57 protein-coding genes, 3 tRNA genes, 1 other RNA gene and 1 riboswitch are annotated in these 57,058 nt (G+C 34.4%); of the genes, 5 read left to right on the forward strand and 56 right to left on the reverse strand.

The window, feature by feature from the left end; genetic code table 11:
* Positions 1-1,070 precede the first annotated feature (1,070 nt).
* From ABG79_RS09560 to ABG79_RS09650, 20 genes are all read right to left on the reverse strand, one after another.
* Positions 1,071-1,415 carry a hypothetical protein gene (locus ABG79_RS09560; protein ID WP_057979256.1) on the reverse strand — a complete coding sequence of 115 codons (345 nt, stop codon included), beginning with the start codon at positions 1,413-1,415 and terminating at the stop codon, positions 1,071-1,073.
* A gap of 47 nt (positions 1,416-1,462) precedes the next feature.
* On the reverse strand, positions 1,463-3,394 hold the full coding sequence (locus tag ABG79_RS09565; protein ID WP_057979257.1) for an OPT family oligopeptide transporter: 1,932 nt from the start codon (positions 3,392-3,394) through the stop codon (positions 1,463-1,465).
* A gap of 246 nt (positions 3,395-3,640) precedes the next feature.
* Positions 3,641-4,585 (reverse strand): thiamine pyrophosphate-dependent enzyme, encoded by a 945-nt coding sequence (locus ABG79_RS09570; RefSeq protein ID WP_057979258.1) that lies wholly within the window; start codon positions 4,583-4,585, stop codon positions 3,641-3,643.
* Between the two features lie 11 nt (positions 4,586-4,596).
* Positions 4,597-5,775: a pyruvate ferredoxin oxidoreductase gene (gene porA, locus ABG79_RS09575; RefSeq protein ID WP_057979259.1), complete on the reverse strand. Its 1,179-nt coding sequence runs from the start codon at positions 5,773-5,775 to the stop codon at positions 4,597-4,599.
* 18 nt (positions 5,776-5,793) lie between these two features.
* Entirely contained in the window at positions 5,794-6,096 is a 303-nt protein-coding gene (locus ABG79_RS09580) for a 4Fe-4S binding protein (RefSeq protein WP_057979260.1), read from the reverse strand.
* Entirely contained in the window at positions 6,089-6,667 is a 579-nt protein-coding gene (locus tag ABG79_RS09585) for a 2-oxoacid:acceptor oxidoreductase family protein (protein ID WP_057979261.1), read from the reverse strand. Before ABG79_RS09585 ends, ABG79_RS09580 begins: the two co-directional genes overlap by 8 nt.
* 218 nt (positions 6,668-6,885) lie before the next feature.
* Positions 6,886-7,155, reverse strand: a complete 270-nt coding sequence (locus ABG79_RS09590; RefSeq protein ID WP_057979262.1) for a pro-sigmaK processing inhibitor BofA family protein — start codon at positions 7,153-7,155, stop codon at positions 6,886-6,888.
* Positions 7,156-7,198: 43 nt separating this feature from the next.
* Complete coding sequence (locus ABG79_RS09595; protein WP_057979263.1) at positions 7,199-7,420, reverse strand: hypothetical protein; 222 nt, start codon at positions 7,418-7,420, stop codon at positions 7,199-7,201.
* A gap of 95 nt (positions 7,421-7,515) precedes the next feature.
* Complete coding sequence (locus ABG79_RS09600) at positions 7,516-7,893, reverse strand: CBS domain-containing protein (RefSeq protein WP_057979264.1); 378 nt, start codon at positions 7,891-7,893, stop codon at positions 7,516-7,518.
* 122 nt (positions 7,894-8,015) lie between these two features.
* Positions 8,016-8,954 carry a tetratricopeptide repeat protein gene (locus ABG79_RS09605; RefSeq protein ID WP_057979265.1) on the reverse strand — a complete coding sequence of 313 codons (939 nt, stop codon included), beginning with the start codon at positions 8,952-8,954 and terminating at the stop codon, positions 8,016-8,018.
* A gap of 373 nt (positions 8,955-9,327) precedes the next feature.
* Positions 9,328-9,714, reverse strand: coding sequence for a helix-turn-helix transcriptional regulator (locus ABG79_RS09610; RefSeq protein ID WP_057979266.1), 387 nt, complete (start codon positions 9,712-9,714; stop codon positions 9,328-9,330).
* A 36-nt stretch (positions 9,715-9,750) separates the two neighbouring features.
* A complete protein-coding gene (locus ABG79_RS09615) occupies positions 9,751-11,136 on the reverse strand; it encodes a carbon-nitrogen hydrolase family protein (protein ID WP_057979267.1) in 1,386 nt (461 codons plus the stop codon).
* Positions 11,133-12,251 carry a hypothetical protein gene (locus ABG79_RS09620; protein WP_057979268.1) on the reverse strand — a complete coding sequence of 373 codons (1,119 nt, stop codon included), beginning with the start codon at positions 12,249-12,251 and terminating at the stop codon, positions 11,133-11,135. Before ABG79_RS09620 ends, ABG79_RS09615 begins: the two co-directional genes overlap by 4 nt.
* A 16-nt stretch (positions 12,252-12,267) precedes the next feature.
* On the reverse strand, positions 12,268-12,510 hold the full coding sequence (locus tag ABG79_RS09625; RefSeq protein ID WP_057979269.1) for a hypothetical protein: 243 nt from the start codon (positions 12,508-12,510) through the stop codon (positions 12,268-12,270).
* 1,110 nt (positions 12,511-13,620) lie between these two features.
* Positions 13,621-14,217: a recombination mediator RecR gene (gene recR, locus ABG79_RS09630; RefSeq protein WP_057979270.1), complete on the reverse strand. Its 597-nt coding sequence runs from the start codon at positions 14,215-14,217 to the stop codon at positions 13,621-13,623.
* Between the two features lie 15 nt (positions 14,218-14,232).
* A complete protein-coding gene (locus ABG79_RS09635) occupies positions 14,233-14,571 on the reverse strand; it encodes a YbaB/EbfC family nucleoid-associated protein (RefSeq protein WP_057979271.1) in 339 nt (112 codons plus the stop codon).
* A 97-nt stretch (positions 14,572-14,668) separates the two neighbouring features.
* Positions 14,669-16,285 carry a DNA polymerase III subunit gamma/tau gene (gene dnaX / locus ABG79_RS09640; protein ID WP_057979272.1) on the reverse strand — a complete coding sequence of 539 codons (1,617 nt, stop codon included), beginning with the start codon at positions 16,283-16,285 and terminating at the stop codon, positions 14,669-14,671.
* A 91-nt stretch (positions 16,286-16,376) separates the two neighbouring features.
* Positions 16,377-16,641: signal recognition particle sRNA large type (gene ffs / locus ABG79_RS12290), an RNA gene on the reverse strand.
* Between the two features lie 3 nt (positions 16,642-16,644).
* Positions 16,645-16,733 (reverse strand) — tRNA-Ser (locus tag ABG79_RS09645).
* Positions 16,734-16,804: 71 nt separating this feature from the next.
* Positions 16,805-17,638 carry a response regulator gene (locus ABG79_RS09650; protein WP_057979273.1) on the reverse strand — a complete coding sequence of 278 codons (834 nt, stop codon included), beginning with the start codon at positions 17,636-17,638 and terminating at the stop codon, positions 16,805-16,807.
* A 106-nt stretch (positions 17,639-17,744) separates the two neighbouring features.
* Between ABG79_RS09650 and ABG79_RS09655 the strand changes: the two genes are divergently transcribed.
* Positions 17,745-18,395: an Mpv17/PMP22 family protein gene (locus ABG79_RS09655; protein ID WP_057979274.1), complete on the forward strand. Its 651-nt coding sequence runs from the start codon at positions 17,745-17,747 to the stop codon at positions 18,393-18,395.
* Between the two features lie 118 nt (positions 18,396-18,513).
* Here the strand turns inward: ABG79_RS09655 and ABG79_RS09660 are convergent.
* From ABG79_RS09660 to ABG79_RS09675, 5 genes are all read right to left on the reverse strand, one after another.
* Positions 18,514-18,604 (reverse strand) — tRNA-Ser (locus ABG79_RS09660).
* A 61-nt stretch (positions 18,605-18,665) separates the two neighbouring features.
* Positions 18,666-19,115 (reverse strand): tRNA adenosine(34) deaminase TadA, encoded by a 450-nt coding sequence (gene tadA / locus ABG79_RS09665; protein ID WP_057979275.1) that lies wholly within the window; start codon positions 19,113-19,115, stop codon positions 18,666-18,668.
* Between the two features lie 103 nt (positions 19,116-19,218).
* Positions 19,219-19,295, reverse strand: a tRNA-Arg gene (locus tag ABG79_RS09670).
* 98 nt (positions 19,296-19,393) lie between these two features.
* The gene (locus ABG79_RS12295; protein WP_083490408.1) at positions 19,394-19,555 is read right to left on the reverse strand and encodes an aspartyl-phosphate phosphatase Spo0E family protein; all 162 of its coding nucleotides are present in this window, start codon (positions 19,553-19,555) and stop codon (positions 19,394-19,396) included.
* 116 nt (positions 19,556-19,671) lie between these two features.
* Entirely contained in the window at positions 19,672-21,360 is a 1,689-nt protein-coding gene (locus ABG79_RS09675; RefSeq protein WP_057979276.1) for a methyl-accepting chemotaxis protein, read from the reverse strand.
* Between the two features lie 229 nt (positions 21,361-21,589).
* Between ABG79_RS09675 and ABG79_RS09680 the strand changes: the two genes are divergently transcribed.
* Positions 21,590-22,687 carry a 6-phosphofructokinase gene (locus ABG79_RS09680; RefSeq protein WP_152978236.1) on the forward strand — a complete coding sequence of 366 codons (1,098 nt, stop codon included), beginning with the start codon at positions 21,590-21,592 and terminating at the stop codon, positions 22,685-22,687.
* Between the two features lie 47 nt (positions 22,688-22,734).
* On the opposite strand, the gene ABG79_RS09685 is transcribed toward ABG79_RS09680, so the two are convergent.
* On the reverse strand, positions 22,735-23,484 hold the full coding sequence (locus ABG79_RS09685; protein WP_057979278.1) for a sulfite exporter TauE/SafE family protein: 750 nt from the start codon (positions 23,482-23,484) through the stop codon (positions 22,735-22,737).
* Positions 23,485-23,708: 224 nt separating this feature from the next.
* Here ABG79_RS09685 and ABG79_RS09690 point away from each other — a divergent pair, with 224 nt between their 5' ends.
* Complete coding sequence (locus ABG79_RS09690; protein WP_057979279.1) at positions 23,709-24,836, forward strand: aldo/keto reductase; 1,128 nt, start codon at positions 23,709-23,711, stop codon at positions 24,834-24,836.
* 160 nt (positions 24,837-24,996) lie between these two features.
* Here ABG79_RS09690 and ABG79_RS09695 read toward each other — a convergent pair whose 3' ends face one another.
* From ABG79_RS09695 to ABG79_RS12825, 22 genes are all read right to left on the reverse strand, one after another.
* A complete protein-coding gene (locus ABG79_RS09695) occupies positions 24,997-26,142 on the reverse strand; it encodes an amidohydrolase (RefSeq protein WP_057979280.1) in 1,146 nt (381 codons plus the stop codon).
* Between the two features lie 14 nt (positions 26,143-26,156).
* Entirely contained in the window at positions 26,157-26,345 is a 189-nt protein-coding gene (locus ABG79_RS09700) for a PspC domain-containing protein (protein ID WP_057979281.1), read from the reverse strand.
* Positions 26,346-26,412: 67 nt separating this feature from the next.
* Positions 26,413-28,125: an ABC transporter ATP-binding protein gene (locus ABG79_RS09705; RefSeq protein WP_057979282.1), complete on the reverse strand. Its 1,713-nt coding sequence runs from the start codon at positions 28,123-28,125 to the stop codon at positions 26,413-26,415.
* Positions 28,126-28,253: 128 nt separating this feature from the next.
* Positions 28,254-28,814 (reverse strand): orotate phosphoribosyltransferase, encoded by a 561-nt coding sequence (gene pyrE / locus ABG79_RS09710; RefSeq protein WP_057979283.1) that lies wholly within the window; start codon positions 28,812-28,814, stop codon positions 28,254-28,256.
* 14 nt (positions 28,815-28,828) lie between these two features.
* Positions 28,829-29,725: a dihydroorotate dehydrogenase gene (locus tag ABG79_RS09715; RefSeq protein ID WP_057979284.1), complete on the reverse strand. Its 897-nt coding sequence runs from the start codon at positions 29,723-29,725 to the stop codon at positions 28,829-28,831.
* On the reverse strand, positions 29,718-30,449 hold the full coding sequence (locus ABG79_RS09720) for a dihydroorotate dehydrogenase electron transfer subunit (protein ID WP_057979285.1): 732 nt from the start codon (positions 30,447-30,449) through the stop codon (positions 29,718-29,720). Before ABG79_RS09720 ends, ABG79_RS09715 begins: the two co-directional genes overlap by 8 nt.
* Positions 30,439-31,287 carry an orotidine-5'-phosphate decarboxylase gene (gene pyrF / locus ABG79_RS09725; protein WP_057979286.1) on the reverse strand — a complete coding sequence of 283 codons (849 nt, stop codon included), beginning with the start codon at positions 31,285-31,287 and terminating at the stop codon, positions 30,439-30,441. The genes ABG79_RS09720 and pyrF overlap by 11 nt, the downstream gene beginning before the upstream one ends.
* 5 nt (positions 31,288-31,292) lie before the next feature.
* Positions 31,293-32,474, reverse strand: a complete 1,182-nt coding sequence (locus ABG79_RS09730; protein WP_057979287.1) for a dihydroorotase — start codon at positions 32,472-32,474, stop codon at positions 31,293-31,295.
* Positions 32,475-32,476: 2 nt separating this feature from the next.
* Positions 32,477-32,908 (reverse strand): aspartate carbamoyltransferase regulatory subunit, encoded by a 432-nt coding sequence (locus ABG79_RS09735; RefSeq protein WP_057979288.1) that lies wholly within the window; start codon positions 32,906-32,908, stop codon positions 32,477-32,479.
* On the reverse strand, positions 32,902-33,831 hold the full coding sequence (pyrB, locus tag ABG79_RS09740; RefSeq protein WP_057979289.1) for an aspartate carbamoyltransferase: 930 nt from the start codon (positions 33,829-33,831) through the stop codon (positions 32,902-32,904). Before pyrB ends, ABG79_RS09735 begins: the two co-directional genes overlap by 7 nt.
* Before the next feature lie 288 nt (positions 33,832-34,119).
* A complete protein-coding gene (purD, locus tag ABG79_RS09745; RefSeq protein ID WP_057979290.1) occupies positions 34,120-35,355 on the reverse strand; it encodes a phosphoribosylamine--glycine ligase in 1,236 nt (411 codons plus the stop codon).
* A 255-nt stretch (positions 35,356-35,610) separates the two neighbouring features.
* A complete protein-coding gene (purH, locus tag ABG79_RS09750) occupies positions 35,611-37,104 on the reverse strand; it encodes a bifunctional phosphoribosylaminoimidazolecarboxamide formyltransferase/IMP cyclohydrolase (protein ID WP_057979291.1) in 1,494 nt (497 codons plus the stop codon).
* A 1-nt stretch (position 37,105) separates the two neighbouring features.
* Positions 37,106-37,675 (reverse strand): phosphoribosylglycinamide formyltransferase, encoded by a 570-nt coding sequence (gene purN, locus ABG79_RS09755; protein WP_057979292.1) that lies wholly within the window; start codon positions 37,673-37,675, stop codon positions 37,106-37,108.
* Entirely contained in the window at positions 37,663-38,655 is a 993-nt protein-coding gene (gene purM, locus ABG79_RS09760) for a phosphoribosylformylglycinamidine cyclo-ligase (protein WP_057979293.1), read from the reverse strand. The genes purN and purM overlap by 13 nt, the downstream gene beginning before the upstream one ends.
* A 1-nt stretch (position 38,656) precedes the next feature.
* Positions 38,657-40,060 (reverse strand): amidophosphoribosyltransferase, encoded by a 1,404-nt coding sequence (gene purF / locus ABG79_RS09765; protein ID WP_083490409.1) that lies wholly within the window; start codon positions 40,058-40,060, stop codon positions 38,657-38,659.
* The gene (purL, locus tag ABG79_RS09770) at positions 40,045-42,234 is read right to left on the reverse strand and encodes a phosphoribosylformylglycinamidine synthase subunit PurL (protein ID WP_057979295.1); all 2,190 of its coding nucleotides are present in this window, start codon (positions 42,232-42,234) and stop codon (positions 40,045-40,047) included. Before purL ends, purF begins: the two co-directional genes overlap by 16 nt.
* Entirely contained in the window at positions 42,221-42,721 is a 501-nt protein-coding gene (purE, locus tag ABG79_RS09775) for a 5-(carboxyamino)imidazole ribonucleotide mutase (protein ID WP_057979296.1), read from the reverse strand. Before purE ends, purL begins: the two co-directional genes overlap by 14 nt.
* The gene (locus ABG79_RS09780; protein WP_057979308.1) at positions 42,714-43,877 is read right to left on the reverse strand and encodes a 5-(carboxyamino)imidazole ribonucleotide synthase; all 1,164 of its coding nucleotides are present in this window, start codon (positions 43,875-43,877) and stop codon (positions 42,714-42,716) included. The genes purE and ABG79_RS09780 overlap by 8 nt, the downstream gene beginning before the upstream one ends.
* Before the next feature lie 4 nt (positions 43,878-43,881).
* On the reverse strand, positions 43,882-44,544 hold the full coding sequence (purQ, locus tag ABG79_RS09785) for a phosphoribosylformylglycinamidine synthase subunit PurQ (protein WP_057979297.1): 663 nt from the start codon (positions 44,542-44,544) through the stop codon (positions 43,882-43,884).
* A 2-nt stretch (positions 44,545-44,546) separates the two neighbouring features.
* Positions 44,547-44,786, reverse strand: coding sequence for a phosphoribosylformylglycinamidine synthase subunit PurS (gene purS / locus ABG79_RS09790; protein WP_057979298.1), 240 nt, complete (start codon positions 44,784-44,786; stop codon positions 44,547-44,549).
* A 63-nt stretch (positions 44,787-44,849) separates the two neighbouring features.
* A complete protein-coding gene (gene purC, locus ABG79_RS09795) occupies positions 44,850-45,557 on the reverse strand; it encodes a phosphoribosylaminoimidazolesuccinocarboxamide synthase (protein ID WP_057979299.1) in 708 nt (235 codons plus the stop codon).
* Positions 45,558-45,638: 81 nt separating this feature from the next.
* Positions 45,639-45,740, reverse strand: a riboswitch (purine riboswitch).
* 133 nt (positions 45,741-45,873) lie between these two features.
* Positions 45,874-46,014 carry a type II toxin-antitoxin system RelE/ParE family toxin gene (locus tag ABG79_RS12825; protein WP_423230100.1) on the reverse strand — a complete coding sequence of 47 codons (141 nt, stop codon included), beginning with the start codon at positions 46,012-46,014 and terminating at the stop codon, positions 45,874-45,876.
* 305 nt (positions 46,015-46,319) lie between these two features.
* Here ABG79_RS12825 and ABG79_RS09800 point away from each other — a divergent pair, with 305 nt between their 5' ends.
* Together ABG79_RS09800 and ABG79_RS09805 are read left to right on the forward strand one after the other, a co-directional pair.
* On the forward strand, positions 46,320-48,116 hold the full coding sequence (locus ABG79_RS09800) for an ABC transporter ATP-binding protein (RefSeq protein WP_057979300.1): 1,797 nt from the start codon (positions 46,320-46,322) through the stop codon (positions 48,114-48,116).
* Positions 48,117-48,128: 12 nt separating this feature from the next.
* Positions 48,129-49,907, forward strand: a complete 1,779-nt coding sequence (locus ABG79_RS09805) for an ABC transporter ATP-binding protein (RefSeq protein WP_057979301.1) — start codon at positions 48,129-48,131, stop codon at positions 49,905-49,907.
* Between the two features lie 235 nt (positions 49,908-50,142).
* Here the strand turns inward: ABG79_RS09805 and ABG79_RS09810 are convergent, their stop codons facing one another.
* From ABG79_RS09810 to ABG79_RS09845, 8 genes are all read right to left on the reverse strand, one after another.
* On the reverse strand, positions 50,143-51,561 hold the full coding sequence (locus ABG79_RS09810) for an ATP-binding protein (protein WP_057979302.1): 1,419 nt from the start codon (positions 51,559-51,561) through the stop codon (positions 50,143-50,145).
* A gap of 101 nt (positions 51,562-51,662) precedes the next feature.
* Entirely contained in the window at positions 51,663-52,244 is a 582-nt protein-coding gene (locus ABG79_RS09815) for a 7-carboxy-7-deazaguanine synthase QueE (RefSeq protein WP_057979303.1), read from the reverse strand.
* Entirely contained in the window at positions 52,237-52,686 is a 450-nt protein-coding gene (gene queD / locus ABG79_RS09820; protein ID WP_423230099.1) for a 6-carboxytetrahydropterin synthase QueD, read from the reverse strand. The genes ABG79_RS09815 and queD overlap by 8 nt, the downstream gene beginning before the upstream one ends.
* Positions 52,686-53,378, reverse strand: coding sequence for a 7-cyano-7-deazaguanine synthase QueC (queC, locus tag ABG79_RS09825; protein ID WP_057979304.1), 693 nt, complete (start codon positions 53,376-53,378; stop codon positions 52,686-52,688). The genes queD and queC overlap by 1 nt, the downstream gene beginning before the upstream one ends.
* Positions 53,379-53,395: 17 nt before the next feature.
* On the reverse strand, positions 53,396-54,154 hold the full coding sequence (locus tag ABG79_RS09830) for an acyl-CoA dehydratase activase (RefSeq protein WP_057979305.1): 759 nt from the start codon (positions 54,152-54,154) through the stop codon (positions 53,396-53,398).
* Between the two features lies 1 nt (position 54,155).
* Positions 54,156-55,160 (reverse strand): 2-hydroxyacyl-CoA dehydratase family protein, encoded by a 1,005-nt coding sequence (locus ABG79_RS09835; protein WP_057979306.1) that lies wholly within the window; start codon positions 55,158-55,160, stop codon positions 54,156-54,158.
* Between the two features lie 182 nt (positions 55,161-55,342).
* The gene (locus ABG79_RS09840; protein ID WP_057979307.1) at positions 55,343-56,737 is read right to left on the reverse strand and encodes an ATP-binding protein; all 1,395 of its coding nucleotides are present in this window, start codon (positions 56,735-56,737) and stop codon (positions 55,343-55,345) included.
* Between the two features lie 77 nt (positions 56,738-56,814).
* Positions 56,815-57,058, reverse strand: a 244-nt coding sequence (locus ABG79_RS09845) for a class I SAM-dependent methyltransferase (protein ID WP_479722826.1), incomplete at its 5' end; no start/stop codon positions are given.

The raw sequence follows: 57,058 nt of genomic DNA on the forward strand, positions 1-57,058 counted from the left end.
GTATTACACTTTAGTATATTCCCTTGTTATTTTAAATTAGCTTTACTATTCTTCAATATTCTTTATATTTCTCGCTATTTCTATTACCGACACACAAGGCAGTGTGTATTGGTGACATTCACTTGATTTCTTGACTTCTTGAGTTGTTTGTCAATTGGGACAAGTGATTGCTGCGCTCTATACCACCTTTTAACCTTTTACTTTCTCACTGTTATCAAGTATTCTTGATAGTTTTTGTAAAAATTCTCTCTCCTTAATCTACACTCCGTCGAAGAGTGAAATTGTTGTAATAAGTCAGCAATGTTCTTCAAATGATATACATTAAAGATCATGTCAGACTAAAGTTGACCTTTTAAGAATTGAAATAAAAACGACTCTTGAAAATAGAGATTATTATGCGTTAAAAATAAGATAATAAACGTGTATGATAAAAAATATTATATCATTATTGGCTCAACTTATAATGTTATGGTTAAATTGTTAGCATATCTTGTTCTAAAATAACTTCTCTAAACCAACTTTATATATAAACTTTTCTATATAATTTAAAAAACTATGAAATAAACCAATCGGTTGGGATAATAGTTTAACAGCTCAAGCAGGGAGAATTTATCCTGCTTTAAATATTCCTACCTCATCTTGTTTCAGAATAGGTTCAATAAAATAAGAAGTTAAAAAAACTGTTTAACTCCTACAGGTAAAAAAATAATCGATGAATTTATTATATTTCCAGTGATGATTTCGACAGCTAAGGAAAAGTTTTGCCATATAAAAACAAGAGCAATTTAAATTAGATACCATTTAACTAATAAAAATTAGCAGGCTTACATTTAGCGCCTGCTACGTTTTATGTCTATTCAACATTCTTAGCTTCATTATTATTTAAACAAAATTATTTAAACAAAAATAATACTAAACTATGGAATAAATAATTCTGTAGTTGATTATATATGAATTGAACTTTTTTCCTATAGATTTTGCAACATCTTATACTATAAAGTCCAAAGTTTTCTAGATATAGCTTGGTCGAATTGTCAAACAAATCAAGAACTCAAGAAATCAAGTGAATGTCACTCAACAAGGTTAATCACCTTAATGCCGCCTTTATAATCTATTTTAATAAGTCCATTTTTGTATAGGTCATCGATAACCAAATCAACAAATTTTTCTGGCTCGGTTACCTTAACCTGCCTTTTACTCCACCATACGCGGCCTTTGACGTCCTTTATTATGTCTTGGAGTTCGAGTATATTGGCACTTTTTTTGTTTTGCAGGTAAGAAAGTATTTTCTTTTTGGATTTTTTAAGCAAAACATTTATGAGTTCTTTAGGCAGCAAACTTTCCTTTATGTATCCAACGTATATTAATACCATTGTTATAAGTGCCACAGATATTATATATAGTATATATTTCATTCTTATCCCCCTTGATTTAAAATTAGGCGGCATAATGCCGCCTAAAATTACTTGCTTACTGTTTTATTTTTTGGAACTGCATTCTTTCCTACATTATCAACATAGAACCAAAGTGATGCAGCAACCAGCAAGAACATAATCAGAGCACCCCATTGTCCAAGAGGCATTTCCTTTAAAGCTAAATCAACATTAGCATAAGCGAACGCAGCAAGGATAACTCCCATTAATCCTTCGCCTGCAATAAGCCCTGATGAATAAAGAACTCCAACTTCAACCTTTTCCTTTAAAATATTTTCGTTCTTTTCCTTCTTGTCAAATATTCCTCTTATAATTCCACCAACCATTATAGGTGTTGATAAATGGATTGGTAGATATAGACCTATTGCTACTGGAAGAGCTGGTATTCCAAATAGTTCAAGCATAACTGATGTTGCAACCCCCATGAATACAAGATTCCATGGAAGGTTTCCATTCATTATACCTTCAATAACAAGCTTCATCAATGTAGCCTGTGGAGCACCAAGTTCCTTTGAACCAAATGTATACGCTTGATTTAACATTATCAAAATAAAACCAATTACAACTGCTGATGAAAGAACACCAACTATTTCACCGAGCTGCTGCTTCCATGGAGTAGCACCAACAAGATAACCTGTCTTTAAGTCCTGTGAAGTATCGCCGGCAATTGCTGCAGATGTGCAGATAACTGCTCCAATTACAAGCGCTGCAATCATACCCTTTTGTCCCGAATATCCAGCAGCCTTTAATATAACTGTTGTAATCAAGAGCGTTGCAATTGTCATACCTGAAACTGGGTTTGATGAACTTCCAACAAGACCAACTATTCTTGATGATACTGTTACAAAGAAGAAACCAAATATAGCAATCAATATAGCTCCAAGAGGCCCAACTGGGATTTGCGGTAATACTGCCATTAACACAACAAGAACTAAAACACCGCCTATAATCCACTTAACATCAAGGTCGCTGTCTGTTCTTTCAATCTTACCAACAGCCTTAGCTCCAAATCCCTTCATCGCATCTTTGAATGAATTGATTATGGTTGGAAGAGCCTTGATTAAGCTTATTATACCGCCTGTTGCAACAGCACCGGCACCGATATATCTTATATATCTGCTCCAAATTCCCCAGTATCCAAGTTCCTTAATAGGAGCTGGAGCTGGGAATATTGGTTCTGCAATATATTGACCAAAGAATGTTATCATCGGGATAAATGCAAGCCATGCAAGTATTGCACCGCCAAGCATATAAGCTGATATTCTTGGTCCTATAATAAATCCAACTCCAAGCAATGCTGGATAAACGTCTCCACCGATTGCAGCACCTTCATAACCTTTGATTTCCCATTCAATTTCTGTTGGGAACAATTTCATTCCATCGCCTAAGAACTTATAAACAAGTCCTATAAGACCACCAATGAATATATACTTTGCTCCTGTTCCGCCTTCTTCACCAGCAACTAAAACTTCTGCACAAGCAACTCCTTCTGGATATGGCAAAACACCATGCTCTTGAACTATTAAATATCTTCTAATAGGAATCATGAAAAGAACTCCAAGTGCACCACCTACGAATGTAATAAGTCCCATAGTAAGCGCATCTGGGCTTTCTCCCCATAAGAATAGAGCTGGAAGTGTAAATATTGCACCTGCAGCAAGGGATTCACCAGCTGATGCTATTGTTTGAACTAAGTTGTTTTCAAGAATTGACTTTCTCTTTAAAATAACTCTCACAATAGCCATTGAAATAACTGCAGCTGGTATTGATGCTGATATAGTCATACCTACCTTAAGTCCAAGATAAGCGTTTGCAGCACCAAACACGATTGATAAGAGCACACCCACCACGATTGATAACACCGTAAATTCTGGCATTACCTTATCTGATGGAATGTAAGGGATATACTTCTGTCCTTCCTTTAAGCCATAAGCTCCTTCCGGTAAACCATTTCTTGACATAAAATCCCTCCCCATAAAATTATTTACTTATATTAAATTATATTTCTATAAGATATAATATTTTCCTGCTTATATTTCAAAAAATTAAGAAAATTTTTAATAAAAATTAAACATGATTTTGATATTGACATTCATTATCATTTATGTTATATTGATAATAGATAGAATGCCAAATGACCCCTAACACATAAATGACACTTTACCCCTATCACAAAGCAAAAGCTTCGGGCAAATGCCCGAAGCTTTTTATTTTACTCCTGCAAGATACAGAAGTTTTTCCCATCTTCTATCTACTTCTTCTTGTATCTTTTGAATTATGTGTTCATTTTCTGGCTTAAATAGATGCTTAAATCTTCCTTGTGGCTTTAGCCATTCAGTTATTGGCTTCTTTTCCTTTGGAATGTAGTTTATCTTGTAAACTCCATTTTCAACTTCGTAAAGTGGCCAGAAGCATGTATCTACTGCAAGCTTCATTAGTTCAAGTTCTGTTGCAGTATCGCATCTCCATCCTCTTGGACATGGAGTCAATACGTTCATGAATTTTGGTCCAACTGTGTTAAATGCTTTTTCAGCCTTGTTGTAAAGGTCGAACATATAAGGTGTTCCAGGAATAACAGGAACAGATTGAGCAACATAAGGAAGGTTATGCGCAACCATTATTTCAGTCAGATCCTTTCTGAATTGTTCCTTTCCTGGTTTTGCTTTTCCAGCAGGTGAAGTTGTTGTATCAGCACCCATTGGAGTTGCTGATGACCTTTGAATACCTGTGTTCATGTATGCACCGTTGTCGTAGCATACATAAAGCATATCATGACCTCTTTCCATTGCACCTGAAAGTGATTGAAGACCGATGTCGTATGTTCCACCGTCTCCACCGAAGGCTATAAACTTATACTTTCCATCAACAAGTCCTTTTCTTTGCATAGCCTTAAAAGCAGCTTCAGCACCGCTGCCAGTAGCTGCAGCATTTTCAAATGCTGTGTGTATCCATGAATCCTTCCATGCTGTATATGGATAAAGACATGATGAAACTTCAAGACATCCTGTTGCATTTGATATAACTGCTCTTTCATCATCCTTTAGTGCTTTTAAAATCCAGTTAACAACCATTGGTGCACCGCAACCCGCGCACATTCTATGTCCACCAGTAAATCTTACCTTCTTATTAGAAAGTTCCTTTAAATTTGGCATAGCTACACCTCCTATTCTCTTACTCCTAAGTAGTTGTAGATTTCATATTTTCCTGTTTCAATTGCCTTGAATAAGTCTGAGTAAACCTGTTCGATATTTTCGCTTCTTACGTCTCTTCCACCAAGACCATATATATAGTTTGTAATAATCTTTCCATCCACTTTTCCATACATAGCACTTCTGATTTCAGTAAATAATGGACCACCTGCTGCTGAGAAGCTGTCGGCCTTATCCATTACTGCAACAGCCTTAACATTCTTTAGAGCTTCTGCTATTTCTTCTGCTGGGAATGGTCTGAAGACTCTTATCTTTATAAGACCAACCTTCTTTCCTTGTGCTCTTAAATTATCAACAACAAACTTTGCAGTTCCCGCAGTTGAGTTAATTACAACTATTGCAGCTTCTGCATCTTCCATCTTATATTCTTCAAAGAAGCTATACTTTCTTCCAGTTAACTTTTCATATTCTGCAGCAACTTCAAGTATTACCTTCTTTGCATTTTTCATAGCTTCTGCTTGAAGTCTCTTATGTTCGAAGTAGTGGTTTGGCAGGTCAAGTGGTCCCATTGATATTGGGTCTTGTCCAAGAAGTGCAAATGGTGCTTCTCTCTTTACTCCTACAAACTTCTTAACATCTTCATCATCAAGCATTTCAAGGTTTTCAACAGCATGGCTTGTTATGAATCCATCGTAGCAAACCATAACTGGGAGTTGAACATCCTTGTGTTCTCCTATTCTAATTGCCTGCATTAAATTATCATAAGCTTCTTGAGCTGATTCACCATAAAGCTGAATCCAGCCTGAATCTCTTGCACCCATTGTGTCTGAATGGTCGTTATGTATATTTATTGGTCCTGAAAGTGCTCTGTTTGTAACAGCAAGAACCATTGGTAGTCTCATTGAAGCTCCAACATAAAGCATTTCCCACATAAGTGCAAGACCTGCTGATGCTGTAGCTGTCATAACTCTTCCACCTGCTGCTGCAGCACCAATACATGCTGACATAGCACTGTGTTCTGATTCAACTGGAACGAATTCTGTGTCTACTTCGCCGTTAGCAACGAACTGTGAGAAGTATTGTGGAACTTCTGTAGATGGTGTTATAGGGAACGCAGCAACAACATCTGGGTTGATTTGTTTCATACCATATGCAACTGCTTCATTACCGCTTAAGCTAACTCTCTTTGCCATATTCTAATCCTCCCCTCATTATTCTTCTGGAACAAAGTCAAGTGCGCCGAACTTACATTGCTTTGTGCAAACTCCGCATCCCTTGCAGTGATCATAGTCAAATCCTGTAAGCTTTCCGTTTTCAACTAATATTGAGTTGTCTGGACATACTACCCAGCAAAGTAGGCAGTGCTTACATTTTTCTTCATGCCATACTGGTCTCATTGCTCTCCAGTCACCAGTTTTAAAATCCTCTGCATTACCTGCGTCTATTACTACTCCACCTGGTGTAGTTTCTCTCCAAGTAGTGTTTGGTGTTATGTTCATTTTTCTATTATTCATTTCCCTTCACCTCCTCAAGTGCTCTCTTAACAGCCTCCATGTTCTTTGGAACAACCTGTGGCTTATTAGCAAACTTGTGCTTGAATGAAGCTTCGATGTCATTTAAGAATACATCAACTGGGATAACTTCTGTAATCTTTACAACTGCAGCAAGCATTGGAGTATTTGGGAAGTAAGCCCCAAGTGTTTCTTCTGAAATCTTTCTTGCGTCAATTGTATAAACCTTTCCATTGTAATTCAATTCTTTTTTAATTTCTTCTGGTGATTTTGCAGTATTAACTATAACTGCACCATTTTCCTTTAATCCTGCTGTAACTGGAACTGACTTAATTAATGTTTCATCAACAACAACTACATAATCTGGTTCGTAGATATTGCTGTGGATTGATATTGGGTCATCACTAATTCTGTTATAAGCAGTAATTGGTGCACCCATTCTTTCTGGACCGTATTCTGGGAAACCTTGAATATACTTTCCAGTATTAAAAGCTACTTCTGCAAGTAATAATGAAGCTGTCTTAGCACCTTGTCCACCACGACCGTGCCAACGAATTTCAACAAGCTTACCCATTTGTTTTTTCCTCCCTTCAACTACTTATATTATCTTCAGGCTTTGCCCAAAGCGTGAAACAATAATAATTATTTGTTAATAACACATTGTAAAAGATAGATAAAATAAGGATGGTTAAAATTATAACAGCATACAAATTAGATTGTAACAAAGCAGGTAATTAAAGTCAATAATTGCAATAAATAAAAAAGCTGCATTAGTTAAAACTAACGCAGTTTCTAAGGATAAATGAAGTATTTTATCATGAGTATTAAGCCGAAACCTGGTATGCCTAAAACGCCTACGAAAAACGAGTTTATAATATTCAGTGGTATTGCAAATTTGAATACAGCCAGCACCAAATTTATTGCAAATATTATTAGTCCGCCAATTGCTGTTTTAATTAACACCTTAATTACAATCAAATTTTTCATCTTCATTGAAATTACAATAAGTAGTAATAGTGCTACAATCAATAAATAATTAACTACGTTTTGATCAAGAACCATATAAATCCCCCCTTATAAATTTATTCGGAAGAGATTTTTTATATTACCTCAATTTTTTAATCAAATATGCTATCTTCTTTTCTACAGCCTTTTCAGCAAAAATTGCAAACTCAATAAGGTCTGGGTCATCAACATAGTTGATGTAATCTCTAATATTTTCAAGCTCAGCAACTGCATTTTTAAACTCTTCCATATACAACTTTTTGTTTTGAGCCATTTCATCCTCTGTCTTTGTTTTTGCCAAGATGCTTAATTTTACTTCCATTTTTACACCCCCATTTGTTTTATCTATGATTATTGCCATATAAAATGGGGTTTATACATCTTTTCGTAAAAAATTAGGACGAGCTAAAACTCGTCCTAACTATTTTCTTCAATAAATCTATCTACAATATCTTCCAGTGCAATCAATCCGATTACTTTATTCCCTTTAACAATTGGAATTGCTGACACGTTATTTTGTCTTAGCAACTTAGCAACATCAACAATACTATCTTCTTCTTTTGCAGTTATTACTTTTTTTGTCATAGCAATTTCAACAGGATATACTGCAAAGTGCCCTGTTTCCTTTAAAAATCTATAAATATCCGCTTTAACTATTATGCCCTTCAAATTGTCATCTCCATCAACCACAACAGCAACGCTCTTCTTTTTCTCTTCCATTTTTGTAAGAGCGTCATTTACAGACTCATCCACCCTTAATTTTATAAAATCATTTGATAATATGTTTTTCACCATAATTATCACCTCTTATGATAATTATATCGAATTTTCTGAAGTTATTCTACTTCGATTTTCAGTTATAGTTTATTTTGCGTTGCACCGAACCTACTCACCTGTTAAGTATGATCCACTATTCATCACAATCTTCCTAAATCCTTCAATCTTTCTTTTATTATTATCTTATCTTCTCTAGTCTTAGCTACAGCAAGACCTTTATTGTATATTTCTCTCGCTTTATCTATATCATATATATCGCTTTTATCTAAACAATACATATCAGCATAAGCTATATAGCTCCATGGATTATTAGGAAAATCGTCCAATATTTTTTCGAATTCATTTATTGCTTCTTCTAATTTATTAAGTTTAAAATACGACTCTGCTATTGCCCTTCTCATATTAAAAATTATATCTTTATCTTCCTTTGGAAAATATCTCAAAAATTCTTGGCAATATTCAATCCTCTTTTCAAAATATTTGGGATCGTCTAAACCTGCATTATACAACTCACCTTCTAAATCTTGGCAAAAATCTCTAACAAAAAAGCTGCCACCATATTCTTTGTCCAAATACTCAAGATCTTCAAATTCTGGTCTTATCCTGTATTTTATACCTTCCCATACCTTAAGCCATGTTTCACAAGCTAAAATTGACTCATCCTCGTCTAAATATTCAAACCCTCTGTCAATCAAATCAGACATTTGTTCCATAGACAAAATATTTTTGGGCGCTAATCTCTCCCATAAAACCCAAGCTGCAAGTAAAGGAAAATCTCCGTCTCTTCCTTTAGCAGTCACATTAAAAGTTCTAAACCAATTTTCAGATATCCCTTCTGCTGACAAAAACTTCTCTATATCAGCCAAAAAAGCTTCTTTGTCAAACAGAATACCCATATTTTTTAGTGTGCTAATAATTTTCTCATTGCTCATCTCGCTTACTTCTTCATAAGACCATAAACTTTTTATCCAATTTGTAATGTCAACAACTTGTGGTATTACATCTATTTTATCAATACAGCATTTTTTAAACTTCTTGCCACTTCCACATGGGCATAAATCATTTCTTCCTATTTTCATACAAAACACCTCTTTTATTTTATTGATATCCATTATATCACAAATCAATTTATTCAGTATACTATTACATTTCTTGTAATTTATTGCACTCATAAAAATGATGGGATTAATCTTTATTTATTAGTGTATATCTCTTGTTGACAGACCTCTTGCATGAAAAATCCTCCTTCTTGATTTATATTTTGATTCTTACCAAGAAAGAGGTTTTTAATCAGTTTGCACAAAAATTTTTGTATTTCTTAGAAAAAACTAGTGGTGAATATATTAAAAGTTTCCCTAAGTTATCTTTTGATAATGGGCATCTCTTATTATTTTCAATAGAAATTAGGTTTAGAATTTTTTCACACAATTATTTTTAATTACTTTTTTAATTTCAACCTAAACTTTTATAACTTATTCCTTTTTCTTCATCTTCTAAAGGCATAATAAAATCATATAATGAGCAATCAAATGCATAAGCAAGTTTTATTATCATTTGAAGTGTGGGTTTATATTTATAAGATACGTTTTCAAGGTTTATATAAACTCCTTCTGATAATCCTGCTTTTTCTGCTAGAACACTTTTTTTAATTCCTCTTTCTTTTCTTAATCTTCTGATGTTTCTTTTTACCACAGTATAATCTACAGTCTTATATAAATTGATAAATATTTGCATCAGTTCGATTACGTTTCTATACTCCTTACCATTAATATTACTGTGTTTTTGAATAAATTCAACCAAATCTTTATTTTCCATAATCATGTTTGGGTATTGTTTCATATGTTATCCCCTTTCGTTAATGATATAAAACATTTGTTATCGTATCTTAATTGTTTGTTTTTTATTGTCTCTCAAGTAGTCTATTAGAAATTCATATTTCTCACGCCAACACTTTTTAATTCCTTTTATTACATCATTCTTCCAAAAAGATTCTGGCCCTGTTGATCGGGATAAATCTAATCCATATTTTCCTGCTACACATTTTACTATTTGAATATTTTTATTCAATCCTACTTGTATGCACTCATCTTTTATATCACTCATTAATATCACTATGCAAAAGTTTTCTGCTGCTCTTGCTTTTAATATAGTAGATAACTTCTTTTTGTAATAATCTTCATCTAATTTATCCCATCTGTTTATTATAATATACTTTTTATTAGAGATACCCTTTAATTTTTTACTATACATTAAACTTTCTATCAAAATAGGTTCTTCTACCATATGTTCTTTTAAGTCTAACAAAATTAAATTATGATTATCTTTTTTTACTAAGTATAAACAATTATCGATTTTATTTTTATTATTCAGTAGTTTTAAAATGTCTGTTTTTGACAAGTTTATATCTATTTTTTTATTTATAGAAGAATTTGAATCTAAAAATTCATCGTCTTCTGCTTTATCAAGCTTAAATTTTTCGAATGTATTTGATTTCTTGTCAACCTCAAACATATATAAACCATTTGGCATATCATTATTATAATCACTACTTATTCTTTTGTTTAATATTTTATAACTAAGTTTTTTCCCAAAACCATCAAAAGCAAAAACATATGATTTGTTTCTTTTTTCTTCATCGTAATATGCCATTGTGCAAAGATTATAACATTTATTTTCTAAAGCCCTTGCCTTTTGATATATACTCCACTTTTTATAATCTACGTGACCACCAGTTAAATTGATTAAAATATCTATGTCTCCATATGCTTTATAAAATCTCGAAAATAGTGGCTTATTTGAATCATAACAAATAGTAACTCCTATTTTATATCCTTTATAATCTATGGGCATAAATATTTCTTCTACAGATTCTTCATAATCTGCTAAATCAAACACTGAATAATTAGTTGCTATATGTTTACCATACAGTTTTATATTTTCCTCAAATGGTGAAACATACAATGCGTATATAAAATTATATTTATCTGCCCTACTCGCTAAAATTGGACAATTAGCAATTTTTGCATAATTTCTAAATATATCTATTATTTTATCCCGATCACATTCTTCGCTGTTTTCTTCATAGGCATGGCTTAAAAATGCATATTCATCTAATTTTTCATCTTCAGGGCAATAAAAATGTTCAGGGAAAACAAGTAGATCTAAATTATTTTCTCTTGCTAAATTAAGTGTTTCATAAAAAATCTTATCTTTTTTCTTTTTAGTTAAAGTTGTATCTTGTAAAAATAAACCTATTTTCATAACCCCAACACCCTTTCACAATCTAGAAAAGATACGTTATTGCAACCATTCAGTCTAAAAAATTCTAAATGAGCTTGGGACTCCCTTGTCGATACTAAAATCCCCAAATAAGAATTTTTCCATAAATTAAATAGCCCTCCATTTAAATGCTTACTAACACTTGTCTCTATTTCTACTGAAATTAAAGGAACAAAAATATTTTCATCATCAAATTGTTTAATATAAAATAATAATGGATTGTTAATAATATCATATTCTAAATTTATTGCTATATTTTTCAGCCATTCAATTACACTTATCGGCAAATTGAAGCCTGCTACAATATCAATTTTAGGTAAATACCTTCTGTTTTTTATATTCTTTAGTTCATATAATACTTTTTCTTTAGGATCTTTAATCCCAACTTTTTTTAGATAAAAGTTAAATTCCATATCATCACAATTATATTTATTGCCAAAGTAACTATCTAAGCAATCTTTTATTATACATCTTGTAGGAGTATAATCCTGTTTTATTTCTAAACCGGTTTTATAAAGTAATTTAAGTATTTTGTAACCTATATCTATTGATGCCGTTTCTCCTCCAGATCCTTTCCTTATATAATTATCATCAGTAATTCTATTGTAATTAATCATTAATTTATTTGAATCTAAATGTTTATCACTTCGCTTTAATTGACTCCAATCCAATAATATTACATTACTATCCCCTGAAAAATCTTCAAAATATCTTTTTATTTTTATCGCCCTTCTATATGTATCTTTTTCAGGTATCGCTTCTTCATTATTTACTACAATAAATTTTAAAAAAGAATTACTAAGAATTAAGTTTGCCATATTGCCAATTTGATTTTTACTACTTGAACTAGAACCCTCTATTTCAAAAACAGCTATTGGTAGAAGGTGCAAATAGTCAAAATACAAATTGTTTTTAATGATGTCAGTTATCGAAGAGAAATCATAATATTTACTTAAGTCAAGGAACCAAACAACATCAAAAATAGGTGAATAAAAGCTACTCTTAATTAAACATACTTCTTTTTTTGCTACTAATCCTAATTTTTCTCCAAGTTCTATTAAAAACTCCTGGATTTCAAGTGTCTTATTTTTAGGCAACCCCAACCCCTCCTAATTATTTTATAGGGTCTTCATTTTCGTCATTTAAAAGAATTGAAGGAATCTGACATCTTACTTTGTCGATGTATTCCTTTTTTATATAATTTTCAAGAGCTTCTTCTACTATTTGACTTGCTGTTTTATTTTCCATTACAGCTTGTAATTTTAATGCCCTGTCTAAAATTCCAGAAATAACAAATGTCTTTTTAATTGTTGCAGGTAATAATGTTTTTACATTAGATCTTATTCTCAATGTCATACAAATCCCTCCTACTTATTAGTTTATTTTATTATACATCAATATGTGTTTTATGTCAATATGTATTTATTGATATTCTTAATTATTGTTTCTGTTATTATTTTACTTTTTATAAATTTGAAACATTATAGGTTATAAAAAATCAAAGATGTTCCTATTCAATTAAAGAAAAATTTCATCTCTTTATTTAACGAGCATGGAGCATAAACTTAGACGTTACTAAAAAATCTCTAATGCTAAATTCTCTTCTGAGGCATGATTTCTTCTAAAAAGAGTGGATTGATTTGGCTAGAAGAAAAGGAATCAAATTCTCCATTGTTGCATATGATCCGGTAGAAAAATTGGTTGATATAGTAAATTCGAAACACGCCTGATTCTAATGTAAAAATAAATATTAGAGATTAATTTTATGTATCGGCGATAAAAAAGCTATTAGAAAAAACCTTAGTTATCCTAGATCTCCTAAGGTTTTCTTCAAAAACAAGGTGCAGATTTATAAAAAGAGGTTTATAATTAAATAAATTTTTAAATACCAACCCATAATTGGCCTTTTTGTCATGTGTTTCCTCCTGATAAACTCCTTCAAAATCCTCAATTCAATTTCCAATTTTTATCCTCTTTTTTCCATTTTTCCTTGTCGAATCGTAAAATAAAGTTGTTCAAAATTAGGGGGATAGGAGATAGAGTTTTATAGGAGATTAGGAGATAGGGTTTAGGTAAAAAAGGGGGTATCCTTGCTAATTTTAAATCTCAATTTTTTTCTCAATTAATTCCCAATAAAATCCCCCTTATTCCTATCCTCTAAAAACCTTATTCCTCTCACCCTAAAACCCTTTAAAATCCTAATATTATCAATTATTTTCCTATAAATTTCCCCTTTAAATTTCCCAATTACATTCCCTATTTCCTTTCCCCTAATTTCCCTATACCCTAAATCTCCTATTAATATCCTAATAAATACCCCTATATCCTATCAAAATTTTAAAAATAAAAGTAAAAAGGAAGAAGCTAAAAAATGCTCTTCCTTTTTGAACAAGTTTATTTTCTTTTGAAGAAGTTTAACTGGAATTGAAGGAGTTTATTTGAGTAATACACTAAAATAGCTCTTCCTTAAATCTCTCTTCTTCCTTCTAATGCCTTTGTCAATGTCACTTCATCTGCATATTCCAAATCTCCGCCTACAGGAATGCCGTGGGCTATTCTTGTAACCTTAACTCCCAATGGTTTTAGAAGCCTTGCAATATACATAGCAGTAGCTTCGCCTTCAACATTAGGGTTTGTAGCAAGAATAACTTCTTTAATGTCAGGATTAATTCTTGACAATAACTCTTTAATCCTTATATCATCAGGGCCCACGCCTCCAAGAGGCGATATATGCCCATGAAGCACATGATATAGCCCATTAAACTCCCTTGTCTTTTCCATTGCCAAAACATCTTTAGTTTCTTCAACGACACAGATTACGCTGCTTTCTCTGTTTTGATTTCTACAAATAATACAAGGGTCATTATCGGTTAAATTGCCGCAAACAGAGCAATATCTAATGCTTTTTTTAGCATTTACTATTGCTGATGACAATGTCTCAACTTCCTTTTCGTCCATACTAAGGACAAAAAAGGCAAGTCTCTGTGCAGTCTTCGGACCTATCCCTGGAAACTTATTAAATTCATCTATTAATTTTAGTAAAGGTGCGGGATAAAAATTCAAAAAAATCACCCCACATTAGAATAGGCCTGGCATCTGCAATCCACCAGTAATCTTTGCCATTTCGCTTGTAACAGTCTCCTCTGCTTTATTAATAGCTTCATTAACTGCAGCTATAATTAAATCCTGAAGCATCTCAACATCGTCTGCATCAACAACTTCTGGCTTGATTTGAATATCAAGAAGTTGCTTCTTTCCATTAACCTTAGCAACAATTGCACCGCCGCCTGCTGATGCTTCAAATTCTCTATTATCAAGTTCTTCCTTAACTTCTTCTATTTGCTTTTGAACTTTTTGAACCTGCTTTAATAAATTGTTAAATCCGCCCCCCATTGGTGGCATTCCACCTTTAAACATACCGTTACCTCCTCAACACCATATAGTTTATAATATGCAAAATTTCTGAATTTGCCTTTAAAGATTATATCATGCTTTTGAGTTTACTGCAACTTAGCTACTCTAAAACTTCTACTAAGTCTTCACCAAATAACTCCTTGGCCCTTTTAATACCTTCATCAAGTTCATTCTTTTCCTCTAAAACATTCAATCTAACCCTGACAGGTTTTTTTAGAACCTTTGAAAAAGCCTCAACTATATGCTTTTTATTATCCCCTTCTTCAATCTTTTTCTTTGAAAATGAATATTTATTTTCAAACGTTATTACAACTTCACCGGACTTAACATCCGTAACATCCCCTAAATTTAAAAGAGAAGCAAGGCTCATCTTCTTGTTCATCTTTAAATAATTTAAAACATCCTGCCAAGCAATGCGCGCTTCATCTAAGGATATAGTTACTGAAGTTACAGCTGCCTCTTCAACTATAGGCTTTTCTATAACCTTGTCTTCAGCTTCCAAAACTTTTTCAGGTGCTGAAGGCTTAGTTTTCTTTTCTAAAGCTTCAACCTTTTCGACATTTATCCTTCCTGATTTAATCATTTCCTCTAATTTATTTACTCTATTTAATATAACCTCAAGGGAAACATCGTATTCAATTCTGCAAAATTTAATAATAGCCATCTCAATTGCAATCCTTGGCTGCATATATGTTTTAGCATCGTTTTCTGCCTCAACGAAAATATTAATTCCCCTCATAATCTCTTCGCTTCTAAGTTTTCCAGCCTGAAGCTTTAATCTGTTTATATAATCATTTGAGGCATCGATAATCTCCAGCGGGTTTTTAGATACCTTAACCATCAATAGATTTCTCAAATGTTCAATCATTTCGCCTATAAAATTAATAACGTCTTTGCCTTCGAGTATAATATCATCAATAAGTTTAATCGATGACTGAACATCCTTTTCAACTATTAAATCGATTAATTTAAAAATTTTTTCCTTTGATGCAAATCCAAGTAAAGATAAAACGTCGTCATAATTCAATCTTCCATTCATCATGGAAACCAGCTGGTCAAGAAGCGACAGAGCATCCCTTAGAGCGCCATCGGAATTTGCAGCTATGAGGTCTAATGTATTATCATCACATTCAACATTTAATTCATTTAAAATTAACTGCAGCCTGTTCTTAATTTCCTGCTTTTTTATCCTTTTGAAATTAAACCTCTGACATCTTGACAGAATGGTCAATGGAACCTTTTGAGGGTCTGTAGTTGCCAAAATAAATATAGCGTATTCTGGAGGTTCCTCGAGTGTTTTCAAAAGTGCATTAAATGCGTGGTTTGAGAGCATATGAACTTCGTCTATAAGATAAACCTTGTATTTTGCTCTTGTCGGAGGAATTGAAACTGTATCAATCAAATCTCTTGCATTTTCAACTCTATTATTAGAAGCAGCGTCAAGTTCAACAAAGTCAAGAAATGTCCCTTTATTAATCTCTTTGCAAATTTCACATTCATTGCAAGGGTTTGCATCCTGAGGATTAAGACAATTTATAGCCTTTGCAAAAATTCTTGCAGTTGACGTTTTTCCCGTCCCTCTTGTTCCAGAAAAAAGATATGCATGAGATATTCTATTAGTATTTATCTGATTTTTCAAAGTTTTAACTATGGCTTCCTGGCCCACAACCTCGTCAAAATTTCTGGGCCTCCATTCCCTATATAGAGCAATTTTCATATAATCAGCCCCTTTAAAAACTAAGCTGGTGTTTTTAGCACCAGCTTGTTGTCGAATATAAAAAAAGACCTGGATTTCCAGATCATAAAGGCCGCGCACCTTGCTTCGATATAAACCTACAGGCGTTACCCAGGTAGTTAGCTCCAATCAGGCACCCCTATGGCACACAGAATTTACCGCTTACCGTTGCTTCCTTCCGGACCTGGCGGGGTTCACAGCTTTCTGTTGCACAGGACCCAATTATCAACACCACTTGCCAGGGGCAGGCCCCACAGGCAGGTACCTCAGCAAGGAATTCAACCCTGCTACAGCGGATTGCAGGTTACAGGGCACCGCTACCTCCCCATCTAGCACGGCCATGGCGGAGAGAGCGGGATTTGAACCCGCGGAACCTTTTGGGTTCACACGATTTCCAGTCGTGCTCCTTCGGCCTCTCGGACATCTCTCCATATGGCACTAATAAATTATACTATAATATCCTGTTTTATTCAACAAGTATTTTCTGCTAATTTTATTTGGTTAACCGTTTTTTTCTTCATTACCTTCTTCTTTTACTTCTTCCTTCACTGCTTCTTCCGACTGCTCTGCATTTATTTCCTTAACTATACTCTCTCTTGCAGTATTATATAGCTCTTTTTCATCCTTGCAATCTCCTGGAAAATTAGCAATCCCAAAATACCATTTTCCAATAACGCCTTTTCTAATCTTTTCTAAAACAACTTCTGCACCTTCCTTTTTAGTAAAAGGAAGAACAAGAGCTATATTCGATTTGCCAAGGTCTAACGCTGTATCTACTTTTCTTAGATACCTTCTTATTTCTGAAATTATTTCATGAGCTCTTGGGCCTGATTCGCTCTCCTTACTTCCAACTATCAAAGTAATCTCATAATCGCCACGTTTTGCCCTTTCAATTTCTTCTCTCAATATTTCCATTAATTTAATGAATTGATTTTCCTCTTTATCGCTGATAAGCCTTTTAACTCTGTTTACAAGGTCATTAGTTGTGAAGGGCTTACTCAAATAATCATTTGCACCCTTTTCAATTGCCTTTTTCACAGTTCTGATTGAAATATCAGATGTCAACATCATTACAGGTATTTCTTTGTAATTTGGATAACTTCCGCTTTTTTTGAGTATCTCAACAAACGAAATACCATCTTTATAAGGAAGATGTATGTCAGAAATTATTAAGTCATAAGCTGTCGCCCTCTGTTTAATCATATTCAACGCCTCTTCTGCCGTTGAAACTGTATCTACCGAAAAACCTTCCGCCTCCAGAGCTTCCTTTACCGATATTTGAATCAACCCTGAATCATCCAAAACAAGTATATGCCTTTTTCTTGATTCATTCATAAGAAATTGGCCCCCTAATATTCAAAATATTAATTAAATTATTACTATATATATGATATAATATAAGAGAATTTGTCGTAAATCAACTATTTTTAGGGGGATTATTATGAGAAAAAAAGATTTACTCTGGTTATTAACATTAGCACTTATAATAGTTTTTTTAATCCATCCAACAACCCATATTGCCTTCGTTACAGCAACTAAAAATCATCCATATATAATGGGTTTTATTAAAGTTTCAATATTAGCCACAATGGGTGAACTTCTCGCAATTAGAATTGCAAATGGAGATTACAAAAAGCCCTATGGCTTGCTTTACAGGTTTATTATTTGGGGCTTTTTAGGTATGGTTTTTGCTCTTGTTTTTGACCTTTTTGCGTCGGGAGTAACTGCCACCATGAAAAAAGGTCTTTTACCTGGAGGAGATTCAAAATTCTTTTTTGCATTCTTTACAAGCTCATTAATGAATTTGATATTTGCTCCTACGTTTATGGCGCTTCATAGGATAACTGACACCTATATAGATTTAGGTCAAGGAACTTTTAAAAAAATATTTAAAGTAAGAATAAATGACGTAGTAAATAAAATAGACTGGAATGGATTCATAGGATTTGTTGTGATGAAAACAATCCCATCCTTCTGGATTCCAGCCCATACTGTAACATTTTTATTACCTTCAGAATATAGAGTATTAATGGCATCATTCCTATCAATAGCTCTAGGTGCAATTCTATCCCTTGCAAAAAGAAAAAAGTAAAGTTCCTGCCTCATGATTTTTAATATATTAACATTTAAAAGTCTTACAGGTGTTAAAGGCACTTAACCCTTTAGCACCCTTTTTAAATAAAAATATCCAGCCTCAGCTGGATTTATTTTGGCGGAGAGAGTGGGATTCGAACCCACGGTGGAGCTAAGCCCCACGCTTGATTTCGAGTCAAGTGCCTTAGACCTCTCGACCATCTCTCCATGTATTCATTTATCGCTAATAAGTATATCATAATTTTTCTTGAATTGCAATTGAGTAAATCTACGTTCTTTTTCTTCTAAAAAAATACTGCATCAGAACTCTACACTCATCTTCCAAAATACCACCTATAACTTCAATTCTATGATTTAGTCTCTCATCATTTGCTATATTATAAATACTTCCACAAGCACCGCTTCTATAGTCTTTTGCCCCAAAAACTAATGTTTTGATTCGTGCATTTACAAGGGCCCCTGCACACATTGGGCAAGGTTCTAATGTCACATACATGGTGCAGTCTAAAAGGCGCCAACCGCCAAGACTTCTACAAGCCTCGTCAATTGCTATGATTTCAGCATGTGCCAAAGCATTTTTTAATGTCTCTCTTGCGTTATGTCCCTTTGCTATTATTTTATTATCCTTAACAATAACTGCACCGACTGGAACTTCGTCAAGTAAAAATGACTTTTTTGCTTCTTCTATAGCAATCTTCATAAAATACTCATGACTCATAATATCCTCCAAAATATAATCAAGGGATGTTTCCATCCCTTAGCCTAACTTAAAGATATTAAAAAAGTCAGTGCAAAAACACTGACTTAGATTCTAAATTCATTGGTGCACCCGAGAGGATTCGAACCTCCGGCACACGGTTTAGGAAACCGTTGCTCTATCCTGCTGAGCTACGGGTGCACACTTCACACATTTAATTATAAATATTTATAAGCATTTGTCAATCGTATTATTTTCTAATTATTACATTTTTTATATTTATACACAAACAAGAGGGGTTACCCCCTCTTGCCCTTTAGCAATAATTCATATAACACAATAAGCTTGTCTAACTTTTGGCTAATCCTCACCACTTCATCATCTACTAAAAAATTTTTTTCTTCAAGTTTTTTGTCCATTATTTTTCTAAGGTTCTCTATTTTTTCGCGCAGAATCGTCATGGCGTTCCACCTCTTTTTTTTTAGGGGAAGCCTATGTTGTATATTAATCTTACCTATATTATAACAATTTTGTTTATAAATTCAATAATATTTATTCGACATTTTATGCATATTTATTATAGTTTGAATACCCCAATCGCTTCCCCAAGTTCTTCAGTTATATCAAGCAATTTTTTTGAGGAAGCTGATACTCCCTGTGCAGCAGATGATACTTCTTCAATTGAGGCAGCTATTTCTTCCGTCGATGCCGATGTTTCTTCCACAACAGCACTCACGGTTTCAACTTTTTCAAGAACTATATCTTTGGCATTGGTTGTATTTTCAATTGACTCATAAGTTTTTTCTATCATAGGTGCTATATTTTCAACTGACGCAAGAATGTCCTCAAAGGCATTAGTTGTTTTCTCTACAAATTCAACCTGTTTTTCAACAAACCCATCTACTTCTTTTGCTGTTCCTATTACTTCCTTTGTTTCGTTATTTATTAAATCAATTAATGCTTTTATTTCATCTGATGAATTTTTCGATTCTTCTGCGAGTTTTCTAACTTCATCAGCAACTACTGCAAATCCTCTTCCACTTTCACCAGCTCTGGCGGCCTCTATTGCAGCATTCAAGGCAAGCAAGTTCGTCTGTTCTGATATACCTTTTATGATATCAGTTATGTTTCTAATTTTACTTACTGTTTCTGAGAGTGATTCAACCTTTTCAACTACTATTTTAAATGCATTTTTAATATCAGCAATTGAGTTCACAAGATTTTCAAGTTCTTTTTTGCCTTCTTGTGTCTTGCTAATTGTTGAATCCGTGCTATTTCTTACATTGCTCACCTGTTCATATATGTTTTCAATATTTTTAGTCAGGTCTTCAATCAATTTTAATACTTCACTTATCTCATTTGCTTGGTTTGATGCGCCAGATGCAACCTCCTGAGTAGTCGCTGCTACTTGCTCTGAAGATGCAGCCATTTGCTCTGAATTTGCCGCAAGTTCTTCAGCAAATTTATCAAGCAAATCAGAATTTGTTTTAACTTTATTTATCATATTAGTTAGAGCATCTTTAACCGTCTTAGTAGCTCTAATTATGTCTCCTATTTCATCGCCCTTTGACAAAAGTTTTTGATCAATCTCGAAATTCAATTCCCCTTTTGCTATATTTTCCAACTTTGATTTAGAAATCATCAAAGGTTTTATAACAAATAACCTTGTAAAGAAAAATAGAATCAATCCCGCAATCAACAAAATGCCTATAGTCATTAATATAATTGCCTTCATAACGCCATTAATATCTTTATCGATTACACTTTTTTCAACGCCAACTACAAACATACCTATATTATTGCCAGCTGCATTTTTAATTGGCAAGTAGATTGTCTGATATTTTACCCCCATAACTTCAGCCGGCCCTTTGTATTCATTTCCATCAGTTATTACTGTTTTAGTGACATTTTCATTAGCCTTTGTCCCAATTAACCTTTTTCCATCCTTTGTAACAGTTGTAGCAATTCTTGTATCATTCAAGAATATACTGACATGATTTTTAGTTTTTTCCCTGATCTCATCTACAATTAAGTTATTTTCATTTATTAACGTCTGCCCCTTGTAGAGCTTATCTCCATCAAATGTCCAATCGCCTGGATACTTTTGATTAAGTATTTCAATGCTTAGGGCAATATTTGAGGATAAAATCTTGTCTGTAAATAGGTCATTAAACTTGGAATAAACTACAAAGTTAACAGATACTGCAAAGATGATGATGGTAGCAATAAATAGACTGATTATCTTTCCATTAGTCCTCAACTTCATACAAGGCCCCCCTTTAAAATATTTTTTAATAAAATAAAAATTGTTATTAAAATAACTTGCCCTTTTTGTATATTTTATCCACCAATGCAAAATATGTCAATAAACATATTTTCCCATCAAAAAAATACTTTTTTTGTTAAAAATAAATAACTTTTTTGAATACAATTAATATTTAATAAATTATTTGTGCATTATATAATATAAGTTAGATTAATTAACGGGGGTGCAAATAATGTCACAAATAAAGAAGATTGGTATTTTAACTGGTGGTGGAGATTGTCCTGGTTTAAATGCGGTAATAAGGGGTGTCGCAAGAACTGCTATATTAAAATATGGATACGAAGTTATAGGATACAAATATGGATACAGGGGTTTATACTTAAACGACTTTATGCCTTTAACTCTTGACACTGTAACAGGTCTTATACATAAGGGAGGAACAATACTTTATACCTCAAACAAAGATAACCTTTTTGATTACCAGGTAGAAGAAAATGGTCAATTGGTTAAAAAGGATGTTTCTGATGTGGCTATTGATAATATGAAAAAGGAAGGTGTTGACGCACTCGTAGTTATAGGTGGGGATGGAACTTTAACCAGTGCAAGAGACTTCTCAAGAAAAGGAGTTAAGGTAATTGGTGTTCCAAAGACTATAGATAATGACCTTGGAGGAACTGATTATACTTTTGGTTTCAATACTGCGATAGAAGTAGTTACAGAAGCTCTTGATAGATTGCATACAACAGCAGAATCACACCACAGAATTATGATACTTGAGGTTATGGGAAGAAACGCAGGTTGGATTGCTCTTCATTCAGGTATTGCAGGCTCTGCCGATGTTATTTTAATACCTGAAATACCTTTTGATTATGATAAAATTGTAGAGAAGATTGAAGAAAGAAGAAAGCTTGGAAGGCTATTTAGCATCATTGTAGTTGCTGAAGGTGCAAAGCCAAAGGGTGGCGAAGTTGTCGTAAGCAAAATTGTTAAGGACAGCCCAGACCCAATAAGACTTGGTGGTATTGCCCATAAGCTTGCAAATGAGCTTGAACAAAGAATAAAGACCCATGAAATAAGAGCTACAATACTTGGACACGTTCAAAGAGGTGGTTCACCATCAACTTATGATAGAATACTTTCAACAAGATATGGAGTTAAGGCAGTGGATTTGATTGCAGAAGGAAAGTTTGGCAATATGGTATGCCTAAAAGGTGACGACATATCATATCTGCCTCTTGAAGATGTTATTGGTCACGAAAAATACGTTGACCCAAACAGCGACCTTGTTCAAGTTGCAAAGAGCGTTGGTATTTCATTTGGAGATTAAAGAACTTAAACTTAAGTGCCTGGCACTTAAGTTTAAGTTTTTCTTTTTTATTGAAACAAATTATATAGCATTCTTGTTGCAACGAGTAGCGACATCGTAACAAAAATTGGTTTTATAAACTTTGAACCATTATAAAGCGCAGCCTTTGTTCCAAGTCTTGCTCCTATTATCATAAATATTGCAACAGGAACTGCCGTTTTATAATCGACCATTCCTTTGTATGCAAAGACTAATAATGAAGCTATATTGCTAAGAAAATTTAAGAATCTTGCGTTACCTCCTGCATTCAGAAAGTTGAACCCATATATATTTATAAGTCCAAATATCAAGAAGGAGCCTGTCCCAGGTCCGAAGAAGCCATCATATCCACCTATAAGAAATGCAAATAACATTCCCATAATTATGTTCTTCCTATTAAGTCCTTCAAACTTATCTTCTGTCCCTATTGTTTTTGAGAATAAAGTATAAACTCCTACAGCCAATATTAAAACAAGAACCATCCCGTAGAGATACTTTTGATTTATCTTCAATACAATATTAACGCCAATTACCGCCCCTAAAAAAGACATAGGCCCTAAAAATTTTAATAGTTTTTTATTTGTCGTCCCTGATGTTATGTATTTTATTGAACTTGTTAGCGAAGCTGTCGTTGCTGCAAATTTATTCGTCCCAAGAACTATATGGGGCGGAAGTCCATATAGCATAAACGCTGGAACTGAAATAAGTCCCCCTCCACCCGCAATAGAATCAACAAAAGCGGATATAAAACCTGCCAAACAAAGTAGTAAAAGTTTCATAGCAACCCCCTATTATTTTACTTTTCAAATCCATCCACTAATCATTATAACACCATTTTAAAATCTAAAACAACCAAATTCAATTTTCAATTTTTACCATAATATATTATAATAACTACAAGGGGGTGGTATTGTGTATTTTGAATCTTCAGGAAGACAAAATACTGCAAAAACAATTGAATTAGCATTATTTGTAAGTCATATGAATTTTAAGGGGGATTAATATGCAGTATAGAAGATTTGCAAAAGATATGAATGTTTCTGTATTGGGATTTGGAATGATGAGACTGCCTTTTATTGATGATGAAGCAAATATTGATGATGAAAAGGCAATCAGAATGGTTAGGTATGCAATAGATAACGGCGTAAATTATATTGATACTGCATACCCATATCATAAGGGTAATAGTGAAAGATTTACAGCTAAGGTTTTAAAGGATGGATATAGAGAAAAAGTATATCTTGCTACAAAAATGCCTGTGTGGCTGGTTAATCAAAAGGAAGATTTTGATAAATTTCTTAACGAGCAGCTTCGTAATCTTGAAACAGATTACATTGATTGCTACCTTTTGCATGCACTTAACAAAAATTCATGGGAAAAGGTTTATAATCTTGGAGTGTTAGATTTTCTTACAAGAGTTAAGAAAGAAGGTAAAATAAGAAAAATAGGCTTCTCATTTCATGATGAATTAGATGTATTTAAAAAAATAATCGATAGTTTCGATTGGGACTTTTGCCAAATCCAATTTAATTATTTAGATGAAGACGAACAGGCGGGTCTTAAAGGATTAAAATACGCAGCTTCAAAAGGAATTTCTGTTATTATTATGGAACCTTTAAAAGGTGGAAAACTTTCGAAAAAGCCACCAGAAAAAGTTGAAAAATTATGGGATTCTTATAAAGTCAAAAGAACTCCTGCTGAATGGGCTCTAAGATATGTATTAAATCATGAGGAGGTTTCTCTGCTTTTAAGTGGAATGAATACTCTTGAACAAGTTGAAGAAAATATTAAAATTGTTGAGGATGCCCGTCCAAATACCCTTTCTATTGAAGAACTTGACCTTATTAATAAAGTTAAATCGACCTATAAATCATTAAACCAAATTAATTGTACAAATTGCAGATATTGTATGCCATGCCCTGCTGAAGTAGATATACCAAGAAATTTTGCTATATATAACAATGTTTTCACTTATGAGGATCTTGAAGGAAGTAAACATGCTTACAAAAACATCTTGTCAGAAAAGAATAGGGCAGACAAATGTGTGGAGTGTGGAAAATGTGAATCGGTTTGTCCGCAAAAATTGCCAATAAGAAAACTCCTAAAAGAAGTTCACAGCACCCTTTCATGATTAAAACCAAGTTGCTTTCAGTATATTCTGCTACAAAACATAGAGTTTAACAAAAGAAGTCCCAATAAAGATTTTTGGAAATCCACATAAATCTTTATTGGGACTCAACCTAAACTATCACTTTAAATTTACATATTCTAATCAGCCTAAAGATGCCCATTTATATAATTCTAACACCCTCAATAAATACCCCTTCAGCCTTAGCTCTTAAATCAAATGGATGATGGCTCCATATAACAACATCTGCATCCTTTCCTTCCTCTATGCTTCCTATTTTATCATCCAGTCCAAGAATCTTTGCTGCATTTATGGTGAGCATCCTTATTAAATCCTCTTCCTTTGCACCATATCTTAGTGCTACTCCTGCATGAACATTAGCGTGTTCAAGGTGTATTACTGGATGGTCGCACATTATCGAAGTTAATACTCCCTTTTCATTTAATATCTTTATTGCCTCATAGGTTTTATCCTTGAGCTCCAGCTTTGTATTAAACCCAAACAAAGGTCCAACTACAACAGGAATATTCTTTTCTTTTATATAATCAACTATTTTGTAGCTTTCGGTTCCATGCTCTAAAACAATCTCTATATTAAATTCCTCAGCAATCCTAATCGCAGTTAAAATGTCGTCTTTTCTATGGCAGTGAATTCTTGCAGGGATTTCTTTTTTTAAAACCTTTTCTCCTATTTCAAGCTTTATATCCCTTTCGGTAAACTCCTTGCCTTCCTTTGCAGCATTTTCCTTCTTCTTCATATAATCCTGAACCTTCATAAAATATCCTCTGATTACAGCTGATGTCCCAAGCCTTGTTGATGGAGTTTGATTTTTACCGCTGTAAACTCTCTTTGGATTTTCTCCAAAGGCCATTTTAAGCCCTGCAGGCTCCTTAATAATCATCTCATCTACTATCTTACTTTTTAATTTTAGAATTGCCCCTTGTCCGCCTATCGGATTTGCACTTCCTGGCAAAATCATAACTGTTGTAACTCCTCCAGATAGGGCTCTCTCAATTGCACTATCATCAGGGTTAAACGCATCAATTGCCCTTACATGTGCTGTAATTGGGTCTGTTGCTTCATTTCCATCCTGATAAACAGAGCCAACTCCCTCTTCAAACAATCCTAAATGGCTGTGGGCATCGATAAATCCAGGAAATACGAACTTATCTTCCGCAACGTAAATTTCGCAATCTTCATCAATTGTTTCTGCAATCTTTTTTATTTTGCCATCCTCAATTAAAACATCCCCCTTAAAGGGTTGTCCAACTACTGGGTAAATAAATCCCCCTTTAATTAGTGTTTTCAACTTAATCCCCCCATTTATTCTTTCTCCTCTGGAATAACAATCCAGCAAATAATATACGCAAGTATTCCAGCACCACCAAACATAACTATGAATACCCACATTAGCCTTATTATTGTGGGGTCGATATCAAAATATTTTGCAATTCCTGCACAAACTCCTGCTACCATTCTATCGGTTTTGGAACGGAACAATTTCTTTTCCACAATAATTCCCCCTAAATTCATTTTAATAATATTATACACCTTTGCTTTGAAATATTACCATAAATATTTACTCAAACTGCGTCTTATAAAGTTCATAGTAAATTCCCTTTCTCTCGAGAAGCTCTCTATGGGTTCCTTCTTCTTCAATTCCATTTTCAGTTAAAACTATTATTCTTTTTGCCGACTTTACAGTTGCAAGTCTATGGGCGATTATAAATGTTGTTCTATCTTTTGAAAGCTCCTCAATTGATTTTTGAATAACTGCCTCGCTCTGGTTATCTAAAGATGATGTAGCCTCATCCAATATGAGAATTGGAGGATTTTTAAGGAACATTCTCGCAATAGAAATTCTCTGTTTTTGTCCTCCAGAGAGTTTTACTCCCCTCTCTCCTATATATGTATCATACCCATCCTCAAACTCCATTATAAAATCATGGGCATTAGCCGCCTTTGCAGCCTTTACTATCTCATCTTCCCTTGCATCAAGCCTTCCATAGGCTATATTTTCCCTTATTGTTCCTGCAAAGAGGAAAACATCCTGCTGAACTATTCCAATGTTTTTTCTAAGAGATTTAAGTGTTATATCCTTTATATCTATCCCATCTACATATATATTCCCACTATCAACCTCATAAAATCTTGGAATAAGATTACAAAGTGTTGTTTTTCCAACACCTGAAGGCCCTACAATTGCAACGCTCTCTCCCGCCTCAACCTTTAAGTTTATATTTTCTAAAACTGTATTTTTATCATCATAACTGAATGTTACATTTCTGAACTCTACACTTCCCTTTACATATTCAATATCCTTTGCATCTTCTTTATCATAAATATCCGGCTTAATATTCATTACCTCAACAAACCTTTTAAAACCCGCCATTCCCCTTTGATATTGTTCAACAAAGGCTGCGAGCCTTTTTACAGGCTGTAAAAACTGGCTTATGTATATAAGATATGCTACTAAATCACCAACTTGAATTTCTCCCCTTGCTACAAAATATCCACCAGCAATAAGAGCTGAAAGGGTAGAAATATTTGAGAAAAAGTTTATCCCTCCATGAAGTATTCCAATGTACTTTACAGACTTTGTCCTCAAGTGTTTAAACATATTGTTTCCTTCATCAAACTTATCTATTTCATATTCTTCATTGGTAAAGGACTTTACAACTCTGATGCCAGATATTGAATCTTCAAGTTTACTGTTTACATCAGCAAGACTTTCTCTAATCTTTCTAAAATTCCTTCTCATCTTAGAATTATATATTACAGTAAAATAAACCATAAATGGTATTATAGTAAATACTATTAACGTAAGTTTGACGTTTATATTGAGAAGAAGAAAAAATGCACCTATAATCATAAGAGTTGAAATAAAAATATCCTCAGGCCCATGATGTGCAAGTTCTGCAATTTCGTTTAAATCATTAACCATCCTCGACATTATATGCCCGGTTTTAGTATTGTCAAAATAACTCACAGGAAGAGTTTGCATATGAGAAAACATTTCTTTTCTCATATCATACTCCATCCTTACGCCTAAAACGTGTCCGTAATATCCTACTATATATTCGAGTATCATCCTTATTATATAGAGAATAAATAATATAATTCCAATATTAATAATCAGGGCTAAATTCTTGCTGGGAATAATATTATTGATAAGCCTTCTTGTTATCATTGGATAAACAAGGTCTGTTGCCGAAATTAAAATTGCACATACCATATCAAGAATAAAAAGCCCAATGTGTGGTTTATAATATTTTGCAAATTGTTTAATCATCAAGTCACCCCCAACCAAAAATATCAACAATTTTATTGTTACATATTGCAAACAAATGTTCAATACTATTTGACAAAAAGTCTAAAGCATAAACATAAACTCTATTATTTAGTTTTGGGTGCTTTACATCAGATGTTTTTCCTACTTCCTGGTTTTGCATAGGGGATGCTTTGTTTACACATTGGACAATCATCCTTATCGAATGTTTCTATGTTTAGCTTTATTGAACTATATATCGGATAATCTATTTTCTCGCTGCTTCTGTCAACTATGCAGGCTATTCCTACTACCTCGCCACCAAGGGATTTTATAACCTCTATTGTCTCCATTGAAGATTTTCCTGTTGTTACAACATCCTCGGTTATTAGAACCCTTTGCCCTTTTTTTATTTCAAATCCACGTCTTAATGTAAACACATCGTTTTCCCTTTCAGTAAACATTGCCACTTTTCCCATCTGCCTTGCGATTTCATAGGCAACTATTATTCCACCCATTGCAGGGCCAACAACTACATCAAACTCAACATCCTTTAATTTTTCTACGACTTCTTTTAGAACAATCTCTGCCTTGTCAGGGTGCATCAAAAGCCTTGCACACTGTATATATCTGTTGCTGTGTCTTCCTGATGATAATAAGAAATGTCCATCCAAAACTGCACCTGTTTCGATAAGTATGTTTAATATATCCATAATATTGCCTCCCTTTAAATAATTCCTATGATATCGTTTATTGAATCTATCTTCTGCTCTCTTAAAAATTCCTCCATCCCCACTATAATCTCCTTGCAGGCAAGAGGATTTATGAAATTGGCTGTTCCAACCTGAACAAGGCTTGCTCCTGCCATTATAAATTCGATCGCATCCTTATAATTTGTTATACCACCAAGCCCTATAATTGGAACATTAACTGCCCTCGAAACCTCATAAACCATTCTAAGAGCTATAGGTTTTATACAAGGTCCTGAAAGTCCTGCAAATATGTTATTGAATACAGGTTTTCTTTTTTTTATGTCAACCGCCATGCCTTTAAATGTATTTACAAGGGACAATCCATCAGCTCCAGCATCGACGCATTCCATTGCCATTTCAACTATATCTTCAGCATTTGGTGAGAGTTTAACAACCAAGGGCTTATTAGTTACTTCTCTTACCGACTTTACAACCTCTTTAGCAACTTTAGATTTAATTCCAAAATTCATTCCCCCCTCTTTAACATTTGGGCAGGATATATTAAGCTCTATAATATCTACGTCGCAGTTATCAAGCTTTTTAGCACCTGAAACATATTCTTCTATGCTTCCTCCACCAAGGTTTGCCAAGATTACTGTGTTTAGTTTTTTCATAAATGGAAGTTCATTTTCTATAAAATAATCTATGCCTGGATTTTGAAGTCCTACACTGTTTAGCATGCCAAAGCTTGTTTCAAAACACCTAACCCCCATATTTCCTTCTCTCTTATTAAGGGTTAGTCCCTTTGTAGCTATCCCTCCAAGGATTGAAACATCATAAAATTCATCATATTCTCTCCCAAATCCAAATGTCCCTGACGCTGCAATAACAGGGTTTTTAAAACTTTTACCCCATAAGTTTACCTCAAGCATCAAATACTACCTCCTCACCCCTGAAGATTGGCCCATCCTTGCATACCCTTTTCATTCCATCCTTCGTTTTGCATGTGCAAACCAAGCAGGCTCCTACTCCACAGGCCATATTCTTTTCAAGAAGCAGATACAAGGGTGTTTGAGTTTTTATGCACATATCTTGAACCTTTTTCATAAAGGCATCTGGGCCGCAGGCAATTACAAGACTGTATTCAAAGGGGTTAAATATATCCGTCACATACCCCTTGTGCCCTTCTTTGCCGCTTTCCGTTGCTATATGAATATTTTCAACGTAATCCTTTAATTCATCTATTCCATAACTTTCATCTCTAAATCCAAAGTATACATCAACCTCTGCCTTAATCTTTTTTGCAAAGTATGCTAAAGGGGCGATCCCTACTCCTCCGCCTACAAGTGCGACCTTCCCCTTTATATTTGAAGTATCCATTCCATTTCCTAAAGGCCCTGTTACCTTTACAAAGTCACCCTTTCTAAGTAATGATAAATAGCTCGTTCCTGTTCCTTTAATCTGATATATAAAACTTATCATTTTGTTATCACAATCATGAATACTGAATGGTCTTGAAAGAATAGGCTCCTTATCCCAATTTCTCAGCATAAAAAACTGACCGGGTAAAACTTCGTATTCTCCGTAGAGCATCAATTTATATATTCCTTCTGCTATCTTCTCATTATCCTTAACAATAAGGCTTTTATAATTCATTCAAAATCTCCTCCCTCATTTTAAGAGCCTCTTCCCTTGCATGCAGTTCAAACCTTTCATCACCATGTTTTCTATAAGCAAGAAGTATTCCCCTCGATGAGTTTACAACCCCACCATTTTTATCAATTAATAGATTTTTAATATCCTTTGCCCCTCCTCCCTGTGCACCATATCCTGGAATTAAGAAGAACATATTTTTCAGCCTCTTTCTTATGTGTCCTGCCTCATCTGAATTGGTGCACCCAACAACTGCACCAATAGGGCTATATCCATATTCTCCAATGCTTTTTTCTATCAAGGATCTTAGCATATCATAAACTCTTTCATAGACCCTGTTTTCGCCTGCATATAGAAGCTGTAAATCCTTTGATGAGGGATTTGATGTTTTTATAAGAACGAAAACTCCCTTATCCTTATCGGTATATTCTAAAAAGGGGGTTATGCTGTCAACTCCCATATAGGGGTTTAATGTTACTAAATCCACCTTAAAGTCCCCCTCAAAATGTGCTCTTGCATACATCCTAGCAGTATCTGCAATATCGGATCTTTTTATATCCCCTATTACAATAGCTTCCTTTTCCTTTGCATATTCTATAGTCTTTTTGTAGACCTTCAACCCCTCTATCCCTAGGGCTTCATAATATGCTATCTGAACTTTAAAGCATGCTGCAACATCTTCAGTAGCATCTATTATTTTTTTGTTAAACTCAAATAAAGCATCATAGACTGAGCTAAATTTTTTCTTAAATCCTTCTGGTATATAGTCAACTGATGTATCAAGTCCAACACAAACATGTCCCTTTTTTTCAACAGCTTCATAGAGCCTATCCATTATCATCCTACTCACCCCTTAAAAACTATTCTGCCCTTTCTTATTGTATATATGACTTTTCCAAAAACCTCTTGCCCATCAAAAGGATTATTCTTTCCCTTTGACACAAAGCTTGATGAGTCAATTTTATACTTGTGTTTAAGGTCTACCAAAACAACATCTCCATCGTATCCTTCTTTAATTTTTCCTTTATTTAATAGCATCATTTTAGCTGGATTTTCCGACATGAGTTTTATAAGTTTATTTAAAGTTATATGCCCCTCTGCAACAAGTTTTGTAAAGCAGATTGAAAAAGCTGTCTCTATACCAGATATGCCAGGCGCACCCTTTAATTTATCCTCTTGAGTATGTGGTGCATGATCAGTTGCTATTGCATCAACATAGCCTTTTTTAATTGCCCTTATTAGGCTTTCAATATCATCTTTTTCTCTTAAGGGTGGATTCACTCTGTAATTCAGATTACTTGTTCCGAATAAATGATGAGGAGCCACCTCACATGTTATTTTATATCCCTTATCCTTCTCTACAGCTATTTCTTCAATTGCCTCCTTTGTGCTCACATGGGCTATATGAAGATTAGCCCCTGTAAATTTGGCAAGTTCAATGTCCCTTTTAGTCATTATATTTTCAGAAAGCCTTGTATCAATCTTAGAAATTTCCTCATCCTCTGCATGGGATATAACTGTTAATCCCTTTTTCTTTGCAAGAAGCATTGCATGAAGCATTATATTATTACTAAGTATCCCCTTGCCATCATCTGATATAAACCTTACTCTTTCATCTAGAGTATTTAAGTGTTCTATATCCTTTCCTAATAAATCCTTAGTCACTGTAACAGTCTGATGAATATCAACAAGATCAATCCTTTTTGCTCTATCAAGAACATAGTCAACTATACCCATATTTGAACATGGCGGGTTTGTATTTGCCATTAAGTTTACCGCTGTATACCCTCCCTTTACTGCTGCCATTGAACCAGACAGCAAATCCTCTTTGTATTCGTAGCCGGGTTCCCTGAAATGAGCATGCAAATCTACAAAGGAAGGGAGAAGGGACAATCCTTCTCCATCTAGTATTTCACAATCTCTATTTAGATTTCCTATTTCTTCAATTTTTCCATTCTTTATATAAACATCTCCACAGAAGACATCGGAGCTGTCCACAATATTAACATTTTTTATTAGAAGTTCCATAATCAAACCTCCGAAAGTGCATATATTTCATCGCAATACATGCATCTATATTCTCCCTTTTCTTTATCTACAAGGTAGAAGACGTGGTCTATATACTTTTCGATTGATGTAACACATCTTGGATTTTTACAGCTTAAAACATTTTCCACCCTTTCTGGAAGTTCAAATTTCTTCTTTTCTACTAGCACTTCGTCCTTTATTACATTTATAGTTATATTGGGATCAAGTATTCCAAGTATTCTAAAGTCTAAATCAACTACATTTTCTATCTTTATTATGTCCTTCTTTCCAAGCTTTTCACTTGATACATTCATGAGAAGACATACTGCACTTTCTATCTTGTCTAGTTCTAGCATTTTGAATATCTTAATTCCAAGCCCTGCCTTTATATGATCTATTACAACTCCATTTTTTATACTATTTACTGTTAGCATACTTCCACCCCCAAAAGTTTCATTATAAGTGCCATTCTTACGAACATTCCGTATTTTGCCTGTTCGAAGTATTTTGCTCTTTTATCTTCATCAACCTCTACTGCTATTTCATTAACCCTTGGCAGTGGATGTAGAACTATCATATCTTCCTTTGCCTTCTTAAGCTTTGCCTTATCAAGTATATAGCTATCCTTTAATCTTAAATATTCCTCTTCATTGAAGAATCTTTCTCTTTGGACACGAGTCATGTATAGAATATCTAATCTTTCTATTACATCCTCCATCCTTTCTACTTCTATAAACTCAATATTATTCTTTTGCAAAACTTCCTTTTTAATATAATCTGGAACCTTCAATTCCTTTGGGGAAATTAGAACGAATTTATTGTTTTCATACCTTGACATGGCCTTAATAAGCGAATGGACAGTTCTTCCAAATTTCAAGTCTCCACAAAGACCTATTGTTAGATTTGACAGATTGTCCTTTAGGGATTTTATAGTAAGTAGATCAGTTAAAGTCTGAGTTGGATGCTGGTGTCCTCCATCACCTGCATTAATAACCGGGATTGTAGAATATTGAGCTGCTACCCTTGGCGCACCTTCCTTAGGATGTCTCATAACTGCAATATCTGCATAACATGCTATTGTTCTTATGGTGTCAGCTATGCTCTCTCCCTTTGCTACAGATGATGAATTAGGTTCTGAAAATCCTATTACCTGCCCACCAAGCCTTAGCATTGCAGCTTCAAAGCTGAATCTTGTTCTTGTGCTTGGCTCATAAAATAGAGTTGCGAGAATTTTTCCCTGACATGCATTTGAAAACTTTTCCGGATTTTTTGAGATTTGTCCTCCAAGTTCTAAAACTTCATCGATTTCAAGAGTTGTAAAATCCATTGGGTCCAAAAGGTGTCTTCCTTTTAACATAATATCTCTCCTTCCTAGCCTCTCTGGGCTAATTTAAAGGTTAAAAAAAGCCTTCCCATCCGGGAAGGCATAATTTTCCTGTAAAAAGTTGCACTTATCCTTTGCCTACCTTCCCGGCCTCACAGGACCAGTCTTAAAGGTTCTTTTGACTATATTAGCATGGAGATTATTAGATGTCAAGGTTAATTTTTCACCTCAACTCCTCCAAATCCAACTATACTTTTTACTTTTAATATAGGGCCTATATTTTCTTGGTTAACCCTTGTCTTGTTTTCAATAAACCAAAAATTATATATCCCCTCTAAACTGCATTCCTTCAAAATAAATCTTTTTCATATCAGCATATGCCTTTGCACGTGCTTTTTCTAGGGTTTCACCTATTGCAGTTACAGATAATACTCTGCCTCCTGTTGTAATTAAGTTTTCACCTTCAAGCTTTGCGCCAGCGATAAATACCTTGTTTTCAACATCTCCTATTCTAATTTCAAATCCCTTTTCTATTTCACCCGGATAACCCTTTGACGCTGCAACAATGTTGCAGGCAAAGCCTTTTTCCCATTCTATCTCTACATCTTCTAATTTACCATCGATGGCCTTAAAAATAATCTCAAAAAAATCACTTTTCATAAGAGGCAATACTGCCTGTGTCTCTGGATCTCCCATCCTTACGTTATACTCTAAAAGGTATGCTCCCCTTTTAGTTATCATTATCCCAAAGAATATTATTCCGCAGTAATCCAATCCATCCTTCTTTATCCCGTCTATTGTTGGAATCATTATATTCTTTCTAAAATCCTCTAATATGTCCTCTGTCACATATGGGTTTGGTGCTACTACACCCATTCCGCCTGTGTTTGGTCCCATATCTTTATCGAATATCCTCTTATGATCCTTTGCAGAGATAAACGGAATGATTGTCTTTCCATCAGTAATTGATAAAATCGATGCCTCAACACCTTCTAAAAACTCCTCAATCACAATCCTTTTACCAGAGCCCTTGAAAATATCCTCAACCATAAACTTTTCAAGAGTATCCTTAGCCTCTTCAAAACTATTACAAATCACAACTCCCTTTCCCTGAGCAAGACCATCAGCCTTAATAACACAAGGGTATGTTGCATTTTTAATATACTCAAGTGCCCTTTCAACCTCATAAAAAATTTCATATTCAGCCGTCCTTATATTGTGTCTTTTCATAAATTCCTTTGCGTAAATTTTGCTTCCCTCAAGATTAGCAGCTGTCTTTGAAGGTCCAAATATCTTAAGATTGTTCTTCTTAAACTCATCAACAATCCCTTCAACTAAAGGTGCCTCAGGTCCAATAACTGTTACATCGATTTTATTTTCCTTTACAAAAGTTACATATTCATCAATTCCCTTTAAATCAATGTTCTGGCATTTTGCTTCCTTTGCCGTTCCTCCATTTCCTGGTGAAACAAAAATTTCTTCAACAAGAGAGCTCTGTGCTATTTTCCAAGCAATTGCATGTTCTCTTCCACCTGAACCAATGATTAAAACCTTCATCTGCTTCACCTCCGTTATAAACTCAATATATTAGGGGAAACCCCATGAAATGATTTCAAAAGGCGCCTCTCATGAACCTTAGTAACTCTTGATTTTCGACTTTTCAAATGACCGTAACTCTGCTCAGGACGAGCAGTGCCGCGTGGACTTCACGTATGAAGTCTCACGCGGGTAGGACATTTGGAAACAAAGAAAAGCTTAGAGTTACTTGGTGAAATGAGCGAAGCCTCGGAAATCATTCATGGGGTAATAGTATTAATGCTTAAAATGCCTTACCCCTGTAAACACCATCGAAATTCCATGTTTATTACATGCCTCAATTGAATCCTTATCCTTTAAAGACCCTCCCGGCTGCATAATTGCCTTAATGTTGTTCTTTGCCGCTTCCTCTACAACATCGCTGAATGGAAAGAAGGCGTCTGAAACTAAAACAGCTGCCCCTTTTCCTCTTTCAAGAGCCTGACATGCAGCCCATATTCTATTTACCTGACCTGAAGCAATACCTACTGCCTTTTTGTCCTTTACAACAACTATTGCATTGGATTTAACATACTTTACAACCTTCATGCCAAAGAGCATCTCATCAATTTCTTCCCTGGAAGGTTCCTTCTCGGTTACAACATTCAAATCATCAATCAGTTTATCGTCAACGCTCTGGATTAGTATTCCTCCATCAACGCTTATAATCTCATACTTATCAACAGGTTTAACATTTGCCTTTATAACCCTTAAGTTCTTCTTCTGGAATAAAACATTTAGAGCATCCTCGTCGTATTCAGGAGCAATTATAACCTCAAGGAAAATTTCAGCCATCTTTTGGGCAGTATCCTTATCCACCCTTTTATTAAAGGCAACAATTCCGCCAAAAATAGATACTGGGTCACATTCAAATGTTTTCAGGAAGGCATCATATGTATTTTCACCTATTGCAACTCCGCATGGTGTATTATGTTTAACTGCACAGCATGCAGTTTCATCAAATTCGCATACAACCTTCCATGCAACATCCATATCCTTTATGTTGTTATATGATAGCTCCTTACCGCTTAATTTTTCAAAATCCTTCATGGCACCCTCACCAAAAGCTTTAACATAGAATGCAGCAGTCTGATGTGGGTTTTCGCCATATCTTAATTCAGCTTCCTTCTTATATGAAAGGGATAAATATTCAGGATATGGATTATCTAATAAGAAATTTGAAATCGCAGCATCATATGAAGATGTTAAGTTAAAGACCTTTCCTGCAAGATATTTTCTTGTCTCAAAAGAAACATTACCCTTTTCATCAATCTCCTTCATAACTATCTCATAATCATTATAGTCGCACAGAACAACTACATCTCTGAAATTCTTAGCTGCTGCCCTTAACATTGATGGCCCGCCTATATCTATAAACTCTATCTTTTCTTCAAAGGATAAATCCTCCTGAACCTTTTCAAAGAAGGGATAAAGGTTTACCACAACAAAATCAATAGTTCCTATTCCTCTTTCCTTAATAGTATTCATATGTTCTTCATTATCTCTAATGGCAAGAATACCCCCATGAATATTAGGGTGAAGTGTTTTAACTCTTCCATCTAAAATTTCATCAAATCCTGTAATCTCCTTAACCTCAACAACAGGGATACCCTTTTCTAAAAGAAATTTATACGTCCCTCCAGTTGAAATTATTTCTACTCCTCTGTCACTTAAAAACTTACAAAACTCATCTATTCCATCCTTGTAAAATGTGCTAACAAGCGCTCTCATCTTATCCCTCCAAAACCTTATTTATGGCGTCAACTATAATCCTGTGTTCCACAATTAAAACCCTATTAGCAAGCTTTTCCGGTGTATCTCCATCATATATTGGAACCCTCTCTCTTAGGATTACTTTTCCTGCATCTACCTCACCAGTAACAAAATGAACCGTGCATCCCGTCTCCTCTTCTTTTGCCTTCAAAACTGCCTCATGAACCTTTATTCCATACATACCCTTTCCTGAAAACTTAGGAAGCAGTGATGGATGTATGTTTATTATTTTGCCCTTATATACATTTAAAATCTCACCATCTAAAATAGATAAAAATCCAACAAGAACAATAAGGTCTAAATCGTCCCCTATTATTTCCAAAATCCTCTGGCTTAATTCTTCTTTAAATCCCGTTCTATCCAAGACAAATGTTTTTATTCCATGTTTTTTAGCTCTTTCAATTGCATAACATTTTCTATCAGCTATCACATACTCAATACTGCAATCTAATCTTCCATCCTCAACTGCATCTATTATTGCCTGAAGGTTAGATCCATTTCCAGATACAAGCACTGCTATTTTATGCAAACTCCATCACCACCTCTTTCAACATGGCCGATTATATAGGCTCTTTTACCCATCTTTTCTAAATCATCTACGATGTCTTTTGCTTCATCTTTTTTAACGCATAGCACAAAACCAATTCCCATGTTGAATGTATTAAACATCTCTTTCTCTTCTACTCCAAGCTCCATAATGAATTTAAATATTGAAGGAACCGTGAAACTATCCTTATCTATTACCGCAGTTAAATCGCTCTTAAACATTCTTGGAATATTCTCATAAAAACCTCCACCGGTTATATGTGACATTCCCTTTATTTCGTATTTTTCAAGAAGTGGAAGAACATATGGAACATATATTGTAGTTGGAGTTAATAAAACCTCTCCTATTTTTCTTTCCTCAAATTCTACATCATAATTTCTTATAAGCCTTCTAATCAGTGAATATCCGTTGCTATGAGGACCTGATGATTCAATCCCAACTAAAATATCTCCTTCTTCAATCCTGCTTCCATCTATTATCTTATCCCTTTCAACAATTCCAACAGCAAATCCTGCTATATCATAATCTCCTTCCTTATAAAAGCCTGGCATCTCAGCAGTCTCACCGCCTACTAAGCTGCAACCCGCAATCTGACACCCTAAAGCTACTCCTGAGACGATTTCAGAGGCAACTAAAGAATCCAGTTTACCACATGCAAGATAATCAAGGAAAAATAGTGGCTTTGCTCCATGGCAGAGTATATCATTAACACACATTGCAACACAATCTATACCAACAGTATCATATTTCTGCATTTTAAATGCTATCTCAAGCTTTGTTCCAACCCCATCAGTTCCTGAAACAAGAACAGGATTTTTATATCCTGCTATATCGTAAAGAGCTGCAAAGCTTCCAATTCCATTTAAGACCCTTTCATCATGAGTCTTACTTGCCTTATCCTTTATAAGGCTGACTGTTTTATAGCCCTCTTCAATGTTAACTCCAGCGTCCCTATACTTCATATCACTCATTCCTTTCAAACTGGAATTTGTCTATTTCAAGTGGTGCCGAAACAGGATATGTCCCGCTAAAGCATCCAAGACAAAAACTTTCCTTATTTAAAGCCTTTAGTAAGCCTTCTATACTCAAGAACGCAAGAGAATCTGCGCCTATTTCCCTTCCAATCTCCTCAACGCTTTTTACAGCCCCAATCAGCTGACTCCTATAAGGTGTATCTATACCAAAATAGCATGGATATGCAACTTTTGGCGATGCAATTCTGACATGAACTTCCTTTGCACCAGATTTTCTTAGTATATCAATAAGCCTTCTCATAGTAGTTCCTCTTACTATAGAATCATCGATAAGAACAACCCTTTTCCCTTCAACATTGGTCTTAAGTGGATTGAGCTTTATTGAAACTGCCCTTTCCCTAAGCTGGCTTTTAGGTTCTATGAAGGTTCTTCCAATATATTTATTTTTTATAAAACCGATACTATATGGTATCTTTGATGCATTTGAAAAACCAACTGCTGCAAATGTCCCCGAATCAGGAACGCCAATTACAACATCAGCATCAACTGAAGACTCCTTAAAAAGTTCTTCCCCAGCTCTTAATCTTGACTCATACACGCTTATTCCGTCCATAAAGCTGTCTGGCCTTGCAAAATAGATGTATTCAAAGGCACATGTTTCAAGCTTTGTCTTTTCAACAAGTTTAAAACTCTTAATTCCTTCTTTATCGATTATAATAATCTCACCTGGTTCAACATCTCTTACAAATTCTGCACCAATTGCATCAAAAGCACAGCTCTCGGAAGATAAAACATATCCTCCATCTATTTTTCCAAGACAAAGAGGTCTTATACCATGTGGGTCTCTTACTGCAATCAATTTATCATCTGTAAGGATTAAAATAGAGTAGGAACCCTTCACAGCCTGCATTGCGTCAAAAACAGCCCTTTCAATGCCCTTTCTTGCCGCCCTTGCAATAAGGTTTAAAACAACCTCTGTATCTATTGTGGTTTGGAAAATAACCCCTGCATCCTCTAAAAGTTCCCTTACTATATCAGCATTCACAAGGTTTCCGTTATGAGCTATTGCAATATTCCCAAGCTTATATTTACTAAAAAGAGGCTGTGCATTTTCCGCCCTAGACCCCCCTGTTGTTGAATACCTTACATGTCCTATTGCTGCAATTCCCTTTATGTTTAAAAAATCCTCATCAAACACATCAGAAACAAGCCCTACATCCTTAGAAACTATAAAATCGCTTCCTGTAGTTAAGGCTATTCCCGCACTCTCCTGACCCCTGTGCTGAAGCGCAAATAATCCATAGTAAACAGAAGATGCTATAGTTTTTTCTTCATTCACATATATACCGAAAACTCCACATTCCTCTTTAAATTTATCTACTCCATTAAGCATATAAGGCCACTCTCCCATTCATTCTTTGCCTCTGTAACTGCAACATTTAAGCTCTCTTTTCCGTTAAAACTAACGCTAACAATGTCCTTTTCAACTTTTCCTATCTTCTTTGCCATTATTCCAAGCTTTTTAAAGTTTAATATTATTTCATCAACATTTTTTTCTTGGCAGGATATGATAAATCTTCCCTGGCTCTCTGAGAACAGGAATCTGTCATCCTCAAGTTCAGTTTCTATATTTATCTTTGCTCCAAGTGAATTCTTAAAGCAGCACTCTAAAAGGGCTACTATAAATCCTCCATCTGAAATATCGTGACAGCTCTTAACAAGCCCTTTATCTATACACTTTATTACACCTTCAATTGTGTTTTTCTCAATTTCAGTATGAGCTTCAGGAACCCTGCCAGCTTCAACTCCATAAACAACCTTTAAATATTCACTACCGCCTATCTCATCCTTTGTTTCGCCAACAAGTATGATTGCATCCCCCTCTTCTTTAAAGTGTATTGTTGTGTGCTTATTAGCATCCTCTAAAAGTCCAAGCATTCCTATAACCGGGGTTGGGTAGATTGCCGTCTTTTCTGACTGATTATAAAAGCTCACATTTCCGCTTATAACAGGAGTATTTAATATCCTTGATGCCTCGTTTATTCCCAATATGCTATTTCTGAATTGGTAATAAATTTCTTCATTTTCAGGGCTTGCAAAGTTCAGACAATCTGTTATTGCAATCGGAGTTGCACCGGTTGATGCTATATTTCTTGCAGCTTCTAAAACAGAAATCTTAGCACCTTCGTATGGATTTAAATAGCAGTATCTTGCATTGCAATCTGTAGTAAGTGCGATTGCCTTCTTTCCATCGATTAAGACAAGTCCAGCATCCCCTCCAGGTTTTACAACTGTTGAGTTTCTTACCTGATGGTCGTATTGTCTGTAAACCCAGCTTTTAGATGCAATATTAGGCGATTTTAACATTTTTAATAAAGCCTCTTTCAAATTCTCTTGTTTTTTAAGAGTTGAAGTGTCAAATCTGTTTAATTTATCCATATATTTTGGTCTTTTAAAAGGTCTTAAATTAGCAGGTGCTCCATCAGCAAGAAGATATGCAGGCAATTGCCCTACTAATTTTTCACCCTCGAAGATGGAAACAAATCCGTCATCAGTAACCTCACCAATTATTGAAGCATGAAGTCCCCACTTGCTGAAAATTTCAAAAACCTTGTTTTCCTTTCCCTTTTCAACTATTGCAAGCATTCTCTCCTGTGATTCAGAAATCATTATTTCAATAGGGTTCATTCCCTTTTCTCTTGTTATAACATTAGTAACATCAATTTTTATTCCGCTTCCACCTCTGAAGGCTGTTTCACAGCTTGCAGAAGTTAACCCTGCAGCTCCAAGGTCCTGGATTCCAACAACACAGCCTTCCTTTATAAGTTCAAGACAAGCCTCTAGAAGAAGCTTTTCCATAAATGGGTCTCCAACTTGAACTGCAGAACGTTTTTCCTCCGATTCCTGTGTTAAATCACATGATGCAAAGCTTGCACCCCCCATTCCATCACGGCCTGTTGTGTGTCCAACAAGCATAACAGGATTACCTATGCCCTTTGCCGCCCCCTTTTTCAATTCTTCCTTCTTTAAAAGTCCAACGCTCATGGCATTTACAAGAGGATTGTCATCATAGCAGGAGTTGAAAACCGTCTCTCCACCAACGGTTGGAATTCCAACTGAGTTGCCATAATCACCGATTCCCTTTACAACTCCCTTTAAAAGGTGTTTTGTTTTATCTGAATCAATTTCTCCAAATCTAATCGAATTTAAATTTGCAATAGGCCTTGCACCCATTGTAAACACATCTCTTAAAATTCCACCAACGCCTGTTGCTGCTCCCTGATATGGTTCAATAGCAGACGGATGATTGTGGCTCTCTATCTTCATGGCAATAGCATAGCCATCTCCTATGTCTACAACCCCTGCATTTTCACCAGGCCCTTGTAAAACTCTTTGGCTCTTAGTATTAAAAAGTTTTAAAAGAGCCCTGGAGTTTTTATAACTGCAGTGTTCCGACCACATTACACCAAGCATTGAAATCTCTAAATCGTTTGGAACCCTGCCTAGTTTTTCTACGATTAAATCATATTCCTCTTTATTTAAACCAACATCCTTATATGTTAGCATGGCTCTCCTCCTTTAACTTTTTTGACATATTATCAACATCCTTCTCAAGTTGCATCTTGTAGTCCTTTATCTTTTCCTTTAACTCATCATCTGAAAGCGCAAGAATCTGTGTTGCTAGGACAGCAGCATTTGCAGCTCCGTTTATTGCAACTGTTGCAACTGGAATTCCCTTTGGCATTTGAACTATGGATAAAAGTGAGTCAAGCCCATCCATTGTTTTTCCCTTTATAGGAACTCCAATGACAGGAAGGTTTGATATCGAAGCGACCATTCCAGGCAAATGTGCAGCCCCTCCCGCTGCTGCTATAATGACTTTAAAACCTTTTTCTTCTGCACTTTTAGCAAACTGGAACATTTTTTGCGGGGTTCTGTGTGCAGAAACAACATCGGTCTCAAAATCTATCTGAAATCTTTTTAAAACTTCTTCAGCATTTCTCATTACTTCATAGTCTGAAATACTCCCCATAATAATTGCAACTCTACTCATAAAACTCACCTATCTTTAAATTATTAATTATATAATTCTTCTTTGCCTCTAACCTTGTTTCGTCATCATCAATAATTGTTATATGTCCAACCTTTTTCTTTTTATCTACAAAGCTCTTACCATAAAAATGAAAAAATACTCCATCCATCTTCAATATCTCTCCAAGATTTTCAATTGTATACTTACCGTCTATTTTTTTATCTCCAAGAATGTTTATCATGATAGCATTCTTTATTAACTCCGTTGAACCCAGGGGCAGATTTGTTATACTTCTTAGATGATTTTCAAATTGACTTGTAAAACAAGCTTCTATAGTTAGATGTCCTGAATTGTGAGGTCTTGGGGCAATCTCGTTTATCAATATCTCATCATATTTATCAACAAACATTTCAACGCAAAATACTCCGAAATCACAAAAACTCTCCACAACTTTATTTGCAATCGAAACTGCTTTTTTTTCAACCTCTTCTCCTATTCTTGCTGGGCACTTAGTAATTCTAAGAATGTTATCTTCGTGAACATTTTCAAATGCTCTATAATTTTTAAATTCGCCTTGTTCATTTTTGCAGACAATTATTGATATTTCATTCCTAAAATCAACAAATTCTTCCATAAATATTTCTTCTTCAAATTTCAGGTTCTTTAAGTTTAAAATATCTTCATGGTTTTCTATTTTTATATTTCCTTTTCCATCATAACCGCCCTTTGCAAACTTTATCATAAATGGAAATTTAAAATCATCAGCTTTTGAAACCAAATCATAATAGGACTCTATTCTTTCAAATCTTGGAACAGGAAGGTTAAATTTTATTAAATGTTTCTTTTGAATATACTTGTTTTGTATTTTAATTAATGTTTCCGGAGATGGATATATTTTATATCCCATGTTTTTCAATTTTGTAAGGTGCTCTGCATTAATATGTTCAAATTCATAGGTTATTACATCTGTTTTTCTCGCAAGTTCTAAAAGGGCACCAAAATCATCAAAACCTGAAACTATCTGTTCATCAGAAACCTGACCTGCAGGTGAATTTTCCTTAGGATCAAGAACATAAACAATATAACCCATCCTTTTTGCTTCCAGGGCAAACATCCTGCCAAGTTGTCCCCCTCCTATAATTCCGATTTTTGAAGGAGGTAGTAATATCCTTTTCATAGAATCACCAATCCTTAAAATATTCAATTGCACCTTTGAAAAATCTTGTCCCGTCATCACATCCTAAAAGCTTTGATGAAGCCCTTTCTGGATGCGGCATAAGCCCTAGGACATTTCCATTTTTGTTTATTATTCCTGCAATATCTTCCACTGAACCGTTTGGGTTATTTCTATATTTAAACACTATTTGGTTATTTTCTTTAAGCTTTTTAAGCCCCTCTTCATCTATAAAATAGTTTCCTTCTCCATGAGCTATTGGGAAATTAACAGCTTCTCCCTTTTCATAAAGCTTTGTAAAAGGGGTATTGTTATTTTCAACTATAAGTGTGCAGTCTTCACATATAAACTTAAGATTTTTATTCCTCAACAGAGCACCTGGTAATAGTTTGAGCTCAGTAAGGATTTGAAAACCATTGCATATTCCAACTAATAATTTATCCTTCTGTGAAAACTCATATATTCCATCCAATATCCTTGCAAATCTTGCAATTGCCCCACATCTTAAATAGTCACCATACGAAAAACCACCAGGAAGAACTAAAAGGTCTACATCTAAATTTTCTTCGTCATGCCAGATGTATTTAACATCTACATCTAAACCTTTTAAGGTCTCAAAGACATCCTTATCACAATTAGAACCTGGAAATACCACAACTCCTGCCTTCATAATTACACCTCTAATCTGAATGTATAAGTTTCAATAACTGGATTGATAAGAAGCTTTTCGCACATCTCTCTAATTAATTTTTCAGCTTCATTTATTTCCATATCCATAAGTTCAACCTCTATATGCTTTCCAATTCTAACACCTTCAACATCATATCCGAGCTTTATTAGGCCCTCCTTAACCGCTGCCCCCTGTGGATCTAGTATGCTCTCCTTTAAGGTTACATCTATATATGCCTTCATCTTGTTATCTCCCTTCTAATATTTTCATATTTTTGCTAAAATAAAAAGACGAGCACTCATGCATCAGAAATTGTTTATCCTGTTAAATATCTCTTTATAAGCTTCAACAACTCCTCCCAAGTCCCTTCTGAATCTGTCCTTGTCAAGCTTTTCTCCGGTCTTTTTATCCCAGAATCTGCATGTATCTGGTGAAATTTCATCGGCAAGTATTATCTCACCGTTAAATCTGCCAAACTCAAGTTTGAAATCTATAAGCTCAATTCCTAACTCGCCAAAGAACTCTTTAAGTATTTCATTTACTTTTGAAGTAGTTTCATATATCATCTTTAGTTCTTCAAATGTTGCAAGGCCAATAGCTACTGCATGGTAATCGTTTATAAGAGGGTCCCCTAATTCATCATTTTTATAGCAAATTTCAAATACAGTAGTATTAAGTTTTGTTCCCTCTTCAATTCCAAGCCTTTTTGCCATACTTCCTGCTGCTATATTTCTAACTATAACCTCGACTGGGACTATTTCGACCTTTTTAAGAAGCTGTTCTCTTTCGCTGATTTGCTTAATGAAATGAGTTTTAATTCCCTTTTTTTCTAATAATTCGAATAGAATAGATGAAATGTTGTTGTTAAGTTCGCCCTTTTGGCTTATCTGAGCCTTCTTTTGTCCATTGAATGCAGTTGCATCATCCTTGTAGAACGCAATTATCTTGTCAGCTTCATCAGTTGAGTAAATTATCTTCGCTTTACCTTCATAAATTTTTTCTAACCTTTGCATAGCGCACCTCCAAAAAATATTAAAACCCTTTTTGACCATGGAAGAGTCAAAAAGGGTAGACTTATCCTACCTTAAAAAGGCATAACCCATCGACTCATCCATAGTCGGACAGTTTACGGCAGTCCGGTAGAGACTTTAGGGCCATATTCCCTAAATTATATGGATGAACTATTAACTTAATTTTATGTTATACCTTTATAGGAATATTGTCAAATATTTTTTATTATCGTTCGTTTATTTCTGCACATTGTTTAGAATTTTTATTTTTTAATTCGCATTTCTTCATTATTTTCCCAGATATATAGCTTGTATAAAATCAATTACTTTTATCTTCGTTTAACAATTTTAGGTAATCTCTTTTTGCATGTAATACCCTTTGTATTGAGATAAATTCATTATCTATAGTGTAAAATACAAGATAATCATCACAAATAATATACTTATAATTATTTTTCACTTTAATTTTGTTTGAGAGTTTTATTCCTATTTCAATAGCAACCGATGACCAACATCTGGATTCAATAGCAAAAAATTGTTGCAAAATTTAAAAAATTGGTTTATACTATTAAAAGAAATATTTTGAAGGGAGGTTGCGCAAATGATCAGATCGAATGGCATTCTTAACGCAAAATTTAATAAATATAACACAATAGTGCAACCACAGCCTTCGTCCGTCTTCATTTAAACTATATTCTTATTCGAAATCAAGGCCATGGGTGTGCTATCCCATGGCCTTTTTACGTCTAAAAGGAAGGTGATAGCGTGAAAAAATTGAGACTCTTATTAAACTTTATGCAGGGCTACAGGCTTAAATATGCTGCATCCATACTTGCAACAGGCCTTTCGGCTTTATTTTCCGTAATTATACCTCTTGTAATTAAGCTTTCTGTGGATTCGATTATTGGAACAAAGCCAATAACTTCATCTATAATGAATAGATTGGTTCAATTGCTTGGAGGTCGTGAATATCTACTTGAAAATTTATGGATACTTGGCCTTGTTATAATACTTCTTACTCTTTTTAATGGCCTTTTCATGTATCTTAAGGGAAAATGGTCAAGCCAAGCTGCTGAAAACATAGCCAAAAAATTTAAAGATAATCTATACGAAACAATATTGAGGGCTAAATATAACTTCTATTCTAAATATCAGTCGGGTGACATAATTCAAAGGTGCACCTCAGACGTTGAAACTATAAGAAACTTTTTAGCAAACCAGTTTGTTGAAATAGGCAGGACAATAATACTCCTTAGCCTTATACTTATTATTATGTTCAGCATAGATGTTAAATTTGCTTTTGTTTCTACATTAATAGTTCCTATAATATTCGTATTTGCCCTTTGGTTTTTCACACGAGTGCAGCAGCAGTTCAAAAAGAGCGATGAGGCTGAAGCCGAACTTTCAACAGTTATACAGGAGAATATAACAGGAGTCAGGGTTGTGAAGGCATTTGCAAGGGAAGAATTTGAAATAGAAAAGTTTGCTGAGAAAAACAGAAAATATAGGGATTTAACCTACAACCTAATCAAATTATTTGCAAACTACTGGTCATTTTCAGACTGTCTCTGCATGATTCAAACTGCCCTTGTTGTTTTAGTAGGTTCCTACTTTGCTGCAACGGGTAAAATAACCCTTGGAACTTTGATAGTGTTTACAAGCTATGAAGGAATGCTACTATGGCCAGTAAGGCAGATGGGAAGGATTCTTTCTGATATGGGAAAAACAATAGTTTCCCTTACAAGAATAAATGAACTTTTAAGAGAAGAAAAGGAAGACTTGGACGAAGGAATCAAAGATTTCAAAGTTGCCGGGAATATAGAGTTTAAAGATGTAACATTTGGATTTGAAAGGGATAACCCTATTCTTAAGGATGTTTCATTTAAAATAGAAAGCGGTAAGACGGTTGCACTTTTTGGTTCAACCGGTTCAGGTAAATCCACAATTATTTCTTTGCTCCTAAGGCTCTATGACTACGATGTCGGCTCAATAAAAATTGACGGAGTTGAACTAAGAGAAATTTCTAAAAGATTTGTCAGAAAAATATTTGGAGTTGTCCCACAGGATGCATTTCTTTACTCTAAAACATTAAGAGAAAATATTGCAATAACTAAGCCTCACGCAAGCTTAGAGGAAATTCACGGAGCTGCAGAGATTGCCTCTGTCCACGATACGATACTTGAATTTGAAGATGGATATGAAACACTCGTCGGTGAAAAGGGAATAACTCTATCAGGCGGTCAAAGACAGAGGGTTACTATTGCAAGAACTGTTTTAAACGATTATTCAGTATTAGTTTTTGACGATTCATTAAGTGCTGTTGATACTGAAACTGAACTTAAAATAAGAAGAGCTCTTAAAGAAAGAAGCAAAGAAACAACTACAATAATAATTTCCCATAGAATTACAAGCGTTAAGGATGCCGACCTTATAATAGTTATGGATAAGGGAAAAGTAACAAACATAGGAAACCATGAAAAACTTATAAATGAAGAAGGATTATACAAAAAGGTTTGGGATATACAGTCTTCTATCGAAAGGGACTTTGAAAATGCAGTTTAAGGCGGTGATATAATGGCTCAAATTAAGGAAAAAGAATATAAGACCAATTTCGATTTAAACCTTTGGAAGAGATATTTATCCTTTTTAAAACCCTACAAAAAAAGCCTTATTATGCTCATAATAATAATGGTTTTTGTAGGTGCTATCGATGCAACCTTCCCATACCTTTCAAAATACGCTATAGACAATTTTGTAGTAAAGGGAACCTACGAAAATTTCTATAAATTCATCATGTTCTATGCCTTTTTGATAGTTTTTCAGACAGTTAATGTATATTACCTTATTGCAATTGCAGGAAAGATTGATATGGGGCTCTGTCACGATATAAGAAAATCTGCATTTGAAAGACTGCAGAGCCTTTCCTTCTCCTTCTTTGATACAACCCAAACAGGATACTTGATGGCAAGATTAACATCTGATGTATCAAAACTTGGAGATACACTTGCCTGGGGAATTGTTGATATGGTATGGGGATTTTCAATAATGTCCTTTATATTGTTTTATCTTTTATCATTGAACGCGAGACTTGCATTATATATAATACTTGCTATCCCTGTATTATTTGTTATAAGCATATATTTTCAAAAAAGAATACTCTCCCAATATAGAAAAGTAAGAAAGCTTAACTCACAAATTACTGGTTCATTCAATGAAGGAATAATGGGAGCAAAGACAACAAAAGTGCTCTCTACAGAGGATATGCATATAGGTGAGTTTAAGAATGAAACTGGTGAAATGAAAAAGGCAGCAATTAGAGCGGCGGTTTTATCTTCTATATATATGCCAATAGTTATAAGCCTTGGAAGTATCTCAACTGCCTTTATACTTGTTATGGGTGGAAAGCAGGTTTACCTTAACATGATAAGCTATGGAACTTTAGTTGCCTTTATTTCTTACTCTATACAGTTTTTTGAACCAGTAAGAGAACTTGCAAGGGTTATGGCAGAATTAATCTCAGCTCAGGCTGCAGCAGAAAGGGTTATAGACCTTATTGAAACAAAACCTGAAATAATAGATTACAGTGACGATGACAGCTTAAAAATAAATGGTGACGTAGTATTTGAAAATGTCAGCTTTAAATACAAAGAAGGCGAGAAGGTGCTTGAAAACTTCAATCTAAATGTTAAGAAGGGACAATCAATTGCACTTGTAGGAGAAACTGGCTCTGGTAAGAGCACAATAGTAAACCTTGTTTGCAGATTCTACGAACCAACCGAGGGAACTATATATATAGATGGAGTTGACTATAGGAAAATACCTTTGAAGGTTCTTCATTCCAGCCTTGGGTATGTGCTTCAAACTCCACATCTATTTAGCGGAACCGTTGCAGACAACATAAGATACGGTAAACTTGACGCAACGATGGAAGAAATTATTGAAGCTGCAAAACTTGTAAACGCCCACGAATTTATAATGGGGCTTGAAAAGGGCTATGATACCGAAGTTGGGGAAGGCGGCTCAAAACTTTCAATTGGACAAAGGCAGCTTATATCCCTTGCAAGAGCCGTAATCTCCAATCCTTCAATCTTCATACTTGATGAAGCTACATCATCAGTTGATGCCCACACAGAACACATGATTCAAGATGCCATAAACAACGTGTTAAAGGGAAGAACAAGCTTTATAATAGCTCATAGGCTTTCAACCATAGTAAGTGCCGACAGAATACTTGTAATTGACGATGGAAAAATACTCGAAGAGGGCAGCCACAAAGAACTATTAAGGAAAAAAGGCCACTACTACTCCCTCTACAAAAACATGCTTATGAGTGACATTCACTTGATTTCTTGACTTCTTGAATTGTTTGACAATTTCAACGAAAATTAAAAGATTAATTTAATATTTTACCAAAAACATTCCACTTCAACACCAGTAACTCTTGCTCTTAAATTTTTAGTATTTTTCATTATAAAAAACATTCATTCTAACAATTTGGATATAGTTTGCAAGAATATATAAAAGTAGAGCTCAGAGTTACTGGTTATATATAACAAATCCGATAGTTCAATAAAAATTATTGATTAATCTACCAATTAAAATATTTTATTACCGTGCCATCAAATTGAACAAGCTTTACATTTCTATTTTCTTTAGCAATTTCAATCAACCTATCCGAAAATCCGCTCTTGCTAAAAATAATATAATGTTCTTTCCTGTTTTTATTTTCCCATTCAACAGATTTACTCTTTTCAAATAGTTTATATAAAACATCCACGTCTACCGAAGAACTTAAATATTTACATTCTCCAAACAAAATATCCTTAGTTTCAAGGTTAATACCCACTATATCTATTTCTTCGCTTGAATTCCACCATCTGCCTATCCTTTGAAGTTCAAACTCTATTTCTCCACTAATAATCATATCCCATATTTTATCTCTGCAAATATCTTCATAAACATAGCTAACATGGTTTACAACAAAAGATTTTTTTATCTTCTGTAATACATAATCAACCTCATCTAATTCAATATAATTTCTAAATGGATATACGAATTTAAACCAGAAATTAATAAAATTATCATTGATAAAATAAAGTCCTTTCTTGCTTTTTTCAGCGTTTACCTCTGTAACTGGAACTTCTCTCTTTATCAAGTCAAGATTTATAAGGGTTGACAAATATTTAGTCAATTTCGCTTGTTGAACTCCAAGTGCTGTTGCTATGTTTCCTAATTTATGATTACCTGCGGCAATTGTTTTTATTATGGAAAAATACGTTCCTATGTCTTGAACTTCTCTTTCTAAAAGAAAAATTGGTTCCTCATATAGAAAACTTTCCCTATTCAATATTGAATTTTCAATACTTTTGAACACATCATCTTCTTCCTTAAATATTTCTATATATTTAGGAACACCACCGGTAACCGAATACAATTCAATTAGATTGCTATTGCCTTCAAAAAAATCGCCATAGTATTTAAATTGAATCTGCCTTAGTCTTATTTGTCCCGTTCTTCTCCCATACAAAGGACTTGAATAATTTAAAGTCTGCGACTCCATCATGTTAATCAGCGAACCGCAAACTATAACCATTATATTTTTTTCCTTTAGCTTTTCGTCCCATATTTTTTTAAAAATAGATGGAAATGCTGGATTTATCTTTCCTAGATACTGAAATTCATCAATAACAACAACAAGTTTTTCACTAAAATCATAATTGTTTATCAGCAAATCAAAAATTTCATCCCACTTCAAACCACTTAATTTTTTAATAAATTCATTGTTTAAGAAATCTGCAATAATATCCCGCAAACTATTCTTGTTTTCGTCTTCAAGTTCCTCTGTTGCTAAAAAATAAACAGCTCTTTTATTCTTAATGAATTCCTTTATTAGTGCTGTTTTACCCACTCTTCTTCTTCCATAAATTACTATAAATGAAGATTCATCTTTATCATACTCTTTATTCAAAAATTGCAATTCCCTTTCTCTATTAACAAACTTTTTCATCAAATCACCTCTATCAATATTATACTACAAATTATTATAATTTGAAGTATAATATTTTGCTATAACATTAGTGAGACAAAAAGGTTGCCATACTGGCAACCTTATCTTACATCTATTATCTTATGAAGTTGTATCCCCACTCGCAGCCTCATGTCCTCCATAGCAAATTCATAGGCTTCCTTTGAGCGGATTTTAAACATGCTGCTCTCTGGCTGCAGCCATATTCTGTTTTTATACATTTCCTTTATTTCATCTTTAATGTGTATTTTAGGGTTAAATTGTCCGTCAACTACAAACTTAAGTTCATCAAACATGCATCCTGGATTAATTCCCCAGTTGTTCTGTGGCTTTGGTGAGCACACTATCCAGTCTAAAAGTCCTCTTATGTTATCCGTTGGATTTGTTCCATTTGTCTCAAGCATTGTAACTTTGCCTCTATTTTTAAGCTCCAACAAAAGTGGCTCCAAATCATATATAGTAGGCTCACCGCCTGTTATGACTACCTTCTCGCACAATGCAATATCCGCAATCTCCTTTGCTGTCATATCATGCTTTGGCGAAAAGTCTGTGTCGCACCAGCTGCAGCTTAAATTGCATCCAGACAGCCTTATAAAAGTTGCAGGACACCCTAAAAAAGAGCCCTCTCCCTGAACAGAATGAAATATTTCAGCAACCTTATACATCTATTTCTACCTCCGCATAGGAAGTTGGGGTTTCATAAAGCCTTACCCTTACTATTTTAATTCCATTTTCCAAATTTTCATTTAGTGTATTAATTATATATATTGCCATATTTTCTGCGGTCGGCCTTTCCTTGAACTTTACAATTCTCATCCCAAAATTCTCAACCACTCTTGCTATTTCCTTCTCTGCTTCAGAACCTTCTTCCCAGAACAAAAACGAGTGGTCGAACTTATCCACAATCGTCTCCTTAACTATGCTCTTTAAATCCCCAAAATCCACAACCATCCCCTTAGATGAACCTTCCTTTATAAGCTGAGCTGAAGCAGTCACTTCTAATTTATATGTGTGTCCGTGAAGATTAGAGCACAGTCCATCGTGATTTGATAGCATATGCGCACAGTCAAATGTAAATTCCTTTGTTACAGTTAATTTCAACTTCACTACCTCCTGATTAATGGGTCTACTTCGCCATTCAATTCAAATGCTTTTTCTCTATCTATGCAAGTTGCACAAGTTCTGCATGGCTCATCCTTTCCTTTGTAGCAACTCCATGTATGAGCAAAATCAACACCAAGGTCAAGTCCTGTCTTTACGATATCCTTTTTGGTCAGATTCCAAAATGGAGCCTCTAATCTTACTTGACCTCCCGTTCCTTCATATATTGCCTTTGCCATGCTGTCTATAAAACTTCCTGAACAGTCAGGATAAGCATTACCTGCAGCATCGTCCGAGTGAGCACCATAGAATATTTTTGATGCTCCAACTTGAATTGCAATTGCTGCAGCATATGATAGGAAAAGCCCATTTCTAAATGGAACATAGGTTGAAACAACCCCTTGTCCACCCATTTCTTTGAGCTGTTCTGCATAGGATTTTTCAGGTATCTCATTTTCGCTTCCCTCTAAAAGAGGGCAGTCATTTGAAAATTTAAAAACGCTTGAAAGGTCTGCTGTTAAATAGTTTACACCATACTTTTCCGCTTGATACCTTGCAAACTCTGCCTCTTTCTTATGTTTTTGCCCATAAAATATATTAAGTGCAGTTACATTTTCATTTCCAAATTCTTTAACTACTTTAGCCAAAAGAACTGTGCTGTCAAGCCCTCCACTCGCTAAAACCAATGCCTTTTCCATACATATTCCTCCCTTTATTAAAATTTCAAACTTCCAAAATAGCAGCAGCCAATCGCTCCGTTGTATTCTGGGCTTTCCAAAACATTTACCTCATCAAAATCATTCTTTAAATACTCCAAAAGCGCCCTGTTCCTTGCAACTCCACCCGAAACCAAAAGATTTCTTGCCTTAAACTTCGTAAGAAGAGGTTTTAACCTGTTATAAAGCGAATAGTTCACTCCTGCACATAATCTTTCAAATGAAACTCCTTCAGCAATTTTTCCAATAAGCTCAGATTCAGAAAAAACAGCGCAGGTTGAATTAAGTTCAACTGGTTCTTCATAATGCATCGACAACTCATCAAGTGAAGTTTCAAGAACCTTCGCCATATTTTCAACATATCTTCCACATGATGCTGCACATTTATCATTAAGGTCCAAATCAGTTAATATTCCCTTCTCAACCTTTATAACTTTGACATCCTGTCCACCAACATCCAATAAAATGAAATCTTTTAGATTAGTCTGAAACATCGCCCCATAGGCATGCGCCTTAAGTTCATTGATTATCTCAAAGTTTTCTATATCAACATTATTTCTTCCATACCCGGTTGAAACGCCAAAATCAAAATATTCTATCCCTAATTTTTTATAATCCACAACAACTCTTCCGTTGTAGCTGCAGTATTCCTTATAAAACTTAACAGTGCTTATCTTAAACTTTTCTACAATTTTTCCGTTCTCCATTATTGCAACCTTTACATATCTCGAACCTAAATCAATACCAAGTATCCTCAACTTAATCCCCCTTTAAATCATTTAGCATATCCAAAAACGCCTCAATCCTTATCTTCGTCCTGGCGTCAAGACTGTTTAATTTATCTCCCTCAATGTTTAAAACTGGAATATCAAGTTCCCTTTTAATTACTATATCGTCGATTGCCCTATAGCAAAAGGCCTGGGTATAATGGATTATACCATCAAGTCTTCTTTCTTTAACCTGCTTTTTAATCTCATTTAGCCTGAACTCAAGATTGTAAGGATAAGTATAATCATAATACTGCTCATATATATCTTTAGCCTTATCAAACCTTGGAAATGCAAACTCCCTCTGCACCTCATTGTAAATAATCTGAGCATCAAATTTTTCAACAAAATCATACAAATCCCCAGTCATAGGTGGAACTCCAACATATCCAAGCCTCAGCTTTTTAACTTTAGGCTCCCTACTTTCAATCTCCTTAACCTTTTCTTCTAAAACTTTTATGAACCTGTCAATGTCGCCATCAAAGTCGCTTAAAGACACCTGATACAGATGATTTTCAAACCCAGTAGCCTTAAACTGAACAGTTAACTCATCAATCCTCCTAGCTAAATGTCTGGTGACATTCACTTGATTTCTTGACTTCTTGAGTTGTTTGTCAAATGAATTATAACCATCAAAAAATTGCATGATAAATTCATCTATTGCTTTTTTAACTTCTTCATAAGTTCTCCTGCTAGGATAAGCAAATGGATAAATTTTAATCCCTCTTGATTTTAAAACCTCCATAAGAGATTTAGTATTCGAACAATCTCCCTCAATTACTCCAACTATCTCAGTAATTCCATTTTCAACCGCTGCTCCATATATTCCCTTAATCCATGCACAAAGACTTTTAGGAAAACCATCCCTTTCTGCTATATCAATATATCGTGCATAATCCTTTGATGTAATAAACAAATTGTTCAAGTCAACAACCTTATACCCTGCTGCGATAAGAACCTCAACTGGAACTGTAGTTGTTATTCCAATCCTTTTCATGTTTCACCTCCAACAAAAAAGGGGCAAACCTGCCCCTATGAATAAAAAAAGGGCATACTATGCCCCTGTGCTGTAAAGCCCAGCACCGGCCCATAGTTTTGTTTTTAGACAGGATGGTTACGAACTGTCCTATTAAGTTGGAACAAACTAATTTTATACTAATAAAGTAGTTAATGCAATAATTAATCAAAAATTTTATTTAAATCAATAAGTTTAATAGTATTATCTATTTTTGCTATATCTAATAATTCATCGTCAAAACCAGACTTCGAAAAGATATAATAATATTTATTAATAAAATTATTATCAACTTTAATTGATTTTTCTTTTAGCTTATTTAATTCCTTTAATCCGGCTTTTGAATTTTTCCACTTACATTCTCCAAACAAAGCGTTTCCTAAATTATCATATGCAACTATGTCTATTTCATCTTTTTTATCCCACCATCTGCCAATCTTTAAAAATCTAAATGGCAATTTGTTTTGCTTATTATTTTTCCTTAAATACTCCTTACAAACATCTTCAAAGGCAAAGGACACGTATTCATTTAAAAAAGGCTTTATAGCCAGTTCATACACACCGTCAATATCATATTCTTCAAGTTCTGAAATATTAGGAAACACAAACCTATAATAAAATTTAAAATAATTATCCTTTAATTTATACAAACCGTTTTGACTATTGGATGTTTTCTTTATACTCATGGTTATTGGATATTCTCGTTCAATTAGATTCAAGTCCATCAGGTTTTTTAAATAAACAAGTATTTTTGTTTTGTCAATGCCTGTCTTTGTATGAATGTCGTTCAACTTGGTGTTGCCCATAGCAATTGCTTGAATAATTGTATAATATGTTGCCGTTTCTCTCAGTTCCTGCTTCATCAAAAAATCAACTTCGCTATATAAAACACTGCCCTTTGTTAAGATGTTTTTCTTAATATTGAGTTCTATTGATAAACCATAATCAAACTGTTTAAGATAATGTGGTATTCCACCTAAAATCGAGTAAAGAATTATTCTCTCTTCAATCGTTTTATTCTCAAAAAACAAGCTTGCAGTATAAAAATCAAGTTCATCAAGCTTTAGAACTCCAGTTGTCCTACCAAACAAAGGGTTTTTTTCTGCTAATATTTCTTTTTCAATAAAGCTCATCGATGAACCGCACAATACAATCATCAAATTTTCATCTTTTAATGTCTCATCCCAGAGATTTTGCAATATCGAAGGTATAGACTTATTTGAGTTAACCATATAAGGAAATTCATCTATTATCACAAGTTTCTTGCCATCATAAGGTAAGTCTTTGAAAAATCTAAATGCATCCTCCCAATCTTTAAATGTGGATAAATATTGTGAAACTGAAGATTTCTCTAACAACTTCTTTGAAAACAGCTTCAACTGTTCGCTATCTACTGTTTCCCTACAAACGTAAAAAATATGAGGTTTATCCTTTGAAAAATGCCTCAGAAGCTCTGTTTTGCCTATTCTTCTTCTTCCGTATAGAACAATAAATTGCCCTGACTTTAAATTATATTTTTCATTTAAAAAGTTAAGCTCTTCATTTCTACCAACAAACATACAAATCACCATATAATCCAGATTCATATAATCACGATTTATATAATCGTGATTATATGAATATATTATACCACATTCTAATATCTTGCAATCAGAAACATAATTTTGAAACCCATCGAAGAAAATTTTGTTTCATACTCCGTCATAATATTACCTTCAAAACCACTACCGTGCAAATCATAGGTTATATATTCTATTTCAAAACCTGCTTCTTTAAAATATTCGACAGAGTCATTAAAAAACTCCTCGTCATCCGTCTTAAACCATACCTCTGAGCCTTTTTTCAAGAACGTCTTATACTTTTCCAAAAATCTCGTATGC

The sequence above is a fragment of the Caloramator mitchellensis genome, assembly GCF_001440545.1.
GTDB lineage: Bacteria > Bacillota > Clostridia > Clostridiales > Caloramatoraceae > Caloramator > Caloramator mitchellensis.

What these genes read in the sequence shown, in the direction of transcription:
- purS (WP_057979298.1), bottom strand. Translation starts at nt 44,786, where the DNA reads ATGAAGGCATATATAGATGTAACCTTAAAGGAGAGCATACTAGATCCA.
- ABG79_RS09735 (WP_057979288.1), bottom strand. Translation starts at nt 32,908, where the DNA reads ATGCTAACAGTAAATAGTATAAAAAATGGAGTTGTAATAGATCATATA.
- purQ (WP_057979297.1), bottom strand. Translation starts at nt 44,544, where the DNA reads ATGAAGGCAGGAGTTGTGGTATTTCCAGGTTCTAATTGTGATAAGGAT.
- ABG79_RS09780 (WP_057979308.1), bottom strand. Translation starts at nt 43,877, where the DNA reads ATGAAAAGGATATTACTACCTCCTTCAAAAATCGGAATTATAGGAGGG.
- ABG79_RS09840 (WP_057979307.1), bottom strand. Translation starts at nt 56,737, where the DNA reads ATGTTTGTTGGTAGAAATGAAGAGCTTAACTTTTTAAATGAAAAATAT.
- ABG79_RS09685 (WP_057979278.1), bottom strand. Translation starts at nt 23,484, where the DNA reads ATGAAACTTTTACTACTTTGTTTGGCAGGTTTTATATCCGCTTTTGTT.
- pyrF (WP_057979286.1), bottom strand. Translation starts at nt 31,287, where the DNA reads ATGATAATGGATAGGCTCTATGAAGCTGTTGAAAAAAAGGGACATGTT.
- ABG79_RS09585 (WP_057979261.1), bottom strand. Translation starts at nt 6,667, where the DNA reads ATGGGTAAGCTTGTTGAAATTCGTTGGCACGGTCGTGGTGGACAAGGT.
- queC (WP_057979304.1), bottom strand. Translation starts at nt 53,378, where the DNA reads ATGGAAAAGGCATTGGTTTTAGCGAGTGGAGGGCTTGACAGCACAGTT.
- purM (WP_057979293.1), bottom strand. Translation starts at nt 38,655, where the DNA reads ATGAAGTATAGGGACGCTGGAGTTAACATTGAAGAGGGCTATAAAACA.
- ABG79_RS09595 (WP_057979263.1), bottom strand. Translation starts at nt 7,420, where the DNA reads ATGGAAGTAAAATTAAGCATCTTGGCAAAAACAAAGACAGAGGATGAA.
- ABG79_RS09610 (WP_057979266.1), bottom strand. Translation starts at nt 9,714, where the DNA reads ATGAAACAATACCCAAACATGATTATGGAAAATAAAGATTTGGTTGAA.
- ABG79_RS09715 (WP_057979284.1), bottom strand. Translation starts at nt 29,725, where the DNA reads ATGCTTGAGGTAAACTTATGGGGTAAAAGTTTTAAAAACCCTGTTATT.
- ABG79_RS09730 (WP_057979287.1), bottom strand. Translation starts at nt 32,474, where the DNA reads ATGGAACTTCTAATAAAAAATGTTAATATTGTGGACAGCTCCGATGTC.
- ABG79_RS09810 (WP_057979302.1), bottom strand. Translation starts at nt 51,561, where the DNA reads ATGAAAAAGTTTGTTAATAGAGAAAGGGAATTGCAATTTTTGAATAAA.
- ABG79_RS09570 (WP_057979258.1), bottom strand. Translation starts at nt 4,585, where the DNA reads ATGCCAAATTTAAAGGAACTTTCTAATAAGAAGGTAAGATTTACTGGT.
- ABG79_RS09805 (WP_057979301.1), top strand. Translation starts at nt 48,129, where the DNA reads ATGGCTCAAATTAAGGAAAAAGAATATAAGACCAATTTCGATTTAAAC.
- ABG79_RS09615 (WP_057979267.1), bottom strand. Translation starts at nt 11,136, where the DNA reads ATGAAAATAGGTTTATTTTTACAAGATACAACTTTAACTAAAAAGAAA.
- dnaX (WP_057979272.1), bottom strand. Translation starts at nt 16,285, where the DNA reads ATGAAAATTGCTCTATATAGGGAATGGAGGCCCAGAAATTTTGACGAG.
- ABG79_RS09650 (WP_057979273.1), bottom strand. Translation starts at nt 17,638, where the DNA reads ATGAATGAATCAAGAAAAAGGCATATACTTGTTTTGGATGATTCAGGG.
- ABG79_RS09635 (WP_057979271.1), bottom strand. Translation starts at nt 14,571, where the DNA reads ATGTTTAAAGGTGGAATGCCACCAATGGGGGGCGGATTTAACAATTTA.
- porA (WP_057979259.1), bottom strand. Translation starts at nt 5,775, where the DNA reads ATGGCAAAGAGAGTTAGCTTAAGCGGTAATGAAGCAGTTGCATATGGT.
- purL (WP_057979295.1), bottom strand. Translation starts at nt 42,234, where the DNA reads ATGCTAACATATAAGGATGTTGGTTTAAATAAAGAGGAATATGATTTA.
- pyrB (WP_057979289.1), bottom strand. Translation starts at nt 33,831, where the DNA reads ATGTTAAAAGGAAGACACCTTTTGGACCCAATGGATTTTACAACTCTT.
- ABG79_RS09580 (WP_057979260.1), bottom strand. Translation starts at nt 6,096, where the DNA reads ATGAATAATAGAAAAATGAACATAACACCAAACACTACTTGGAGAGAA.
- purE (WP_057979296.1), bottom strand. Translation starts at nt 42,721, where the DNA reads ATGAGTAGAGTTGCAATTATTATGGGGAGTATTTCAGACTATGAAGTA.
- pyrE (WP_057979283.1), bottom strand. Translation starts at nt 28,814, where the DNA reads ATGGATATATTAAACATACTTATCGAAACAGGTGCAGTTTTGGATGGA.
- ABG79_RS09720 (WP_057979285.1), bottom strand. Translation starts at nt 30,449, where the DNA reads ATGAATTATAAAAGCCTTATTGTTAAGGATAATGAGAAGATAGCAGAA.
- ABG79_RS09705 (WP_057979282.1), bottom strand. Translation starts at nt 28,125, where the DNA reads ATGATTAAACAATTTGCAAAATATTATAAACCACACATTGGGCTTTTT.
- ABG79_RS09605 (WP_057979265.1), bottom strand. Translation starts at nt 8,954, where the DNA reads ATGAAAATAGGAAGAAATGATTTATGCCCATGTGGAAGTGGCAAGAAG.
- ABG79_RS09815 (WP_057979303.1), bottom strand. Translation starts at nt 52,244, where the DNA reads ATGTATAAGGTTGCTGAAATATTTCATTCTGTTCAGGGAGAGGGCTCT.
- ABG79_RS09565 (WP_057979257.1), bottom strand. Translation starts at nt 3,394, where the DNA reads ATGTCAAGAAATGGTTTACCGGAAGGAGCTTATGGCTTAAAGGAAGGA.
- ABG79_RS09675 (WP_057979276.1), bottom strand. Translation starts at nt 21,360, where the DNA reads ATGAAGTTGAGGACTAATGGAAAGATAATCAGTCTATTTATTGCTACC.
- ABG79_RS09600 (WP_057979264.1), bottom strand. Translation starts at nt 7,893, where the DNA reads ATGGTGAAAAACATATTATCAAATGATTTTATAAAATTAAGGGTGGAT.
- ABG79_RS09560 (WP_057979256.1), bottom strand. Translation starts at nt 1,415, where the DNA reads ATGAAATATATACTATATATAATATCTGTGGCACTTATAACAATGGTA.
- ABG79_RS09655 (WP_057979274.1), top strand. Translation starts at nt 17,745, where the DNA reads ATGAGAAAAAAAGATTTACTCTGGTTATTAACATTAGCACTTATAATA.
- ABG79_RS12295 (WP_083490408.1), bottom strand. Translation starts at nt 19,555, where the DNA reads ATGACGATTCTGCGCGAAAAAATAGAGAACCTTAGAAAAATAATGGAC.
- purF (WP_083490409.1), bottom strand. Translation starts at nt 40,060, where the DNA reads ATGCTTAATGGAGTAGATAAATTTAAAGAGGAATGTGGAGTTTTCGGT.
- tadA (WP_057979275.1), bottom strand. Translation starts at nt 19,115, where the DNA reads ATGAGTCATGAGTATTTTATGAAGATTGCTATAGAAGAAGCAAAAAAG.
- purH (WP_057979291.1), bottom strand. Translation starts at nt 37,104, where the DNA reads ATGAGAGCGCTTGTTAGCACATTTTACAAGGATGGAATAGATGAGTTT.
- purD (WP_057979290.1), bottom strand. Translation starts at nt 35,355, where the DNA reads ATGAAGGTTTTAATCATTGGTTCAGGTGGAAGAGAACATGCAATTGCT.
- purC (WP_057979299.1), bottom strand. Translation starts at nt 45,557, where the DNA reads ATGCAAAGGTTAGAAAAAATTTATGAAGGTAAAGCGAAGATAATTTAC.
- ABG79_RS09625 (WP_057979269.1), bottom strand. Translation starts at nt 12,510, where the DNA reads ATGACATTGAGAATAAGATCTAATGTAAAAACATTATTACCTGCAACA.
- ABG79_RS09690 (WP_057979279.1), top strand. Translation starts at nt 23,709, where the DNA reads ATGCAGTATAGAAGATTTGCAAAAGATATGAATGTTTCTGTATTGGGA.
- ABG79_RS09835 (WP_057979306.1), bottom strand. Translation starts at nt 55,160, where the DNA reads ATGAAAAGGATTGGAATAACAACTACAGTTCCAGTTGAGGTTCTTATC.
- ABG79_RS09590 (WP_057979262.1), bottom strand. Translation starts at nt 7,155, where the DNA reads ATGGTTCTTGATCAAAACGTAGTTAATTATTTATTGATTGTAGCACTA.